The 57,671-nt window shown below is 40.8% G+C and carries 50 protein-coding genes and 2 tRNA genes (2 of these 52 cut by a window edge); 40 read left to right on the forward strand and 12 right to left on the reverse strand.

The window, feature by feature from the left end:
* On the forward strand, nt 1-314 hold the final stretch of the coding sequence (thrC, locus tag VXS03_RS10475) for a threonine synthase (RefSeq protein WP_327763660.1). It extends 979 nt beyond the left edge of the window; only the last 314 of its 1,293 coding nucleotides appear in the window; the start codon falls outside the window, past its left edge; it ends in the stop codon at nt 312-314.
* A gap of 99 nt (nt 315-413) precedes the next feature.
* Here the strand turns inward: thrC and grcA are convergent, their stop codons facing one another.
* Nucleotides 414-791, reverse strand: coding sequence for an autonomous glycyl radical cofactor GrcA (grcA, locus tag VXS03_RS10480; protein ID WP_327763661.1), 378 nt, complete (start codon nt 789-791; stop codon nt 414-416).
* 362 nt (nt 792-1,153) lie between these two features.
* Between grcA and nfo the strand changes: the two genes are divergently transcribed.
* Both nfo and ung read left to right on the forward strand, forming a co-directional pair.
* On the forward strand, nt 1,154-2,002 hold the full coding sequence (gene nfo, locus VXS03_RS10485; RefSeq protein WP_327763662.1) for a deoxyribonuclease IV: 849 nt from the start codon (nt 1,154-1,156) through the stop codon (nt 2,000-2,002).
* 3 nt (nt 2,003-2,005) lie between these two features.
* Complete coding sequence (gene ung / locus VXS03_RS10490; protein WP_327763663.1) at nt 2,006-2,668, forward strand: uracil-DNA glycosylase; 663 nt, start codon at nt 2,006-2,008, stop codon at nt 2,666-2,668.
* 70 nt (nt 2,669-2,738) lie between these two features.
* Here the strand turns inward: ung and VXS03_RS10495 are convergent, their stop codons facing one another.
* A complete protein-coding gene (locus VXS03_RS10495; RefSeq protein WP_080158490.1) occupies nt 2,739-2,921 on the reverse strand; it encodes a DUF3545 family protein in 183 nt (60 codons plus the stop codon).
* Between the two features lie 495 nt (nt 2,922-3,416).
* Between VXS03_RS10495 and VXS03_RS10500 the strand changes: the two genes are divergently transcribed.
* Both VXS03_RS10500 and yaaA read left to right on the forward strand, forming a co-directional pair.
* Entirely contained in the window at nt 3,417-4,868 is a 1,452-nt protein-coding gene (locus tag VXS03_RS10500; protein WP_327763664.1) for an alanine/glycine:cation symporter family protein, read from the forward strand.
* A 107-nt stretch (nt 4,869-4,975) separates the two neighbouring features.
* The gene (gene yaaA / locus VXS03_RS10505) at nt 4,976-5,749 is read left to right on the forward strand and encodes a peroxide stress protein YaaA (RefSeq protein ID WP_327763748.1); all 774 of its coding nucleotides are present in this window, start codon (nt 4,976-4,978) and stop codon (nt 5,747-5,749) included.
* A 116-nt stretch (nt 5,750-5,865) separates the two neighbouring features.
* Here the strand turns inward: yaaA and srmB are convergent, their stop codons facing one another.
* Both srmB and VXS03_RS10515 read right to left on the reverse strand, forming a co-directional pair.
* A complete protein-coding gene (gene srmB / locus VXS03_RS10510; RefSeq protein ID WP_080175127.1) occupies nt 5,866-7,116 on the reverse strand; it encodes an ATP-dependent RNA helicase SrmB in 1,251 nt (416 codons plus the stop codon).
* A gap of 195 nt (nt 7,117-7,311) precedes the next feature.
* Nucleotides 7,312-8,022 (reverse strand): tRNA1(Val) (adenine(37)-N6)-methyltransferase, encoded by a 711-nt coding sequence (locus VXS03_RS10515; RefSeq protein WP_327763665.1) that lies wholly within the window; start codon nt 8,020-8,022, stop codon nt 7,312-7,314.
* A gap of 398 nt (nt 8,023-8,420) precedes the next feature.
* Between VXS03_RS10515 and brnQ the strand changes: the two genes are divergently transcribed.
* Entirely contained in the window at nt 8,421-9,740 is a 1,320-nt protein-coding gene (brnQ, locus tag VXS03_RS10520) for a branched-chain amino acid transport system II carrier protein (RefSeq protein WP_327763666.1), read from the forward strand.
* Nucleotides 9,741-9,821: 81 nt separating this feature from the next.
* On the opposite strand, the gene fldB is transcribed toward brnQ, so the two are convergent.
* The gene (gene fldB, locus VXS03_RS10525; protein ID WP_327763667.1) at nt 9,822-10,343 is read right to left on the reverse strand and encodes a flavodoxin FldB; all 522 of its coding nucleotides are present in this window, start codon (nt 10,341-10,343) and stop codon (nt 9,822-9,824) included.
* Nucleotides 10,344-10,555: 212 nt separating this feature from the next.
* On the opposite strand from fldB, the gene xerD reads away from it, so the two are divergent.
* The 6 genes from xerD (at nt 10,556) to VXS03_RS10555 (ending at nt 18,572) form a co-directional block, all read left to right on the forward strand.
* On the forward strand, nt 10,556-11,452 hold the full coding sequence (gene xerD / locus VXS03_RS10530; protein WP_327763668.1) for a site-specific tyrosine recombinase XerD: 897 nt from the start codon (nt 10,556-10,558) through the stop codon (nt 11,450-11,452).
* Between the two features lie 158 nt (nt 11,453-11,610).
* On the forward strand, nt 11,611-12,339 hold the full coding sequence (gene dsbC / locus VXS03_RS10535; protein WP_327763669.1) for a bifunctional protein-disulfide isomerase/oxidoreductase DsbC: 729 nt from the start codon (nt 11,611-11,613) through the stop codon (nt 12,337-12,339).
* 123 nt (nt 12,340-12,462) lie between these two features.
* Complete coding sequence (gene recJ, locus VXS03_RS10540; protein ID WP_327763670.1) at nt 12,463-14,187, forward strand: single-stranded-DNA-specific exonuclease RecJ; 1,725 nt, start codon at nt 12,463-12,465, stop codon at nt 14,185-14,187.
* Between the two features lie 168 nt (nt 14,188-14,355).
* Nucleotides 14,356-15,454, forward strand: a protein-coding gene (gene prfB, locus VXS03_RS10545) for a peptide chain release factor 2 (protein ID WP_327763671.1) whose coding sequence is annotated in 2 segments (ribosomal slippage) — nt 14,356-14,430 and nt 14,432-15,454 — 1,098 coding nt in all. Because the reading frame shifts where the segments join, the coding sequence is not laid out codon by codon here.
* A gap of 32 nt (nt 15,455-15,486) precedes the next feature.
* Nucleotides 15,487-16,995 (forward strand): lysine--tRNA ligase, encoded by a 1,509-nt coding sequence (lysS, locus tag VXS03_RS10550; RefSeq protein WP_327763672.1) that lies wholly within the window; start codon nt 15,487-15,489, stop codon nt 16,993-16,995.
* A 245-nt stretch (nt 16,996-17,240) separates the two neighbouring features.
* Complete coding sequence (locus tag VXS03_RS10555; RefSeq protein WP_442957444.1) at nt 17,241-18,572, forward strand: sigma-54-dependent transcriptional regulator; 1,332 nt, start codon at nt 17,241-17,243, stop codon at nt 18,570-18,572.
* Between the two features lie 23 nt (nt 18,573-18,595).
* Here VXS03_RS10555 and mutH read toward each other — a convergent pair whose 3' ends face one another.
* Entirely contained in the window at nt 18,596-19,261 is a 666-nt protein-coding gene (gene mutH, locus VXS03_RS10560; RefSeq protein ID WP_327763749.1) for a DNA mismatch repair endonuclease MutH, read from the reverse strand.
* A 745-nt stretch (nt 19,262-20,006) separates the two neighbouring features.
* Between mutH and rppH the strand changes: the two genes are divergently transcribed.
* From rppH to VXS03_RS10580, 4 genes are all read left to right on the forward strand, one after another.
* A complete protein-coding gene (gene rppH, locus VXS03_RS10565; RefSeq protein WP_080175117.1) occupies nt 20,007-20,531 on the forward strand; it encodes an RNA pyrophosphohydrolase in 525 nt (174 codons plus the stop codon).
* Between the two features lie 44 nt (nt 20,532-20,575).
* Nucleotides 20,576-22,834: a phosphoenolpyruvate--protein phosphotransferase gene (ptsP, locus tag VXS03_RS10570; protein WP_327763674.1), complete on the forward strand. Its 2,259-nt coding sequence runs from the start codon at nt 20,576-20,578 to the stop codon at nt 22,832-22,834.
* A 37-nt stretch (nt 22,835-22,871) separates the two neighbouring features.
* Nucleotides 22,872-23,675 carry a sulfite exporter TauE/SafE family protein gene (locus VXS03_RS10575; protein ID WP_327763750.1) on the forward strand — a complete coding sequence of 268 codons (804 nt, stop codon included), beginning with the start codon at nt 22,872-22,874 and terminating at the stop codon, nt 23,673-23,675.
* Nucleotides 23,676-23,777: 102 nt separating this feature from the next.
* A complete protein-coding gene (locus tag VXS03_RS10580) occupies nt 23,778-24,629 on the forward strand; it encodes a thymidylate synthase (protein ID WP_327763675.1) in 852 nt (283 codons plus the stop codon).
* 122 nt (nt 24,630-24,751) lie between these two features.
* On the opposite strand, the gene VXS03_RS10585 is transcribed toward VXS03_RS10580, so the two are convergent.
* Nucleotides 24,752-25,894, reverse strand: coding sequence for a Na/Pi symporter (locus VXS03_RS10585; protein ID WP_327763676.1), 1,143 nt, complete (start codon nt 25,892-25,894; stop codon nt 24,752-24,754).
* Between the two features lie 525 nt (nt 25,895-26,419).
* On the opposite strand from VXS03_RS10585, the gene nhaA reads away from it, so the two are divergent.
* The 3 genes from nhaA to nhaR all read left to right on the forward strand — a co-directional run bounded on the left by nhaA (nt 26,420) and on the right by nhaR (nt 28,823).
* On the forward strand, nt 26,420-27,577 hold the full coding sequence (nhaA, locus tag VXS03_RS10590; RefSeq protein WP_327763677.1) for a Na+/H+ antiporter NhaA: 1,158 nt from the start codon (nt 26,420-26,422) through the stop codon (nt 27,575-27,577).
* A gap of 1 nt (nt 27,578) precedes the next feature.
* Nucleotides 27,579-27,821: a hypothetical protein gene (locus VXS03_RS10595; protein WP_327763679.1), complete on the forward strand. Its 243-nt coding sequence runs from the start codon at nt 27,579-27,581 to the stop codon at nt 27,819-27,821.
* Between the two features lie 117 nt (nt 27,822-27,938).
* Complete coding sequence (nhaR, locus tag VXS03_RS10600; RefSeq protein WP_327763680.1) at nt 27,939-28,823, forward strand: transcriptional activator NhaR; 885 nt, start codon at nt 27,939-27,941, stop codon at nt 28,821-28,823.
* 66 nt (nt 28,824-28,889) lie between these two features.
* On the opposite strand, the gene VXS03_RS10605 is transcribed toward nhaR, so the two are convergent.
* Nucleotides 28,890-29,525, reverse strand: coding sequence for a DUF502 domain-containing protein (locus tag VXS03_RS10605; RefSeq protein ID WP_327763681.1), 636 nt, complete (start codon nt 29,523-29,525; stop codon nt 28,890-28,892).
* A 149-nt stretch (nt 29,526-29,674) separates the two neighbouring features.
* Nucleotides 29,675-29,935, reverse strand: a complete 261-nt coding sequence (gene rpsT / locus VXS03_RS10610) for a 30S ribosomal protein S20 (protein ID WP_036796485.1) — start codon at nt 29,933-29,935, stop codon at nt 29,675-29,677.
* A 207-nt stretch (nt 29,936-30,142) separates the two neighbouring features.
* Here rpsT and murJ point away from each other — a divergent pair, with 207 nt between their 5' ends.
* From murJ to VXS03_RS10665, 11 genes are all read left to right on the forward strand, one after another.
* Nucleotides 30,143-31,705, forward strand: a complete 1,563-nt coding sequence (gene murJ / locus VXS03_RS10615) for a murein biosynthesis integral membrane protein MurJ (RefSeq protein WP_327763682.1) — start codon at nt 30,143-30,145, stop codon at nt 31,703-31,705.
* Nucleotides 31,706-31,890: 185 nt separating this feature from the next.
* The gene (ribF, locus tag VXS03_RS10620; protein WP_327763751.1) at nt 31,891-32,853 is read left to right on the forward strand and encodes a bifunctional riboflavin kinase/FAD synthetase; all 963 of its coding nucleotides are present in this window, start codon (nt 31,891-31,893) and stop codon (nt 32,851-32,853) included.
* A gap of 5 nt (nt 32,854-32,858) precedes the next feature.
* The gene (gene ileS, locus VXS03_RS10625) at nt 32,859-35,699 is read left to right on the forward strand and encodes an isoleucine--tRNA ligase (RefSeq protein ID WP_327763683.1); all 2,841 of its coding nucleotides are present in this window, start codon (nt 32,859-32,861) and stop codon (nt 35,697-35,699) included.
* A complete protein-coding gene (gene lspA / locus VXS03_RS10630) occupies nt 35,699-36,223 on the forward strand; it encodes a signal peptidase II (protein WP_327763684.1) in 525 nt (174 codons plus the stop codon). Before ileS ends, lspA (VXS03_RS10630) begins: the two co-directional genes overlap by 1 nt.
* A 158-nt stretch (nt 36,224-36,381) precedes the next feature.
* Nucleotides 36,382-36,888, forward strand: coding sequence for a signal peptidase II (gene lspA / locus VXS03_RS10635; protein WP_327763685.1), 507 nt, complete (start codon nt 36,382-36,384; stop codon nt 36,886-36,888).
* 112 nt (nt 36,889-37,000) lie between these two features.
* Nucleotides 37,001-37,435, forward strand: coding sequence for an FKBP-type peptidyl-prolyl cis-trans isomerase (gene fkpB / locus VXS03_RS10640; protein WP_327763686.1), 435 nt, complete (start codon nt 37,001-37,003; stop codon nt 37,433-37,435).
* Between the two features lie 12 nt (nt 37,436-37,447).
* Complete coding sequence (gene ispH / locus VXS03_RS10645) at nt 37,448-38,392, forward strand: 4-hydroxy-3-methylbut-2-enyl diphosphate reductase (protein ID WP_327763687.1); 945 nt, start codon at nt 37,448-37,450, stop codon at nt 38,390-38,392.
* Between the two features lie 112 nt (nt 38,393-38,504).
* Complete coding sequence (gene dapB / locus VXS03_RS10650) at nt 38,505-39,314, forward strand: 4-hydroxy-tetrahydrodipicolinate reductase (protein WP_327763689.1); 810 nt, start codon at nt 38,505-38,507, stop codon at nt 39,312-39,314.
* Between the two features lie 569 nt (nt 39,315-39,883).
* Complete coding sequence (gene carA, locus VXS03_RS10655; protein ID WP_327763690.1) at nt 39,884-41,023, forward strand: glutamine-hydrolyzing carbamoyl-phosphate synthase small subunit; 1,140 nt, start codon at nt 39,884-39,886, stop codon at nt 41,021-41,023.
* Nucleotides 41,024-41,040: 17 nt separating this feature from the next.
* A complete protein-coding gene (gene carB, locus VXS03_RS10660) occupies nt 41,041-44,259 on the forward strand; it encodes a carbamoyl-phosphate synthase large subunit (RefSeq protein WP_327763691.1) in 3,219 nt (1,072 codons plus the stop codon).
* Nucleotides 44,260-44,825: 566 nt separating this feature from the next.
* Entirely contained in the window at nt 44,826-45,683 is an 858-nt protein-coding gene (locus tag VXS03_RS10665; RefSeq protein ID WP_327763692.1) for a magnesium transporter, read from the forward strand.
* Nucleotides 45,684-45,836: 153 nt separating this feature from the next.
* On the opposite strand, the gene dacB is transcribed toward VXS03_RS10665, so the two are convergent.
* The gene (dacB, locus tag VXS03_RS10670; protein WP_327763693.1) at nt 45,837-47,240 is read right to left on the reverse strand and encodes a serine-type D-Ala-D-Ala carboxypeptidase; all 1,404 of its coding nucleotides are present in this window, start codon (nt 47,238-47,240) and stop codon (nt 45,837-45,839) included.
* Nucleotides 47,241-47,394: 154 nt separating this feature from the next.
* The gene (locus VXS03_RS10675) at nt 47,395-48,459 is read right to left on the reverse strand and encodes a porin (RefSeq protein WP_327763694.1); all 1,065 of its coding nucleotides are present in this window, start codon (nt 48,457-48,459) and stop codon (nt 47,395-47,397) included.
* A gap of 608 nt (nt 48,460-49,067) precedes the next feature.
* On the opposite strand from VXS03_RS10675, the gene greA reads away from it, so the two are divergent.
* Entirely contained in the window at nt 49,068-49,541 is a 474-nt protein-coding gene (greA, locus tag VXS03_RS10680) for a transcription elongation factor GreA (protein ID WP_080158460.1), read from the forward strand.
* Between the two features lie 145 nt (nt 49,542-49,686).
* Here the strand turns inward: greA and yhbY are convergent, their stop codons facing one another.
* Nucleotides 49,687-49,983 (reverse strand): ribosome assembly RNA-binding protein YhbY, encoded by a 297-nt coding sequence (gene yhbY, locus VXS03_RS10685; RefSeq protein ID WP_080158459.1) that lies wholly within the window; start codon nt 49,981-49,983, stop codon nt 49,687-49,689.
* Between the two features lie 212 nt (nt 49,984-50,195).
* Between yhbY and rlmE the strand changes: the two genes are divergently transcribed.
* The 9 genes from rlmE to nusA all read left to right on the forward strand — a co-directional run.
* Nucleotides 50,196-50,825: a 23S rRNA (uridine(2552)-2'-O)-methyltransferase RlmE gene (rlmE, locus tag VXS03_RS10690; protein ID WP_327763696.1), complete on the forward strand. Its 630-nt coding sequence runs from the start codon at nt 50,196-50,198 to the stop codon at nt 50,823-50,825.
* A 49-nt stretch (nt 50,826-50,874) separates the two neighbouring features.
* Nucleotides 50,875-52,815: an ATP-dependent zinc metalloprotease FtsH gene (gene ftsH, locus VXS03_RS10695; protein WP_327763698.1), complete on the forward strand. Its 1,941-nt coding sequence runs from the start codon at nt 50,875-50,877 to the stop codon at nt 52,813-52,815.
* 69 nt (nt 52,816-52,884) lie between these two features.
* Complete coding sequence (gene folP, locus VXS03_RS10700; RefSeq protein ID WP_327763699.1) at nt 52,885-53,718, forward strand: dihydropteroate synthase; 834 nt, start codon at nt 52,885-52,887, stop codon at nt 53,716-53,718.
* A 94-nt stretch (nt 53,719-53,812) separates the two neighbouring features.
* Nucleotides 53,813-55,150 carry a phosphoglucosamine mutase gene (gene glmM / locus VXS03_RS10705; RefSeq protein WP_327763700.1) on the forward strand — a complete coding sequence of 446 codons (1,338 nt, stop codon included), beginning with the start codon at nt 53,813-53,815 and terminating at the stop codon, nt 55,148-55,150.
* A gap of 267 nt (nt 55,151-55,417) precedes the next feature.
* Nucleotides 55,418-55,810 carry a preprotein translocase subunit SecG gene (gene secG / locus VXS03_RS10710; RefSeq protein ID WP_327763702.1) on the forward strand — a complete coding sequence of 131 codons (393 nt, stop codon included), beginning with the start codon at nt 55,418-55,420 and terminating at the stop codon, nt 55,808-55,810.
* A gap of 11 nt (nt 55,811-55,821) precedes the next feature.
* Nucleotides 55,822-55,906: transfer RNA gene (locus VXS03_RS10715), tRNA-Leu, on the forward strand.
* Nucleotides 55,907-55,963: 57 nt separating this feature from the next.
* Nucleotides 55,964-56,040: transfer RNA gene (locus tag VXS03_RS10720), tRNA-Met, on the forward strand.
* 187 nt (nt 56,041-56,227) lie between these two features.
* Nucleotides 56,228-56,683 (forward strand): ribosome maturation factor RimP, encoded by a 456-nt coding sequence (gene rimP, locus VXS03_RS10725; RefSeq protein ID WP_080158453.1) that lies wholly within the window; start codon nt 56,228-56,230, stop codon nt 56,681-56,683.
* Nucleotides 56,684-56,705: 22 nt separating this feature from the next.
* On the forward strand, nt 56,706-57,671 hold the 5' portion of the coding sequence (gene nusA / locus VXS03_RS10730; protein WP_297474683.1) for a transcription termination factor NusA. It continues 522 nt past the right edge of the window; only the first 966 of its 1,488 coding nucleotides appear in the window; the start codon lies at nt 56,706-56,708; its stop codon lies beyond the right edge, outside the window.

A 57,671-nucleotide genomic window follows, 5' to 3' on the forward strand; every position in this document is an offset into this window, starting at 1 on the left:
ATGGCGTCGTTGATGATCAACAAACAGCGGTTACATTAAAAGATATGTATAACGATGGTTATTTATGTGAGCCACATGGTGCCATTGCTTATCATGTTTTAGATCAACAATTAGCTGAAGGCGAAACGGGAATGTTTTTATGTACCGCACATCCGGCTAAATTTAAAGATGTGGTTGATTCTATTTTGGCTACGAATATTGCGTTACCAGCGCCCCTAGCAAAACATAATGCATTGCCGTTATTATCATTAGAAACTGCGAATGATTTTGATGTAATTAAGACGATTTTATACTCGGTTCAACCTGCTGTATAATGTGATATAAGTAAATTATGATACAAAAAAAGGAGCCAATGGCTCCTTTTTTTATTACAGCATCTTGCTCAAATCAAGACACTCACACTAGGCTATAAATTATAGGCTGCTAGTGAAAGTACGAGCGATAACGTCTTGCTGTTGTTCAGTTGTTAGTGAATTGAAACGTACAGCGTAACCTGATACACGGATAGTTAGCTGTGGGTATTTTTCTGGGTGTGCAGCAGCATCTAATAGTGTTTCACGCTTAAGAACGTTAACGTTTAGGTGTTGACCACCTTCGATTTTAGCTGGTGATTCGATAGCTAGTTCACGGTACTCAATGTCACCAAGATCTGCTTGTGCGATAACTTGGTCAGCATCGTAGCTACCAGGTGCACAAACACAACGTGCTTCATTAGACTCGCTATCTAGGATCCAGATTGAGTTTAGTAGATCATCGTTTGCTGCTTTAGTAATTTGAATACCAGTAATCATAACTTTTCTCCAGGGAAATTGTTGTTAATTTATTCGTTTTTGTATTGAGCTACCTATTATATAACCTTCAATGCACATTTGTGTATTGATGTAGATCAAATTACAACGAAAAACCTTAAATATAATAAGGCTGTTTTATTGAGCTAGGTCAATCTAACTGCATTTTACTGACGAATCAACTAAAAATATCAAATTTAAAAAATAAGTTGAATGTTATTTTGTTGTAAAATAACAACATTTTATGATGTCATAACAAGCTTGTAGTGAATAAGTTGTCACCACTATTGGGTTTATATGTTAAATGTGGCTGCAAACATTAGTGTTATTAATATATTGTTTGGTGGTTATTTTCAGAGGTTATTATGAAACTTATTGGGGCTCATGTGTCGGCTGCTGGTGGTGTGTACAATGCCCCTTCAAATGCGGCGTCTATTGGTGCTAATGCATTTGCATTGTTTACTAAAAATCAACGTCAATGGCAGGCTAAGCCGTTAGACGCTGATGCTATTTCTGCGTTTAAGTCGCGATGTCAGCAGTTCAATTTCGATACAAGTGCTATTTTACCGCATGATTCTTACTTGATTAATTTAGGCTCACCGGATGCTGAGAAGCTACAAAAATCACGGTTAGCTTTCATTGATGAGATGCAACGTTGTCAGCAGTTAGGGTTACATTTGTTGAATTTTCATCCTGGCAGTCATTTAAAAAAAATATCGGAATCGGCTTGTTTAGCTCTGATTGCTGAATCGATCAATTTAGCTCATCAACAAGTTGATGATGTGGTGGCCGTGATCGAAAATACGGCAGGACAAGGCTCGAATCTAGGTTGGCGTTTTGAACATTTAGCTGAAATTATTGCACAAGTGGAGGATAAATCTCGCGTAGGGGTTTGTATTGATACTTGTCATACTTTTGCTGCTGGATATGATTTACGGACGTTGGAAGCGACAGCTGCGACGTTTGCTGAATTTGATCAAGTTGTTGGTATGCAATATTTGCGAGCAATGCATTTAAATGATTCTAAAGGCGATTTAGGGAGCCATTTGGATCGTCATCACAGTCTTGGCGAAGGGATGATTGGATGGGATTGTTTTCGATTCTTAATGCAAGATAACCGATTTAATAATATGCCTTTGATATTAGAAACCATTAATCCTGATATCTGGCACCATGAAATTGCGACGTTGCGCAGTTTTCAACAAGAGGATTAACTGATGACGGCAAGTTGGCAAGCATTTATCGAGCAGCAACAACAATTACCGTACTTTAATGATATTGAACAAGCGGTTGCTAAGGCTCGCGCTGAGGGTAAAACTGTCTTCCCACCTCAAAATGCGGTGTTTAATGCATTTTTAAGCACGCCATTAATGGAGACGAAAGTCGTGATTTTAGGCCAAGATCCTTATCATGGACCTAATCAAGCACATGGATTGAGTTTTTCAGTATTACCTGGAGTGAAAACGCCGCCGTCATTGGTTAATATGTATAAAGAATTAGCGACAGATATTAATGGCTTTACTATTCCTGAGCATGGTTATTTACAACCATGGGCAGAGCAAGGAGTATTGTTACTTAATACCGTATTAACCGTTGAACAAGGTAATGCACATTCACATGCCAAAATTGGTTGGGAAACGTTCACCGATCGGGCTATTGAATATATTAATGGCAATACTGAAGGCGTGATTTTTTTATTGTGGGGCGCACATGCTCAGAAAAAAGGTAAGAAAATAGATCTTGAACGACATCATGTTTTAACGTCAGCACATCCTTCACCATTGTCTGCTTATCGTGGTTTTTTTGGTTGTAAGCATTTTTCAGAGACAAATAATTTATTGTCGATGATGAGTAAATCACCAATTAATTGGCAATTATAAATCGAATTGCAATACATTGTTTTTAGGAATAAAACGACCAGCATTTATGCTGGTCGTTTTGATGTTATATCTAGAAATCAAAATCATCACTATTGAAGCTACCACACATATCCATGTCTTGTAGTTCTCGACGTAGTCTTTGACGGTCTTTCAATGCTTCAATTTCACGCCACTTTCGTTTTTCTGGTTTAGCACGAGAGCGGCGAGAAACCGTATCGATTGTCATCATGTCATCAAATGCAAAGCTATCCATAAAGCACCTATCCCTACTTTTCGCTTGGTGTAAGCGATTTGAGTATTTATTACCATAGAATGGCTAATAATAAAATTGAACTGTTTCTCATTTGTTATTAAAATATGAAACTTTTGTGTGCTTGGTCTCACAGTTGTTGAGTGATTGATTAAAAAAGAAACCATTATTGGTGTTAAATAGGGTTTTATGGTGTCAATTATTAGTCATTAGCTCAATAGGATAATTATCTAAATTAAATCCATTTTTAAAGGGTAATAATCAGTAAATATTTCTAGTTGTAAGTTTTATAACTCACTGTAAAAATACTGATAATTAAATAATTATTATTTTAATAATGGTTTTGTAGCTTATCTTTGATCTTCTGCTTTAAAGGTAGCAGGGATAAAGGAATTCTTAGGGCGTATTATTGCCATATTTGGCGCTGTTTTTATTGGATTAATAACGGTAGTAATAAGGACGTTGTATCATTAATTATCGATTTTTAAGGCGTAAAATGTGACCAGTCAAATTAACTTTATCAACGATTTGCTGTGGGGATCGGTGTTGATATATTTGCTGATTGGTATTGGCATTTATTTTACCTATCGTCTCAATTTCATTCAGTTTCGTCACTTTAAACATATGTTTTCTGTAATGAAAAATAGCCGTAAGTCAGATTCATCGGGCATTTCATCTTTTCAAGCTTTGTGTACTAGTTTGGCGGCAAGAGTTGGCTCTGGCAATATGGCGGGAGTGGCGGTTGCCTTGACCTTAGGTGGCCCCGGTGCCATTTTTTGGATGTGGCTAATTGCAATGCTAGGCATGGCGACTGCTTTTGCCGAAAGTGCGTTAGCACAATTATACAAAACCCGTGACGATGATGGTAATTACCGTGGTGGTCCTGCTTACTATATGGAACGCGGTTTAGGCATGCGCTGGATGGGGATTATCTTTTCTATCTGTTTGATCATTGCTTTTGGTTTGGTATTTAATGCAGTGCAAGCCAATTCAATCAGTCAAGCAGCGCATGTTGCTTTTGGATGGCAACCACAATATGTAGGCCTTGGTTTAGTCGTATTAACGGGCGTTATTATTTTTGGTGGCCTGCGCACAATAGCCCGTACAGCAGAGATACTAGTACCGACAATGGCACTATGTTATCTCGGGTTGGCATTATTTATTATGCTGAGTAATATCGAACAGTTACCGCATATTTTAATGCTTATTTTTCGAAGCGCATTTGGGTTTGAAGAAGCGGCATCTGGCGCGCTGGGCTATACCATTGCGCAAGGAATGATTAATGGCTTAAAGCGTGGCTTATTTTCAAATGAAGCAGGCATGGGTTCCGCACCAAACGCTGCAGCATCGGCAACACCTTATCCTCCTCATCCAGCATCACAAGGTTATGTACAGATGCTAGGGGTGTTTATGGACACTATTGTTATCTGTTCTGCTACGGTGGCAATTATTTTAATGTCTGGTGAATATGAGCCACATAGTAGTATTACTGGTATTGAATTAACTCAAAAAGCCATCAGTTCACAAGTGGGTGATTGGGGGAGCGTTTTTATTGCTGTCGCTATTTTCTTTTTTTCCTTCACTTCATTAGTTGCCAATTATTCTTATGCGGAAACGAATTTGATATTTCTAGAGCATAATCACAAAGTTGGTTTAAATGTCTTTCGAGTAGTGGTGTTATGCATGGTGATGTTTGGTGCAATGGCTGATTTACCGACTGTATGGGCAATGGCTGATATTTCTATGGGAATGATGGCGATGATTAACTTAACTGCAATAGTGTTACTGTCGAGCACGGTAATTAAGCTAGCACAAGATTATAATAAGCAGTTATCACTGGGAAAAATTCCAACATTTAATCGTCAAGATTATCCAGAATTATATGCTCAATTAGAGGCGGGAATTTGGGATGAGTCACTACCATTAGCGGTAAAATCAACGCGATATTAATGGTTGTATACCTATTAATGCAATAGTAATAACCACAGCAGTTATACGTGGTTTTTGCTATTGATGGTGGTAGTCTAAAGCAGTCAGACTTTAAAGGAAAAAGCCTTATGTTAATTGTGGTATCACCAGCAAAAACGTTAGATTACATCTCACCATTAGCAACAACAACTTACACGTTACCTGAATTAACCGTTGATTCAGCTGAATTGATTGATGTTTGCCGAGAGCTGACACCGATGGATATCGCGAGCTTGATGAAAGTCAGTGATAAAATTGCTGGATTAAATGCGGCGCGTTTTGCAGAGTGGCAGCCAACGTTTACCGTGGATAATGCTCGCCAAGCAATTTTGGCATTTAAAGGTGATGTTTATACTGGTTTGGCCGCTGAAACCATGACTGAAACTCAGTTTGCTTACACACAACAACATTTACGAATGCTATCAGGATTGTATGGTGTGTTACGCCCACTTGATTTGATGCAGCCTTATCGATTGGAGATGGGGACGCGTTTAGCAAATCCTCGAGGCAGTAATTTGTATCAATTTTGGGGGAATATCATCACTGATAAACTCAACGTAGCTGTTGCTGAACAAGGTGATGATATTGTGGTTAACTTGGCCTCTAATGAGTATTTTAAAGCCGTTAAGCCTAAGCAACTTAAAGCACAATTAATTACGCCCATCTTTAAAGATTGTAAGAATGGGACTTATAAAGTCATTAGTTTCTACGCTAAAAGAGCCCGAGGCATGATGGCTCGTTATATTTTGGATAATCAATTAACGTCTATCGCTCAATTACAACAGTTTGATAGTGCAGGTTATTATTTTGTTGCCGCGGAATCAACATCGACAGAATTAGTGTTTAAGCGTGAACAACAATAATTGATGAACATCCATAATGTGTAAACAACCACAATTAATATTGCCATCATTTTATTAGATGAAAAAAGGCCAACGTATTAGCGTTGGCCTTATTATTTTATGTGTAAAAGAGAAAACTATGACTTAGCTTGGCTTTTTTTAGCCGCTTGTTTGATTTTCTTTTTCGCTTTCGCTTCTTTTACTTTTTTATTAACTTTTTTCTTTTTCTTGGCTGTATTAGCTTTCTTTGTCTGTGGACGAAGACCATGAATAAAGCGCTCTTGCACTTCTTCTTTCATGTAACGGCTAATACGCTCAATCATGCCTTGGTCATGTGCTTCGACCAATGCAATCGCTGTTCCTTTTTTGCCTGCGCGAGCAGTACGACCAATGCGGTGTACATACACTTCAGCGGTACGTGGTAGGTCAAAGTTAATAACATGGCTTACGTCAGGTAAATCAATACCACGCGCAGCAACGTCGGTAGCAATGAGTACGTTCACTACACCATCACGAAAACGAGTGATCATGTTAGTACGCGCAGCTTGTGCCATTTCACCTTGAATCCAGTTACAAGGAATACCCATTGCGTCTAATTGACTGCGAAGGATACCTAGGCGTTCACGTGTTTTAACAAAGATGATTGTACGTTCAGCTTGATCTTTAATAATGTTTTCTAACAGAGCAAGCTTGTGCTCCATACTATCGCAACGAAGATACATCTGTTGAATCTTTTTACGTTCGCGACGAGATGGATCCGCGTTAACTTCAAGTGGTTCATTTAGAATAGTTTCTGAGAACTCACGTACGCCTTTACCTTCTAAGGTTGCTGAGAATAATAAGCTCTGACGACGCCAGCGACATTCATGGTTGATACGCTCAACAATTTTGCCAAAGCCCATATCTAGCATACGGTCAGCTTCATCAAGAATCAGACATTCAATTGCGCGGCAATCAAATTTCTCAGACTCAATGTATTCCATTAAACGGCCAGGTGTTGCTACGACGATATCTTGCGTTTTGCCAAGTAGCTCAGCATGCTCATCGTAAGAAATACCACCAGTAATGGTGAATACTTTTAAGTTAGTGTACTTAGAAAGTGCTTTTGCGTGCTCAGCAACTTGAATCGCTAACTCACGGGTTGGCGTTAAGATTAATACACGTGCAGGCCCCGGCTTTTTGCGTGGAAAATCCTGCAAGTGCTGAATCATTGGAAGCAGAAACGCCGCTGTTTTTCCGGTCCCTGTTGGTGCAGAAGCCATGACATCTTTACCGTCAAGGGCATGAGGGATAGCCTGCGCTTGAACTACGGTTGGGCGGCTATAGCCGATCTCGTCAATCGCTCGTAATAGCTCGCTATCTAACTCTAATTCGGAAAAGTCTTTCACCAGTTATCTCTCCCAAGACAAATGCTAAATATGTTCTCGTCACTGTGCTTATGCAGTGTAACCAGAACATGGGTATTTATATTAAGGGGCGGCATTATAGCCACTCTTGGCGTAAGTAACACCGATTAAAACATAAAAACTTCAGTTAATGATCAATATTCGTTATTTCATGATTATATTTTATACGTTAACCGATTACATTTTTAAGTAAAAATCTTTTGTAAGTCTAATAAAATCAGATGAGTAAGTGTTATCGGTATGGATACAGAGCTGTTGTTGTTCAGTAATAACACAATTTTTAGTTAATTCGATTAATGTACGCATTAATGGTTTATGTGCAGTGGTACGAATGTCACAGCGACGTTGGCAGTATAACCCGTAAGCCGATGCTTGGTTGAGCAGTTGTTGACCTTCATAGGTGGGTAGAATAATGCTGGCATTGCCATTTGCAGTTAATAAATAGCGAAGGGTCTCTAGTAATTGTTGATGACTGAAACTATCCGTATGGCGGGCTGTGGCGCGATGCTGCTGTTGTGCTTGTTGGCCAGCATTAAAATAAGGTGGATTACAAATAATACTATCAATTGAAGCTGGCGAAATATGCTGACACCAATGAACAATATTATTTTCAATACACTGTAAACGTGATGACCAGGGTGATGCTGCAAAATTTGCGGTTGCCGCGGTTGCAGCACTGGAATCTAATTCAATGGCTGTGATCGTGGTCATTTGTGTACGCTGAGCCGCCATTAACGCTAATAATCCACTGCCTGTACCTATATCTACAATATGCCCTTGTTGTGGTAACGCTGCCCATGCACCTAATAAAACGCCATCAGTACTAATAGGCATGCCGCAACCATGATCATTGATGGTGAATTGTTTGAAGTTAAAGCTGCGACTCATTGTTTATTCCCTTGGTTTTTGGATAGTTACCATGTTGATAAAACACACAAAAGCATATAAAGCGAAGATTATATAACCAAACTATAATTATTGACGTTGATTTTGTTAAAATTCTGTTTTTATCACGATGTTTAAGTGTTATGTGTTTTTTGTAAGTATGGTTGTTTTGCTTTGTATTGGTTATTTGTGTTGTTTTTTATTTTAAAAGTAGTGGTTAGTTCTGGTTTTTTTACTCTCAAACTGAATTATATGGTGTTTTTCGCTACTCTATTGCTAAGATTAATCTTTTTGGTCATTATGCTGCAAGGCACGTAATTAATAGCAACATATAACCCGTGCTACTTATTATAAAAAATGCAGACACAATATATAACCCATTAGAGAGTGGAAGGTGCAGTTTGAAAAAAACACTCAAAATAACAGATATCATTGCGCTAGGCTTTATGACCTTTGCGTTCTTCCTTGGTGCAGGTAACATTATTTTTCCACCGTTAGCCGGACAGCTTGCGGGTGAGAATATGCTATCAGCAATGTCAGGGTTCTTAGTAACAGCCGTAGGCTTACCGTTAATTGGAATTATCGCGGTAGCAATAGCGGGTGGTGGTTGGACGGGACTGACTCGTGATTTACCATCAAAGGTAGCAACGTTAATGGCGGTATTGATTTTTATCATTATTGGCCCTGCGTTTGCTGCACCTCGTACCGGTCTTGTTGCTTATGAAATGGCTGTAAAACCGTTTATTACCGATGCTAGCCAAACCAGTTTAACCATTTTTTCTATTATCTTCTTTTCGGTAGCACTGTTTTTTGCTTGGTCACGCGGTAAATTAATCGACATGATCGGTAAATTTTTAACTCCAGCATTATTTGTGGTGTTAACAGTATTAGCGATTGCGGTATTTATTAACCCACAAGGAAGCATCATCGCGGCACAAGGTGAATATATCACTCAACCGTTTACGACAGGTTTCCTTGAAGGTTATAACACCATGGATACCTTTGCAGCACTGATGTTTGGCATGTTAATTGTTGATGTTATTCGCAGCAAAGGCGTAACGGATGACAAGACAACCTGTACTTACCTTATCTATGCGGGCTTGATTGCAGCTGCCGGTTTAGCTTTTGTTTATGTATCATTATTTTATCTTGGTGCGACTAGTGCAAGTATTGCTGCAGGTGTCGGCAATGGTGGTGCGATCTTAACGACTTACGTGATGGCGTTGTTTGGTTCAACAGGCCAAATCATTTTATCAACGATTGTACTACTTGCCTGTTTAACAACAGCGATTGGTTTAATCAGTGCGTGTGCGGATTATTTTAGTACGCTAACGCCAATGTCTTACAAAAAATGGGCTGTACTGCTTGCGATTGTGTGTGCTGTTGTTGCCAATGTTGGTTTAAATATGCTGATTTCTCTATCGATACCAGTGTTGTTTGCATTATATCCTGTTGCTATCGCATTAGTGGCATTGACCTTGATTCGCAAATGGTTACCTAATCCACGTTTAGCGTATCGTGTGGTGTTATTAGTATCACTGATTTTCAGTATGATTGACGTGGCTAAATACCTGAAGTTTGATATGTCGTTGTTTAGCTCATTACCAATGTTTAATTATGGTATGGCATGGGTTTTACCAACGGTTATTGCTTTAGTGATAACGCGCTTCATCGGTGGCAAACAATCTAAAGATGAGAATAAGCACACTGTTGTTATATAAAAAATAAGATAACAATTGAGTCGTTTTAACCGAAAAAAGGGATGCATTGGCATCCCTTTTTTATGGGGACGAGGAGTCGAACTAGATAAGTTGCGCGTATTCCAGCATGATTTGCTCACACCATTGTTGAATACGATCATCACTTAACTCGTATTGGCTATCTTCATCTAAAGCGAGACCCACAAAAAATTCTTTATCTGCCGTTAATGCTTTGGATGCTTGAAATTGGTAGCTATCGTCATTGGGCCAATAACCAATAAATTGGACGCCAGTTGAACTGAGTTGGTCATGTAACATACCCATAGCATCTAAAAACCACTCGGTATAGCCTTCTTGATCGCCGAGCCCAAATAGCGCCACGGTTTTTTGTTGTAATTGTAAGCCATCTAATTGCTGCCATACCGCTTCCCAGTCTTCTTGAATCTCACCAAAGTCCCAGGTTGAAATGCCTAAAATTAGCATGTCATACTGGTTCATTTCAGCTAATGGCGTGTGTTTAATATTGTGTAATTCAACCAGATCAGCCCCAAGGCATTCACGAATTTTTTCTGCTGCCATTTCGGTATAACAGGTCGTTGAGCCATAAAACAAACCAATTTTCATGCTGTGTATCCTATGTTTTTATTTTTAACCAAAGTGTACTCGCTATTGATCGTTGAGCTCAAGGTTAGCGTGGTCTTGAACGGCATAATATTCCGTTGAATAAATGGATAACGAGGTTACTTTTTAATGTAAATATCCTATCATGCGCTGAGTACTGTGTTTTTATCCATGTATTTAAACCGTCTTATGACACAGCTTATGATGAGGTAAAAATGGTAACTGACGATGTTATTATTGAGCGCTTTCTTGATGCGATGTGGATGGAGCGAGGGTTATCAGATAATACTCTAGCCTCTTATCGTAATGATTTAAAAAAATTACAACAATGGATGCAACAACAAGCGATTACGGTTTCTCACGCTTCGGTTGATGACTTGCAACGTTACCAATTATGGCTATTTGATCAAGATTATAAGCAAACGTCGCGGGCACGAATGGTGTCGGCAATTCGACGTTTATTTCAATATCTATACCGTGAAAAAGTACGAATTGATGATCCGAGTGCAATGTTAGTAACGCCTAAGTTACCTAAACGGTTGCCAAAAGATCTCAGTGAAGCACAAGTAGAAGCATTATTAGATGCGCCAGATGTGAACGATCCACTTGAACTGCGCGATAAAGCAATGTTGGAATTGTTGTATGCCACAGGGCTTCGTGTAACCGAATTAGTCACATTAACTATGGATAAAGTTAGCCTTCGCCAAGGTGTAGTGAGAGTGACTGGTAAAGGCGATAAAGAACGCTTAGTGCCGATGGGGGAGAATGCTGTTGATTGGATTGAACAGTTTATTGAAAGTGGGCGGCCAGTATTATTAGGCGAAAAAAGCTCAGATGTATTGTTTCCAAGTCGACGCGCACGCCAAATGACCCGCCAAACATTTTGGCATCGCATTAAATATTATGCCGTATTAGCAGGTATTGATGCTGATACATTGTCGCCCCATGTGATGCGCCATGCTTTTGCTACTCATTTACTTAATTATGGGGCCGACTTACGAGTGGTACAAATGTTGCTGGGTCATAGTGATCTCTCAACAACCCAGATTTATACTCATGTCGCCACTGAAAGATTGAAACAATTGCACCAAAGCCATCATCCTCGTGCATAATTATGAGATGTTATTGGTTAAAATTAGCGATAATATTTGTATTTAAGGATACTTCATTTATGCTTCGCTAATAAAAATAATAGCCTAATTGAAACTATATAGTCTAAATCTCGGTCAATTTGTATTGAGATTGTCATCATTTGAAAAGGGATAACAAGATGCATTTTATTCGTCGCACCGTGCTAGCCACTACCATTGCACTGACTGCTTTTTCCGCAGTAGCAAAGCCTGATGTAGCGGCTATCACTAAGCAATTATCAACCATTGGTTTAACGCCAAGCTCTATTACGGCTTCGCCAATGGCGGGCGTAAATGAAGTTGTGACTGAACGTGGTGTTGTTTATACCTCTGATGATGGACAATATTTTTTAGCTGGTCATTTATATCAAAATACGGGTGCTGAACCTGTAAATTTAACTGAACAAAAAATGGCACAGTTAAACAAAGCTAAATTAGCAGGTATGGATAAAGACATGATTGTTTATCCTGCTAAAAACGAAAAATATGTGGTAACCGTGTTTACCGATACCAGTTGTGGTTACTGCCGTAAATTGCATAATGAAATGCAAGGTTATAACGATGCAGGCATAACGGTACGCTACCTTGCTTTCCCTCGTGGTGGTGAGCGTTCAAGTAACTTCAATCAAATGAGTGCGATTTGGGGAGCAAAAGATCGTGTTAAAGCGATGCACGATGCAAAAAGTGGTACTTTTGATGAGTCAAAAATTACTCCACGTCCTGATCTAGTGATGGAACAATATCGTCTAGGTGTTGCGATGGGCGTTAATGGAACACCTGCAATCGTACTTGAAGACGGAACGATGATTCCAGGGTACCAACCGCCAGCTGCGTTATTGCAATTATTGGATAGCAAAGCAAAAAGCTAATCACGACCATTAATGAACATTGGTCATCGTGAATAAAAGCCTGATAGTCATATCAGGCTTTTTTGTTGACGGTGATTTGGTTAAGATGAAAAGATAATCATTCCACTTAAAGAAGCCGTTATTATGATAAAAATCAAGCGTCGTCCTGCTGTCGATCCTCAAGGCTTCTCGAATGAGATCCCCGCTATTTTACAACGTATTTATGCTAGTCGCGGTATTAGCAATGATGCTGAACTTGAACGTGGTGCTAAAGGGTTACTCAATTATAATCAACTCTTTGGTATGGCGGATGCGGTGGCGTTATTAGTTGCTGCCCTGACCAATAATACTCGTATTATTATTGTCGGCGATTTTGATGCTGATGGTGCTACTAGTTCAGCATTATCAGTGCTTGCATTGAAAATGTTGGGCTGTCGTAACGTTGATTATCTGGTACCAAATCGGTTTGATGATGGTTATGGTTTAAGCCCTGAAGTGGCGCAACAAGCCATTGAGCGTGGCGCTGAATTGATCATGACGGTTGATAATGGTGTCTCATCTATTACTGGTGTTGCAGCAGCAAAGGCGCAAGGGGTACAAGTGTTGGTTACTGATCATCACTTGCCTGGGGATTGTTTACCTGCGGCTGATGCGATGGTGAATCCAAACTTGAATCAATGCGGTTTTCCATCAAAAGCATTATGTGGCGTAGGGGTGGCGTTTTATTTAATGTTGGCGCTACGAGCAGAGCTGCGTAATAACGGTTGGTTTGAACAACAAGCCATTGCGGTGCCTAACCTCGCTGAATTGCTTGATTTAGTGGCATTGGGCACGGTTGCTGATGTGGTGGCTTTAGATGGTAATAACCGCATTCTTGTTCATCAAGGTTTACAACGTATTCGTGCTGGTAAATGTCGCCCTGGTATTCAAGCATTAATCGAAGTCGCTAATCGTGATCCTGCTCGATTAGTGGCGAGCGATCTTGGCTTTGCACTTGGGCCGCGAATTAATGCTGCCGGACGATTAGATGATATGTCGTTTGGGGTTGAATTACTCTTGTGTGACAATATTCAAGCAGCACGACGTATGGCGTCAGAGCTTGATGCACTCAATCAAACCCGTAAAGAAATAGAACAAGGGATGAAAGAAGAAGGTCTCGCTATTTGTGAACGGTTACAGTTTAACCAGCAGGATATGCCTTATGGTTTAGTGCTGTTTCAACGTGATTGGCATCAAGGCGTGATCGGTATTTTAGCTTCACGAATCAAAGATAAATATCATCGCCCAGTGATTGCTTTTGCGGATGCTGGTAATGGTGAAATTAAAGGTTCTTGTCGCTCGATAGCTGGATTACATATGCGAGATGTATTGGATGCGGTTGATACACAACATTCAGGCATGATCTTAAAATTTGGTGGTCATGCAATGGCGGCCGGATTAACCATTCCAGAATCGCAGTTAGAGGCGTTTAGTTTTGCCTTTGATGCAGCAGTACGTAAAGTGTTAAATGAAGATGCACTACAAGGCGTTTTACTGAGTGATGGTGAATTACAGCCTCATGAATTGACACTTGATACCGCTGAAATATTACGCGCAGGTGGACCATGGGGACAACAATTCCCTGAACCAACGTTTGATGGTTCGTTTCGATTATTACACCAAAAGCTGGTGGGAGGTAAGCATCTAAAAATGATGGTTGAGCCTCTAGTTGGCGGCTGTGTGATCGATGCCATCGCATTTAATGTTGATCTTAAACGGTGGCCAGATGCTTCAGTACAGCAAATTGAATTGGTGTATCGCCTCGATGTTAATGAGTTTCGCGGCAACCGTAGCGTGCAATTGATGGTTGAACATTTGATTGCAAAATAATGTTAGCCTAAGAACTTAGCCGAAAGTGATGAGGATCTTGGCGTTGACAGCCTAGATTGTCATCATATTTCGATTAATTTTCTGATAACCTTTCACTCCCCCTGTATATTCTATCTACAATTCGATAGAATCTTGCGGTTATGTCCATTTCGGTAATGAAGCGTGGCGATGTTCGAAATTAATCCTATTAAAAACCGACTTGAGGATGTGTCAGCACGTACTGACATCCTTAGGGGGTACCTTTGACTATGATGCTAAACAAGAGCGTCTAGAAGAGGTCAATGCAGAGTTAGAGCAACCAGATGTATGGAGTGAACCTGAACGTGCTCAAGCGTTAGGTAAAGAACGTGCAGCACTGGAAGCGGTAGTTGAAACCATTGACTTATTAGACCAAGGCGTTGAAGACGTTGCGGGTCTACTTGAGTTAGCGGTTGAAGAAGACGATCAAGAAACCTTTGATGAGATTGAACCTGAGTTAGCTGAGCTTGAAGCTAAGTTAGCTAAGTTAGAATTTCGTCGAATGTTTGCTGGCGATCATGATAGTTCTGATTGCTATCTTGACCTTCAAGCAGGTTCTGGTGGTACTGAAGCACAAGATTGGACATCAATGATGCTCCGCATGTATTTGCGTTGGGCTGATGCCAAAGGCTTTAAGAGCGAGATCATTGAAATTTCTGATGGCGATGTTGCTGGTCTTAAATCTGTCACAGTACGTATTAGCGGTGAGTATGCTTATGGCTGGTTACGGACTGAAACAGGTGTTCACCGTTTAGTGCGTAAATCACCGTTTGACTCAGGCGGCCGTCGTCATACTTCGTTTGCATCAGCGTTTGTGTATCCAGAAATTGATGACAATATTGTAATTGATATCAATCCTTCTGATTTACGTATTGACGTCTACCGCGCATCAGGTGCCGGTGGTCAGCACGTAAACACCACTGAGTCTGCGGTACGTATTACACACTTACCAACAAACCTTGTTGTACAGTGTCAGAACGATCGCTCTCAGCATAAGAATAAAGATCAAGCAATGAAGCAATTAAAAGCGAAATTGTTTGAATATGAAATGCAGAAGCAAAATGCTGAAAAGCAAGCCAGTGAAGATACCAAATCAGACATTGGTTGGGGCAGTCAAATCCGTTCTTATGTATTGGATGACTCCCGCATAAAAGATTTACGTACTGGGGTGGAAAATCGAAACACCCAAGCAGTATTGGACGGTGATTTAGACCGTTTTATTGAAGCTAGCTTGAAATCAGGTCTTTAACCGAATTTCAGTAAAATTTTAAGGGATACCCCATGACTGACCAAGTACAAGATGAGAATAAACTGATTGCTGAACGTCGTGCTAAATTAGACATGATCCGCAAAAGTTGTAAAGCAAATGGCCACCCAAATGATTTCCGTCGTGATAGCTTAGCGGCAGATCTAGAAGCAAAATACGGTGAGATGACCAAGGAAGAGCTTGAACAAGCCGGTCATGTATATGCAATCGCTGGTCGTGTTATGGCTAAGCGTGGTCCTTTCCTTGCAATTCAAGATGTATCTGGCCGCATTCAGGCTTATGCATCTAAAGATGTTCAGAAAGAACTAAAAGAAAAATATTCTGGTCTAGATATCGGTGACATCATCGGTGTTAAAGGGGCGCTACATAAATCAGGTAAAGGTGATCTTTACATCGAAATGGATAACTACGAGTTGCTAACTAAAGCACTACGTCCATTACCAGAAAAATTCCATGGTCTAACTGACCAAGAAATGCGTTACCGTCAACGTTATGTTGATCTGATTGTAAATGACGATTCTCGTCGTGCATTTATTATTCGTTCAAAAGTGGTTTCAGCGATCCGTAATTTCATGGTAACAAAAAACTTCATGGAAGTTGAAACGCCAATGATGCACGTGATCCCTGGTGGTGCAACAGCACGTCCATTTGTGACACACCATAATGCATTAGACATCGACATGTACCTACGTGTTGCGCCTGAACTTTATCTTAAGCGTCTAGTGGTTGGTGGTTTTGAGCGTGTGTTTGAAATCAACCGTAACTTCCGTAACGAAGGTCTATCTCCACGTCATAACCCTGAATTCACAATGATGGAATTCTACATGGCGTATGCTGATTACCATGATCTAATGGATCTTACAGAAGAAATGCTAAGCAGCGTTGCGATTGACGTTCTTGGCTCTTCAAAAATGCCTTACGGTGAGTTTGAAGTTGAATTTGCTGGTCCTTATGCACGTATCAGCATGTTAGATGCAATCAAACAATACAATCCAGACCATGCAGAAATTCAAGCATTAACTTACGAAGGCGTTGCTGATCGTGAGCTAATGGTTAAGATTGCTAAGTCTGTGCATGTTGATGTTGAAAGTTTCTGGACATGTGGTCAATTGTTAGAAGAGATCTTTGGTGAAACCGCTGAGCCTCAACTAATGCAACCAACATTCATTACTGAATACCCAGCTGATATTTCACCACTTGCTCGTCGTAACGATGAAAACCCATTCATTACTGACCGTTTTGAATTCTTTATCGGTGGCCGTGAAGTGGCAAATGGTTTCTCTGAGCTTAACGATGCTCAAGACCAAGACCAACGCTTTAAAGCACAAGTTAATGCTAAAGATGCGGGTGACGATGAAGCAATGTACTACGATGCAGACTACATTACTGCACTAGAGCATGGTTTACCGCCAACAGCGGGTCAAGGTATCGGTATTGACCGTTTAGTAATGTTATTTACTAACACACACACAATTCGTGACGTTATTTTGTTCCCGGCAATGCGCCCACAACTAAATAATTAATCGACGCGTGATATAAAAAAGCCATCGCCAAGTGCGGTGGTTTTTTTTTGCCTCGAAAAAAGAGTCAAAAAAGCGACAAATAGCGTTCTGTTTTATAAAAATTCGAGTTACATCAATATATTATATTACCTTAATCACATTATACTAAACAAGTTGCATTTGTTCGTATATTATTAATAAAGCAGTTGTTAAATACCACTAAAGAGATAATTGCGTTATTAATGGAGGGATGAATGACAATTGGGATGGTAAAAAAAGCTAAGGCCGTTATTCCTAATACCTTAGTTATTTTTGGCGGTAATAATCAGCAGTGGTTACCAGCAATGGAAAGTGCTGGTTGGTTATGTCATCGTTGTTATGATTTACGAACAGCTGAAACATTACTGTTAGAAATCGGTCCTTGCATTGGTGTGGTAGACCTTAGCCATGATGACTTCAGTATTCATAGTTTTTCTGCAATGGTTAATCGTAATAAACAAGTTCGCTGGATCGCGATAGTCCGTGATGAGCAACTTGGTAATGAAGCGATAGGCCAATTTATCGTTAATTTTTGCCTTGATTATTTTTCGGTGCCCGTTCCACCAGAGCGATTATTACAAACAATAGGGCACCAGATTGGAATGCTTAATTTAGAGCGTAAGGTGTGGCCCCAATTAGGTAATTTTGGTCAACAAGGTTTGCAAGGCTCTACGACAGTAATGAAAAAATTACGTGATCAAGTTAAGCGGGTTGCATTAAGTGATGTTTCTGTTGTTATCAGTGGTGAAATAGGAACCGGAAAAATATTAGTTGCTGATGCCATTTTTCAGGCTTCAGCGCGCGCGAAACAGCAGGTAATACGAGTTAACTGTGAAACCATGACAGCTGATTGGATGATTGATACTGAGCATGGAATTCAATCTGTTTTTGAAGCTGCTAATAATGGGGTGTTAGTGCTGGAGGAATTTACTGCACTCACTGACGCTTGCCAACAGTCTCTGTATCAAGTGTTAGCTGAGGGAAGTTACTATGGTTCTGAGGGGAATGCGATTGCCGTTGATATGCGTATTATCTCGGTTACACATCACTCGCTTGAGAGTTTGGTGACTTTAGCCAGTTTACGACGTGAGTTATATTTTCGTTTAAATGTTGTCTCAATCACAGTACCACCGTTACGTGAACGCAGTGACGATATTATTTTTTTAGCTGAATTTTTGTTATTAAAATATGCGCGCCAATACAACAGTGTTGCTAAATCTTTATCAGAACAGGCTCAAGCAATGTTATTGCAATATCCGTGGCCAGGTAATGTGCAGGAGCTTATTTGCCAAATTAAACGGGCGGTATTGCTAGCTGAAAATAAATGCATTGAAGCGGATCAGTTAGATATACCTCGTTTAATGGATGATAAATTAAGTTTAAAAAAAGTACGTGAAGAATCTGAGCGAAATGCGTTGTTAACTGTATTAGAAAATAACAAAGGGCAGATATCGGCAGCAGCACGTGAATTGGGTGTCTCTCGAGCGACGATGTATCGATTGTTAAATAAGCATCAATTAATTCCGCCGCCACGTTGTTTTCGTCAAAGCCATGCATGATGAATGCGCAAAAATTTTTGCGGTTAAATAAAGTGTTGTTGTAGTAATTGCGCGGTAAATTGTTTTTTTAGATAGAAACCACGTGGTAAGGTTTTAATGGGCTGACCATTAGCACCATAAGCTTCTGTGAGCACTTTACTGTTCGCGGCTTTAGGACGTAATTGCAGGACCTCACCATGACGAGCAGTGATGGTCTCTACTTGCCCTAATACGATCATGTCCATTAATTCTTCCCAATCTTGCTGTAATTGTGCTTCTTCTTCAGCACTTGGACTCCACAGTAATGCTGAACCGACATGACGATCTTCAAGCGGAATATCTCGCTCTCCTTCAACGGGCACCCATAACACTCGCGCAAGTTTCTGTCTGATATGGCTATTGTGCCATTGTAACCCTTGCACACCAATTAAAGGGGCAACACAAACAAACGTCGTTTCTAGAGGTTTCCCCTGATAGCTGATCGGTATGGTTTTAAGTTCAATACCAAGCTCCATAAAATCGGGAACCGGTTTGCTGCCAGCGGTTGCACCGAGGTGCCACTCTAATAATTGACCAACCCAACCTTTATCGCGCTTAAGATTCGGCGGAGGAATAATACCCGCGATTGCTGCTAATTCGCCGAGAGTCATACCTGCCAATTGTTGGGCTCGATTGAGTAATTCAGCTTCTGTTTTTGGCGTTGAACGCATGATTTTTATATTCATAAAGTGTCGTGATAGTCAGTTATATTCAATTTTTTACCGCAATTAATACTATCATATTCGTATGGGGTGGTGGGGGAGGATCGGTGTTGATCATTAGATCTCAATTGGGGTTAAGGTTGATCATGACCGCTAAATAGATGTTATAGCAGGGTCTGATGGTTTTATTATCAGCGACAGGTCGATGTTATTTAACACGAAGATTAAAATAAAAAGATATCCACAGCTTTTTTTTTGAAAATATTTCATTGTAGTATAACTGAGTATCTATACAGTGATAAGTTGCAAAAATAACCATTATGATGCGGTGTTGTTCACAGTGATAGGGGGGGAATTGTGAGTAACGTCATTATTGGTTGATATTTAACCGATCGTTTTTTGGTGATGTGAAAGTTGTCTTTATTTTATTTTATTATAGAGTAGTTTTTTATTTATCTTTATGTTTTTAAAGCTAAAAAAAATCATTATTCTGTTTGTTATTATATGTTGTTAAGGTGCTATTTATTACTTAAAACGGCTTTTTTTAGGTTTCTGCACAAATCTATCCACAGAAAGAGTGAATAAATGTGGGATATGTCTCATTTGACTGTCTGTAAAGTAATCAGTGTGCAAAGTTATCCAGAATATGGTTTTTATTGTGTAAAACTCGGCGATATTGATGAATGTTTGTTTACCGATCACGTCTACTATGAAAAAATCACTATTAATAGATATTTATACTTGAGGTCGTCCAGTGATTGATGGCGATGGATACCGCCCTAATGTAGGGATCGTTATCTGCAATGGCCATGGCCAGGTATTTTGGGCTCGACGATATGGACAACATTCTTGGCAATTTCCGCAAGGTGGCATTGATGAAGGTGAAACCCCTGAACAGGCTATGTATCGTGAATTGTATGAAGAAGTAGGGTTAACCAAAAAAGATGTCAGGATTATTGCGTCAAGCCGACACTGGTTACGTTATAAATTACCGAAGCGTCTTGTACGGTGGGATTCAAAACCTGTTTGTATCGGTCAAAAGCAAAAGTGGTTTTTGCTGAGTTTGGAATGCGATGAGTCCAAGGTCAATATGCAGCGTGGTGTAACACCTGAGTTTGATGGTTGGCGTTGGGTAAGTTATTGGTACCCAGTAAGGCAAGTTGTCTCTTTTAAGCGTGATGTATATCGTCGAGCATTAAAGGAGTTTGCAGCTGTTGCTATGCCATTTAAAGAATGGAAAGAACGTAAATTTAAGCGCATTAAAAACAAACGCAATTAGTAAGTAGAGGTTATTGGCTCACAGGGAACAATTAAAGGCTCGTTATGCTGACACAGCTAAGAGAAATTGTTGACAAGGTTGTCAGCGCTCACACATTGATTGATGCATTAGATCAATTAGTCTCAAATACTACTTTGGTAATGAAAACCGATTGTTGTTCGGTGTACATTGCTGATCATCAGCGTCAGGTTTATACCCTGATGGCGACACAGGGACTGAATAAATCTCGACGGCGTATTAGCTTGCGCTTTGATCAAGGGTTAGTAGGATTAGTGGGCCAACGAGCTGAACCATTAAATGTCGCTGATGCTCGAGTACATCCCCGCTTTAAGCATTTACCAGGGATCGGAGAGGAATCTTTTCGATCCTTTTTTGGTACTCCCATTATTCATCAACGCCAAGTTCTCGGTGTTATTGTTGTTCAGCAGCGCGAGCAACGTGAATTTACTGAAAGTGAAGAATCTTTTTTAGTCACGCTCGCTGCTCAGTTGGCGGGAATTTTAGCGCACGCTAAAGCACAAGGTATGTGGTTTGAAAAAGGGCATCGACTTCATCTAACCGGATCGGCTGCATCAAGTGGTGTCGCGATTGCCAAAGCATGGTGGGATGACACACAACCATTGTTAGAGCATGTGGCACCAGCATCGTGTTTAGATTGTCATGCAGAACAAGAACGCTTAACTATTGCGATAGATTCTGCCGGTAAAGAATTTAGGCGGTTACGAAAGCGGTTTGATAGCGATTTACAGAAAGAAACCCTCGCCATTTTTGACTTGTTTAGTCACCTTCTCAATGATCCTTTGTTACGTAAGGATCTCAAGCGTCATATCGAAGGGGGAGATCAAGCTGAATGGGCGGTGAGACAAGTCGTTGAGACTTATTCTAACCGCTTTGCCAACATGAAAGATCTTTACCTTAAAGAGCGAGCGCGTGATATTCGAGAGTTAGGGCAGCGGCTATTATATTTTTTATGTGATGACAAGCCTAATGAGCAGCAGTGGAATGAACCCATTGTATTATTAACCCGTGAATTAACAGCAGCAATGTTAGCTACCGTACCTGCTGGAAAATTGGCAGCAGTGGTTGCTCAAGAAGGCGCGGCTAACTCTCACGCCGCTATTTTATCGCGAGCCTTGGGTATTCCGACCATTATGGGGGTCGATTTTACGCCTCAAACAGTACATAGCAATCTGGTGGTCGTTGATGGCTATCGTGGCGATTTACTGGTTAATCCTAATCGGCATGTGTTGGCTGAGTATCGCCGTTTATTACGCGAAGATGATGAACTTGAAAAGATCGTTGAATGCGATCAACAACAACATGCAGTAACCAAAGATCAGCAGCGGATCATGGTACATATTAATGCCGGATTAAGTGCAGACTCGCATTTAGCATTAAACAAAGGTATTGATGGCGTCGGTTTATACCGCACTGAAGTCCCATTTTTATTGCAGCGTAGCTTTCCCTCTGAAGAAGAACAAATTAACCAGTATCGCGCTATTTTGCACACTTATCCCGACCAACCTGTGGTTATGCGAACATTAGATATTGGTGGTGATAAACCATTACCTTATTTATCCATTGAAGAAGATAACCCGTTTCTTGGCTGGCGTGGCATTCGGTTTACGCTTGATCACCCTGAAATATTTATGATTCAAGTACGTGCCATGCTGCGAGCAAGTATTGGGCTGACTAATTTAGATATTTTATTGCCGATGATTTCGGGGATAAATGAACTCGATGATGCTAAAGCCATAATTGAACGAGCATATACCGATGTCGCTCAAACGGCATTAGCGGCAGGACAACAGCTGCATAAGCCTCGAATAGGTATCATGATTGAAGTGCCGTCGATGTTATATCAATTGCATGCTTTAGTTGGACGGGTCGATTTTATCTCAGTGGGGAGTAATGATTTAACCCAATATTTATTGGCCGTTGATCGTAATAATGCGCGGGTAGCGAGTGTCTATGATGCGCTTCACCCCGCAGTTTTACATGCCTTAAAACATATTGTCGATAGCGCTAAACGGTATCAATTACCTGTGTGTGTCTGTGGTGAGTTGGCGGGCGATCCTGTTGGAGCGGTGTTGTTAGTTGGTATGGGATATCGTTCGTTGAGTATGAATGCGCGTAATGTTGCGAAAATTAAATATATTTTACGGCATATTAATGGTTCAGATATGACATCATTAGCAACTCAGGCGCTACAAGTTGATGTTGCTGATGATGTTCGTCAATTAACGACAGCATTTATTGAACAATATCACCTAGGTGGTTTTATTCGTGCGGGTAATAAATAACGGTGGTGTAGTGTGAAAAAATGTGTGGGTGATTATGATGCATGAAAGCGTGATGTGGCTGTTTTTGATGTGTTTAATCTTAGGCTCCGTGGTGGGGGTGTTAGCTGGATTATTGGGCATTGGCGGTGGCTTGCTAGTGGTACCGGCATTGGTATGGCTATTGCCTAAAATAGGTATTGAACCTGCAATGTTAATGCATATTGCGTTAGCAACCTCATTAGCGAGCATTGTGATGACATCAATGGCTTCTGCCCGCAATCACTTTAGATTGGGAAATGTTGATTTTTCAGTGGTTAAAGTGTTGGCGCCTGGCATTATTATTGGTGGTCTTGGCGGCAGTGTGGTGGCGGAATTAGTGCCTGCGCAGTATTTGCCAAAAGTGTTTGCAGTGATCGTATTGCTGCTTGCTCTACAAATGATGTTATCGTTGCGAGTTACCCATTCTCGACCACTTCCGAGTCCGCTGGCATCAGCGATTGGCGGTGGTGTGATTGGCTTATTATCCAGTTTAGCAGGTATTGGTGGCGGGTCATTAACTGTGCCATATTTAAGCTATTTTGGCATTGAAATGCGACGGGCTATTGGTTCGGCTTCTCTGGTTGGGTTCCTGATTGCCATTTCAGGCATGATTGGTTTTATTTTTGCTGGTGTCGGTAGTGCTAATTTACCGGCATATAGCCTGGGCTATGTATATTTACCTGCATTAGTAGGGATTGCCGCCACTTCAATGATTACCACTCGCTATGGTGCGGCATTGGTGACGCGTTTACCAACAGCAACGCTTAAAAAGCTGTTTGCGATATTGCTGCTTATTATCAGTATTAAAATGTTCTTGAGTTGATATCGGCTAGATTTAATTTTGTTATCTTCTGATAGAATTAAGAGTAACGACTTTTAGACGCCTAGCTTTTGCTAGGCGTCATTAATTTAACGGGTAGGACAAATGAAACAGTACTTGGCGTTGTGTCAGCGGATCGTTGATGACGGTGTGTGGATTGGAAATGAACGAACTGGCAAACGTTGCCTGACAGTGATTAATGCTGATTTAACCTATGATGTTGCTAATAATCAGTTTCCACTAATTACTACCCGTAAAAGTTTTTGGAAAGCCGCCATTGCTGAATTGCTAGGTTACTTACGCGGTTATGATAACGCGGCACAATTTCGTGCTATTGGTTGTAATACGTGGAATGCCAATGCCAATGATAACCAAGCATGGCTCGATAACCCGCACCGTAAAGGTGAAGATGATATGGGACGAGTCTATGGCGTTCAAGGTCGTCGTTGGCAAAAGGCCGATGGTACAGTTATCGATCAACTCAAGAAAATTGTTGATGATCTAACCAAGGGCATTGATGATCGTGGTGAAATTCTGACGTTTTATAATCCAGGTGAGTTTGATATGGGGTGTTTGCGCCCATGTATGCATACTCACACGTTTTCATTGTTAGGGGATACGTTGTATCTCACCAGTGCTCAACGTTCTTGTGATGTGCCGTTAGGGCTTAATTTTAATCAAGTTCAAGTGTTTACGTTACTGGCGTTAATGGCTCAAATCACCGGTAAAAAACCGGGTCAGGCTTACCATAAAATCATTAATGCTCATATTTATGAAGATCAATTACCATTAATGCGCGATGAGCAACTAACCCGTACACCATTTGCATCACCACAATTAATTATTAACTCTAAGATCACTTCGTTAGAAGATTTAGAAACATGGGTAACCTTAGATGATTTTGAAGTGGTGGGTTATGAGCATCATGCGCCAATTCAATATCCATTTTCAGTATAACAATACGATTATCTAGCTCGATGAGCATAATTTATTGATGGTAAATTAGAGATAACAAAAAGCCCCGCACAATTGCTTATGCGGGGCTTTTTATTTAACTGTTGTAATGTTTAGCGTCGCGATTACGCTGTAAACGCTAGGATTGAACCTGGAATAGCAATGAACACTAGGCCAAGGTAACCCGCAACAGCGGCTTTGTTCTTCGTTGCTAAATCGCTAAGGAAGAACGCGCACTTAAGTGGAATTTCACGTAAGAACGGTACGCCGTAAATCAATACTGTCGCTAACACGTTAAAGCATAAGTGTACCAGCGCAATCTGTAGTGCAAACACTGCGTGTTCACCAGATACAGCCGTTGCTGCTAGTAGCGCTGTGATACAGGTACCGATGTTTGCACCAAGAGTAAATGGGTAAACTTCACGTACTGTTAATACACCTGTACCAACAAGAGGTACCATTAAACTTGTTGTTGTTGATGATGACTGTACAAGTACGGTTACCGCAGTACCAGAAGCAATACCATGTAATGGACCACGACCGATTGCGCTCTTTAGAATATCACGTGCACGACCTACCATTAGGCCTCGCATTAGGCGACCCATTAACGTGATAGAGACAAAAATTAACGCAATACCTAGAACGATCAGACCAAAACCACCGTTATGACCAAATACTTCTAGTGGACCTTTTACTAAATCAACAGCTGGTTGTGTTAACGGCTTCATGAAATCCATGCCGTTCATGCTCATGTCACCCGCTTTTAAGAACGGTGAAACTAACCAACCAGATAACTTATCAAGAATACCAAACATCATTTCCAATGGTAGGAAAATGGCTACTGCTAATAAGTTAAAGAAATCATGTACCGTGGCACTTGCAAATGCGCGGCGGAATTCTTCTTTACAACGAGCGTGACCTAAACTAACTAATGTATTGGTTAATGTGGTGCCAATGTTAGCACCCATTACCATTGGAATAGCCGTTTCGACAGGTAAACCACCCGCCACAAGACCAACGATAATTGAGGTTACTGTACTTGATGATTGAATAAGTGCGGTAGCAATCAGACCAATCATTAAGCCTGCAACAGGGTGAGAGGCAAACTCAAATAAGGTTTTTGCTTGCTCGCCTACAGACCATTTAAAGCCGCCGCTGACCATAGATACAGCAACGAGTAACAAATATAGCATGAACGCTAGGTTGGCCCAGCGGACCCAACGCATAGAGCTGAACTTAGATGCAGCAGTAGTGGCTTGGGTAGTCATAATCATTTCTCCATGACAGGAATATGTCGTTTTGGTGTCATTTTGTTGAAATCTGCGTGAATAGTAGTTTGGTTATATTTCAGAAATATTACACTGAGTGTCATAAATGGATATTTGTTTGGGGTTTGTCAGCAAAGTGAGAGAGCAACCGATTAAATTATACAATGTCAGGTTGCATTAATACGCCCTAGTAGATTGTTTCTAATTGGTTTTTAATGGTTTTCGATATTTTTAGTTTTTAGAGTTAAAAATTATAAAAATATGCTTATTAAAAGTAAAATTTTGCGATTTATTTTGTTTTTAGTATAAATCTAATGAATGACGACAACTTAACAGTGCGGATATAGTAGCGCTATAACTACAACCTTTCGGTTTTACCGAGTATTTATATCTATACAAACGATTTTTCAGTTGGTAAGACTGACGTTTACACTAAATTTAATTGAGATGACCAAGTATTTAGCTAACCTATAAGTTAGGGTTGCTTGGATCGCGTGAAAAATATAGTTAAAGGAGTAACGGTTAATGACCGATGCTATTCGTAAGTTTCTTAAATTAGAATCAGCTGGCGGTATTATTCTTATTATCGCGGCGTTAATTGCAATGGTTATTGCTAACTCTCCGTTGGCATCGTTATACACTGATACGCTACACAGCTATATTGCCGGATTATCAGTAGCACATTGGATCAATGATGGCTTAATGGCGATTTTCTTTTTCTTAATTGGATTAGAAGTTAAACGTGAGCTTATTGAAGGTGCACTTAATACTAAAGAAAAAGCTATTTTCCCGGCGATTGCTGCAGTAGGTGGCATGATTGCGCCAGCGTTAATTTATACGGCATTTAATTATGGCGATCCAATGGCAGTTAAAGGTTGGGCTATTCCTGCTGCAACCGATATTGCTTTTGCACTTGGCGTGATGGCATTACTGGGTAACCGTGTGCCTGTAAGCCTAAAAGTGTTCTTATTAGCGTTAGCAATCATTGATGACTTAGGCGTAATTGTTATTATTGCTTTATTCTATAGCTCTGATTTATCGACCATTGCATTAACCGTGGCCTTTGCTGCAACGGCAACACTTGTGCTTATGAACCTCAAAAATATCACCAGCATTCCACTATACTTAATTGTTGGTGCTATTTTATGGTTCAGCGTGCTGCAATCGGGTGTTCATGCCACATTAGCGGGTGTTGTGTTAGGTTTTGCGGTGCCATTAGCGGGTAAAGATGGACGAGCAGATACCCATTCTCCACTTAAAACTATCGAGCATGCACTACATCCTTATGTTGCTTTTTTAATCTTGCCATTATTTGCGTTTGCAAACGCGGGTATTTCATTAACAGGAGTATCAATGGCAAGTCTATCGTCAATGTTACCTGTGGGTATTGCGGCTGGATTATTTATTGGTAAGCCTGTTGGCATTTTTACTGCTTGTCTTATTGCGGTGAAAACGGGATTAGCTAAATTGCCGGACGGCATCAACTTTAAGCATATTTTTGCAGTGTCAGTGCTGTGCGGTATCGGTTTTACGATGTCGATCTTTATTTCATCATTGGCGTTTGTTGGTGCAGACGAGAGTTTTGCAACTTATTCACGACTTGGAATCTTATTAGGTTCAACGGTTGCCGCTATCGTTGGTTACGTTATGTTGAGTAAAACACTACCTAAATCAGAGGTGTAATATGAAAACGTTGCTAGTAATTTTCACGTGTTTATTTTCACTGCCAAGTGTTGCTGCAAATTATCAGCAGTGTGTTAATGACGATCGTTCTGAGTTATGTCAAGCGTACTTAAAAGGTATGAGCGATGCCAAAGCAACTGTCGTAAAAACGACGACGGTTGATAATGAAAGTACATTTCGCCAACGAGCATTAGAACAACGTGGTGGTGAACGCGTACGTAACTTAGAACGACAGCAACGTTAATTACGGTTAAATACGATCTTGGTTTGATTTTATTGTAAATTCTGCCGTCAAAGATTGAACAGCCCAGAGGCACAGCGTAAGCTTTGTCGCTGGGTTTTTTTATTTAAAATAGCGGCAATGTCTCACTTAAACTATAACCATCTTTATTATTTTTGGATGGTCTGCAAACAAGGCTCAGTAACCAAAGCGGCTGATGCATTATTTCTAACCCCACAAACGGTGACGGGTCAAATTCGATCATTAGAAGATCGCCTCAAAGGCAAGTTAACCAAACGTGTTGGGCGCAATATTGAACCCACTGAACTTGGCCAATTAGTGTTTAAATATGCGGATAAGATGTTTGATTTGAGTTATCAAATGCTTGATCGAATTAATTATACTCAACGTGATAACCAATTATTTGAAGTTGGGGTGGCTGATGCTTTGTCAAAACGGTTAGTGAGTCAAGTGCTACTAGAAGGTATTCCTAACGATCAGCGAATTCAATTAAGCTGTTTTGAATCGACCCACGAAATGCTGTTAGAGCAGTTATCCCAACATAAATTAGATATGATTTTGTCCGATTGTCCAGTCAGTTCGACTCAAAACCCAGGTTTATACAGTAAAAAACTGGGTGAATCAGCGATGAGTTTTTTCTGTACTGACGATTTATCTGATGCAGATTTTCCAGCCTGTATTGAAGATTACAAGTTATTGGTACCAAGTCGGCGCTCTGCAATGGGACGCAAATTACATCAATGGTTTGATCAGCAGGGTATAACGCCAAATATTCTAGGCGAGTTTGATGATGCCGCGTTAATGAAGGCGTTTGCTTTTTACCATAAATCGATGTTTATCGCGCCGTCCATTTATGCTGATGAATTAACCAGTAATAGCCGATTGTATGAAGTAAAGCGAGTGACAGATATTTGTGATGAATATTTTGTTATTTTTGCAGAGCGAATGATCATGCATCCGGCGGTAAAACGCATTTGTGCGGCTGATTTTAGTACATTATTTTAATGTATTTATGCTCTATTAACGCCTTATATACTTCAAATATAAATAATAAGGCGTTAATTGTTACGACTATAACGGTGCTTTTGTTGTGGCAGAGTCGGTAGTGATTTTCTCTTTCTCTTCTTTGTCTTTGGCTGAGATTGAAATACCTGCGGTTAAGTTGTAACGCATTGCGTCTTCAAATGACCAATCAACAAGCGTTAAATCTTCGCGTTTTACCAGTGTTGTAATCCCCGCGATTTGATAGCTGAGTGGAAATAACACCGGTACCCAATTTCCATCTGGTAATGCGTTTGTAAGCGGCTCTGGCGTGTCATTAGACATAATGAACCCTACCACATAGGTATCATTGGCTTGATGTACTAACACTGTTTGTTGGCTTTTATTTTTATTGTCACTGCTCATCAGTGAGGCAATATCATTAATACTGCTATAAACCGTTTTAAAAAATGGGAAACGCATCAATTGGCGAATAACAAAATCATATAGCCATGCAATAGGGCTAACAGAAAAAAGTAATCCCGCAACGAACAATAAAATTAGAATGAGTAAAAAACCAGCACCTTTGAAGAGTTCGGTGATGTGAACAAGGCCAAATAAAAAACTGCCTACTTCATCTAATGACTCAAAAAGTGACCAAAATAACCAAATACTTAATACTAGCGGCAGAACGTTGAACAAGCCGCGTAATAGCGTTTTTTTCATTTTATGCTCGAAGATGTGAAATAAATTCAGCCATAAAAGTAACAATATTTTGTTTCTAAATGCTAGTTTTATAGGCAATGGCTAATAAATAGATATAAAAAAACCGACCCTAAGGTCGGTTTTTTTTAATCTAGACTCATTAATTAAAATTAAAGAGCTTTGATTTTCGCTGTTAGACGAGCTTTGTGACGTGCAGCTTTGTTCTTATGGATCAGGCCTTTAGTAGCCATGCGGTCCATAACAGGTTGCATTTCAGCGAAAGCTTGTGTTGCAGCTTCTTTATTACCAGCTTCAATAGCGATAATTACTTTCTTGAAGAAAGTGCGCATCATAGAACGACGGCTAGCGTTATGCTGACGACGTTTTTCTGAAGTTAGTGCACGTTTCTTAGCAGATTTGATATTTGCCAAGGGTGTAACTCCCAAATCTTGGTATGGTGACAATTTAAGGCCGAGGACTATGCCCTTAATCTTAATCATTGTCAAATGATTCGTGCAAATAACCGCCATACCAATCTAGTTGGCACTTGCGGATTAACACGGTTAATATGGCGACAGATTTTACCAGTATTTCGATTCAGAAGTCACCTTTCTGAACATCTTTTATGAGGTTTTTTTGTGAGTAAGCGTCTTTTACGCTCTGGAATGATAGTTAGCGCCATGACTTTAGTGTCTCGCGTGCTCGGTTTGGTCCGAGATGTGGTGGTGGCTAACCTCATGGGAGCAGGGGCTGCGGCCGATGTTTTTTTCTTTGCCAACAAAATTCCTAACTTTTTACGCCGTCTTTTTGCTGAAGGGGCTTTTTCGCAAGCCTTTGTACCAGTATTAACTGAGTACCATGCTGCAGGCGATGTTGATCGAACCCGATTATTAATTGCACGAGCTGCGGGAACACTGGGTGGCATTGTTACCATCGTGACCTTGGTCGGGGTATTAGGATCCGGTGCTGTTACGGCATTGTTTGGTTTTGGTTGGTTTTGGGATTGGATACAGGGTACGTCTCCCGGAGCTGAAAAATTTGAGTTAGCCAGTTTATTGCTGAAAATTACTTTTCCCTACTTGTGGTTTGTGACTTTTGTCGCATTATCTGGTGCTATTTTAAACACATTAGGTAAATTTGCGATTTCATCGTTTACGCCGGTGTTTCTTAATATCGCCATTATTGGCTGTGCGGTGTTTATTGCGCCTCATCTAGCCAAACCTGAAATTGGTTTAGCTCTTGGTGTTTTTATCGGTGGTTTGGTGCAATTTTGTTTTCAATTGCCATTTTTATATCGCGAGGGGTATTTAGTTCGACCACAGTGGGGCTGGAATGACCCTGGAGTCACTAAAATACGTAAATTGATGCTACCGGCTTTGTTTGGCGTATCAGTGACTCAAATTAACTTATTGCTTGATACGTTAATTGCCAGCTTTCTAATGACGGGTTCAATCAGCTGGTTATATTACTCTGATCGATTATTAGAATTTCCGCTGGGTTTATTTGGTATTGCGATTGCCACCGTGATCTTACCTGCCTTATCTCGCAAACATGTTGATAAGTCACCTCAACAATTCGCAGATACGATGGATTGGGGAGTGCGAATGGTGTTGATCTTGGGTATTCCTGCCATGCTCGGTATGATTACCTTGGCCAAACCAATGTTGATGGTAATGTTCATGCGGGGTGAGTTTGATCTTTATGATGTTAACCAAACAGCAATGTCACTGTGGGTGGTATCCGCAGGTTTGCTTAACTACATGTTGATTAAAATTTTCGCGCCAGGTTATTACGCACGTCAAGATACCAAAACGCCTGTGAAAATTGGTATTATTGCCATGGTCAGCAATATGGTCTTTAACGGTATATTTGCGCCATTCTATGGTTATGTCGGTCTTTCTATTGCGAGTGTATTATCGGCTTTGCTGAATGCAGGGTTGCTATACCGAGGTTTACATAAAGAAAACATTTACCGAGTGAGCCGCCAAACATTATTATTTGTGCTGCGACTAGTGGTTGCTGGTGCCGTCATGGTCGGTGGATTAGTCTGGTTTAGTCCTTCGAGCGAACAATGGTTAGCTTTCCATTTGTTTGATCGTGTGGTGTGGCTATTTGGCTTAATTTTGGGCGGTAGTGGTGTTTATCTGTTGTGCGCAATTATTTTGGGTGTTCGCCCGCGCCATCTGCGTGCAGAGAGCTGATTGAAACCGCTGAGTAGTATATAATTCACCAGCTTTGCGCTTAAACGTGATTTTTAATCGTAATGGTGGTGAGTTAGTTACCGTAGTTATTAATTTTTTGGCTGTTATTGGTCATCATATAAACAAATGATCTGATTGTAGGATGAGCAAATAGCCTTATGAGTACTGGCATAATTAAATTACCTATGGAATTAATTCGAGGTATACCCAATATTCAGCCACGCCATCATGGCTGCGTGCTAACTATTGGCAATTTTGACGGTGTCCATCTTGGCCATCAAACGTTGCTTAAACAAGTCATTGCTAAAGCGCACTCAATGGGGTTAGCTGCTACGGTAATGACGTTTGAACCGCAACCACAAGAGCTTTTTGCGGGAAATAAAGCCCCTGCAAGGTTGACCCGTTTTCGTGAGAAATATGTAGAATTGAAAAAAGTCGGCATTGATCGATTATTGTGTGTTAATTTTAATCATCATTTTGCATCAATGACTGCTGAATATTTCGTCGAATGCTTGTTGGTAAAGCAATTGGGTGTTAAATTTCTGGTTATTGGTGATGACTTTCGTTTTGGTCAAGAGCGACGTGGTGATTTTGCGATGCTGGTGGCGGCTGGAAAGAAATACGGATTTGAAGTAATTAGTACAACAAGTTTTTGTGTTTCAGAGCAGCGAGTAAGCAGTACCGCAATTCGTCAAGCTTTAGCGAATAATGAGTTAGATCAAGTAGAACAAATGCTTGGTCGACCGTACAGTATTCGTGGCCGTGTCTCACACGGAAGAAAATTAGGCCGTACTATCGGTTTTCCAACAGCTAATATTCCACTTAAACGTCGCGTAACGCCTGTCGCAGGGGTTTATGCGGTCGAAGTATTGGGTATTACCGCCGCGCCTATTGCAGGTGTGGCTAATGTTGGCCACCGACCAACGGTAAAAGGTGTACGACAACAACTTGAAGTACACCTGTTTGACTTCCAAGCGGATCTTTATGGTCGTCAGCTTGAAGTCGTGTTACGCCATAAGTTGCGTGACGAAAAAAAATTTGAATCATTCGATGCGCTGAAATTACAAATCGAACGAGATGCTCAAGCAGCACGGGTGTGGCTGTCTGAGCGTAATAATGTCCAACTTCGCCCAAGTAACGGAATCTAGAATCCATGAGTGACTATAAAGATACCCTGAACCTGCCTGAAACAGGGTTTCCGATGCGAGGCAACCTAGCTCAACGTGAGCCTGCAATGCTTAAGCGTTGGTATGATGAAGATCTTTACGGTGAAATTCGTAAAGCTAAGAAAGGTAAAAAATCTTTCGTATTACACGATGGCCCTCCTTACGCTAACGGTGATATTCACATCGGTCACGCGTTAAACAAGATTCTTAAAGATATTATTATTAAATCAAAGACGCTTTCTGGCTTTGATTCACCGTACATCCCTGGTTGGGACTGTCATGGTCTACCAATTGAATTAATGGTAGAAAAGAAATTTGGTAAGCCGGGTCAAAAATTAACGGCAGCTGAATTCCGCGAAAAATGTCGTGCTTACGCGGCTGGCCAAGTTGAAGGTCAAAAAGAAAGTTTCATGCGTCTAGGTGTTCTAGGTGAGTGGGATAAGCCATACCGTACAATGGATTTCGGCACTGAAGCGAACATCATTCGTGCACTAGGTAAAATCGCAGATAAAGATCACCTACTTAAAGGTTTTAAACCTGTTCATTGGTGTACTGATTGTGGTTCTGCATTGGCTGAAGCTGAAGTTGAATACCAAGATAAAGTATCGCTATCTATTGACGTTAAATTTAAAGCGGTAGACGAAGCTGCGGTATTAGCGAAGTTTGGCTGTGTTGCTGACCAAGGTGAAGGCGACGTGTCGATTGTTATCTGGACAACGACACCATGGACAATGCCGGCTAACCGCGGTGTTGCTGTGAGTGCTGATCTTGAATACGCATTGGTACAAACACCTGTTACAGATGTACACACTCAACCACAACGTTTAATCGTAGCGGCAGAGCTTGTAAAAGAAGTAATGGCACGTGTTGGCTTTGAAGAGTCAGAAATCCTAGGTTTCTGTAAAGGTGAAGAATTAGAGCTAATGCGCTTTAATCACCCATTCTACAGCTTTGATGTACCCGTAGTGCTAGCTGATCACGTAACGACTGAATCTGGTACTGGTTGTGTACATACTGCACCTGGCCATGGTCAAGAAGACTTCGTGGTAGGTCAAAAGTACAACCTTGAAATTGCTAACCCTGTGGGCAGCAACGGCGTTTACTTACCTGATACTGAGATCTTTGCTGGTCAACACGTATTTAAAGCAAACGAAGCCGTTGTAGATGTATTACGTGAACACGGCTCATTATTACATTTCTCTAAAATCACTCACAGCTACCCACATTGCTGGCGCCATAAAACGCCAATTATCTTCCGTGCAACGCCACAATGGTTTATCTCTATGGATAAAGCAGGTCTGCGTACTAAAGCACTAGCTGAGATCAAGAACGTACAATGGATGCCTGAGTGGGGTCAAAGCCGCATCGAAGGTATGATCGAAGGTCGCCCTGAGTGGTGTATCTCTCGTCAACGTACTTGGGGTGTGCCAATTGCCTTATTTATTCATAAAGAAACGCAAGAGCTTCACCCGCAAACATCTGAGCTAATTGAAAAAGTAGCACAGCTTGTTGAGCAAAAGGGTATTCAAGCTTGGTGGGATCTAGAACTGACTGACGTAATGAGTGCAGAAGATGCGGTAAATTACGAAAAAGTACTAGATACATTAGACGTATGGTTTGACTCTGGTGTTACCCATTTCTCTGTGGTTGATAGCCGTCCTGAGTTTAATGGTCACTCAGCAGATCTTTACCTAGAAGGTTCAGATCAACACCGTGGTTGGTTCCAGTCATCATTGATTTCATCTGTTGCGATGAAAGACAAAGCCCCGTACAAGCAAGTGTTAACACACGGCTTCGTGGTTGACGGTCAAGGCCGTAAAATGTCGAAATCAGTGGGCAACGTGGTTGCACCAAAAGATGTAACCAACAAGCTTGGCGCAGATATTCTACGTCTATGGGTTGCATCAACAGATTACACGGGTGAAGTTGCGGTTTCTGACGAGATCTTAAAGCGTTCTGCTGATGCTTACCGTCGTATTCGTAACACTGCACGTTTCTTCTTAGCTAACTTAAATGGCTTCAATCCTGAAACTGATTGTGTGCCTGTGGAAGAAATGGTTGCGCTAGATCGTTGGGCTGTAGGCCGTGCAATGGCGGCTCAAGAAGAGATCGTTAAAGCATACGAAGACTACAACCTACACACGGTAACTCAGCGTTTAATGCAGTTCTGTTCAGTGGAAATGGGTTCTTTCTATTTAGATGTAATTAAAGACCGTCAGTACACAGCAAAACGTGGTGGTCATGCACAACGTAGTTGTCAAACGGCGCTTTACTACATCGTAGAAGCACTGGTTCGTTGGATGGCACCTATCATGTCATTCACCGCTGATGAAATCTGGAACGAAATGCCAGGTAAACGTGATCAATTCGTGTTTACTGGCGAGTGGTTCGATGGTTTATTTGGTCTTGCTGAGAACGAAGAATTAAATAACGAATTCTGGACTGAGATTCAACAAATTCGTGGTGCAGTGAATAAGTTACTTGAAACTGCACGTAGCGAAAAAGTTATCGGTGGTTCACTACAAGCGGAAGTAACGCTGACAGCTAATGCTGATCTTGCTGCGAAACTGAATAAGCTAGAAGACGAATTACGTTTTGTATTGCTAACATCAAAAGCACAAGTAGTGGTTGCTGATAGCAAGCCAGAAGGCGCACAAGAAACAGATATCGAAGGATTATTTGTTACTGTGGCTGCATCAGAAGCTGCGAAGTGTGAGCGTTGTTGGCACCATGTTGCTGATGTAGGCACAATTGCTGGACACGAAGAAGTGTGTGGTCGTTGTGTTACTAACATCGATGGCGACGGCGAAGAGCGTAAATTTGCCTAATGACTAATTCAGCACCTCAGCAAGCGTTGACGCTTAAACAATCGGGTATTCGCTGGCTATGGTTAGCGATTCTGGTATTTATTATCGACAATGGCACTAAGCTATTGGTGATGGACACGATGGGCTATGGCTGGCCAAACCGGATTGAGATCACGCCGTTTTTTAATTTACTGTATGTGCACAATACTGGTGCCGCATTTAGTTTTTTAAGTAGTGCGGGTGGTTGGCAACGATGGTTGTTTGCAGCTATTGCGTTTGGTGTTTGTGGCTTATTAACATTGTGGATGCGTCGTACGCCAATAACCAATAAGATGGCCAATATTGCGTATGCACTGATCATTGGTGGCGCGTTGGGTAATTTATTTGATCGCCTCTACCATGGTTTTGTGGTCGACTTTCTTGATTTCTATTACGGTAGTTATCATTGGCCTGCATTTAATATTGCCGATTCAGCCATTTGTTTGGGTGCTGTATTGTTAATTCTTGATGGCTTTAAAGCTGATAAAGCCGTTAAAGCTCATTAAGTTTTAAGCTGTCATTAAAAATAAAACGCTGCCTGTTTCGACTGGTGGCGTTTTTTTTTGTAAATATTCTAATGGCTTATGTTTGAAAATAACAAATTGCAGACGGTGACGTTGCTCGTTTGTTGTGGCATACCCATGGCATCATTAAGGAGTATCAAATGTCTAACGTAAAGTTACACTTAAAATTTGATCAACGCTCAGGCCTTCGTTGGTTATGGTTGGCAATGATTATTTTTATGATTGATTACCTGAGCAAGGTTTTCATTATTGGCACCATGACAGTTAATGGCTCAACTCCCATTACAGTGTTGCCATTTATGAACCTTTATTATGTTCATAATACGGGGGCAGCGTTTAGCTTTCTTAGTGCTGAAGGCGGGTGGCAACGGTGGTTATTTGCCCTGATTGCTATCGTTGCTTGTGGTTTTTTAAGTTATAAAATGCGACAGGCTTCAATTACTCAAACGGCACATAATATTGGTTGTGCGTTCATTATTGGCGGCGCACTGGGTAATCTTTTTGATCGTATACAGTATGGCTTTGTGATTGATTTTCTAGATTTTCATTATAAAAACCATCACTTTGCTATTTTTAATTTAGCAGATGTAGCTATTTTTTTTGGCGTAATATTATATCTATTAAGTAGCCTGAAAAAGCAGAGTTGAAGTTTGAAAGCAGAGTGTTATCCGTGCGTAGCGATAAAACCCTAGTGTCCATACGTTGATACCCGCGGCGCTTTGTTGTTAAATAGTAGTAACTAAGAGTAGGGAATAATATATGTCAGTGATCAAGGATAATAGCGAAGTGTTAATGCACTTCTCAATCAAATTAGCTGATGGAACCGTGGCTGAATCAACATTTGCTAATGCTAAACCGGTGATCTTTCGTATCGGTGATGGCAGCCTAACTGAGAACTTTGAAAAATGTTTGCTAGGGTTAACGGTAGGACAAAAAAAACAGTTTGATTTAGCCCCTGAAGATGCCTTTGGCCCTTCAAATCCTAATAATATTCATCATGTCGCACTGAGTAAGTTTAGCGCAGATACTCCTGCAGAAGTGGGGCGTATAATTGCTTTTACTGGCCCTGATGGACATGATATTCCTGGAATAATTACACAAGTAGTGGGTGATTCAGTCACCGTTGATTTTAATCATCCATTAGCAGGCAAAACAGTTACCTTTGAGGTCGAAGTTGTCTCCATTGAACGTTAAGAGCCATTATTGATGAAAATCTTACTCGCAAATCCCCGTGGTTTTTGTGCTGGTGTTGATCGTGCGATTAGCATTGTTGAGCGTGCATTAGAAATGTATCAGCCACCTATTTACGTGCGTCATGAAGTGGTTCATAACCGTTTCGTTGTTGAAGGGCTAAAGCAGCGCGGTGCTATTTTTGTCGAAAACCTAACGGAAGTACCAGATGACAATATTGTTATCTTTTCAGCACATGGGGTATCACAAGCGGTTAGGAATGAAGCGAAAGCACGTCAATTAACGGTCTTTGATGCTACCTGTCCGTTAGTGACCAAAGTTCACATGGAAGTTGCACGTGCAAGTCGAAAAGCAATGGAAGTGGTCTTAATTGGTCATGCGGGTCATCCTGAAGTGGAAGGCACGATGGGGCAATATGCTAATCATGATGGCGGTATGTATTTGGTTGAGAAACCAGAAGATGTCGATATGCTTGTCGTAAAAGATCCCTCTAACTTACATTTTGTTAGTCAAACAACGTTATCGGTTGATGAAACTGCTGATGTTATTGATCGTTTACGCCAGGTGTTTCCTGACATTCAAGGCCCACGTAAAGATGACATTTGTTATGCGACCCAAAATCGTCAAGATGCAGTACGTGAAATGGCTGAAAAAGTGGATACGATGATTGTTGTTGGTTCTAAAAATTCATCAAATTCAAATCGATTACGTGAGCTCGCAGTGAAATTAGGCACGCCAGCTTTTTTAACCGACAGTGCTGAAGATATTGATCCGCAATGGCTTGAAGGCAAGCACATCGTGGGTGTTACTGCTGGTGCATCTGCGCCTGAAGCGTTAGTGAATCAAATTATTACACGCATTAAGCAACTCACTAATGCTGCTGATGTTGAAGAATTATCCGGTCGTGAAGAAAACATGTTTTTTGAAGTACCACGAGAATTACAAGTGAAAAATATCTAAACAGTGTTTGTTAGTGATCAATGAGCCTCAGTAAATACTGGGGCTTTTTTTATCATAGTCAACAAGCTACAGTGGAACATATTATTATGAATAGTGTAGGAGATGCACGTTAATGGTCAGAATTGCGATAGCCGGCGCAGCCGGACGAATGGGGCGTCAACTAATTAAAGCCACTGCATCATCAAATGCAACGACATTAACGGTTGCAACAGAGCGTACTGGTTCAAGTTTAGTTGGTGCTGATGCGGGAGAATTGGCAGGTATTGGGTTGGCAAATGTGGTAATTATTGACGATTTACGTCAAGCAATTGATGACTTTGATGTGTTAATTGATTTCACTGCACCCACAGTGACGCTCGCCAATCTTGAGTTATGTCTACAACACCATAAAAAAATTGTTATTGGCACAACCGGTTTTACTGAATCACAACGTCAATTAATTGATACTGCGGCAGAGCAGATAGCTGTTGTTATGGCGCCTAATTACAGTGTCGGTGTTAATCTCGTGTTTAAATTACTAGAAAAAGCCGCCAAAGTGATGGGCGACTATTGTGATATTGAGATCATTGAAGCACATCATCGCCATAAAGTTGATGCACCATCAGGCACCGCTATCGGTATGGGGGAAGCAATCGCAGGCGCGATGGGAAATAAGCTCAGTGATGTCGCGGTGTATTCTCGTGAAGGTATCACCGGTGAACGCAGTCGAGACGAGATTGGGTTTGCAACTATTCGAGCGGGCGATATTGTAGGCGAACATACTGCAATGTTTGCTGATATTGGTGAGCGAGTTGAAATTACCCATAAAGCGACAGATAGAATGACATTTGCCAATGGTGCGGTACGTGCAGCTGCATGGCTAAACCAAAAGCATGGGGGTTTTTATACTATGACAGATGTACTCGATCTGGACCGACTATAGAAATTACATATTATAAAACACTTAAAAACCTGCCTTATGGCAGGTTTTTTTTGTCTTTAAATAAACAGAACGATCTTTTTTTTATGTGATTTAATAAGATAATTATGCATAAATTATCAAGTTAAGAGTAAGGTTGTTGTTTGAAAAATCAACTAGACTAAAAGGCTTGGGAAACGCCATCTTTTCTTATGATAACTTACGGTTGGTTGTGATTTTTGTTGTTTAGTGTGTTTTTATGTGGTTATCTTTGGTTATTTTATCGTTTGCGCACAGCTTTAGTTTAAATTAACGTATTTGCAACCTAGGCAATCGATTACATTTTAACTAATGTTATTTGATAGTCCTAAACCTGCAATGAAAGTTGTTATTTACAGTCTTTGAGCCAGAAAATGGTGTCTATGTGTGATTATTTAAATTTAATTACGGTTAAATGTTGACAGATTGATAACTGATCCATAGAATTTGCGCAATTTGTCAAAAATCAGTAGTTAAGGGTTTTTGGCGTTAAATGGAATGGGTAGTTGCAAATTTATCTGTTTTAATTGCATTTTTATTTTTTGGAGGTTGTCTTGAGCAAATCTGCGCTGTTAGTCCTTGAAGATGGGACAGTGTTCCGCGGCGTGTCCATTGGGGCAGATGGTTCGGCTGTTGGTGAAGTTGTTTTTAATACCTCGATGACGGGGTATCAGGAAATTCTCACTGACCCCTCTTACTCGCAACAGATCGTTACTCTTACCTATCCCCATATTGGCAACACCGGCACTAATACTGAAGACGAAGAATCAACGGCAATTCATGCTCAAGGTTTGGTAATTCGAGATCTTCCTCTTATCGCTTCTAACTTCCGCTGTGAACAATCCCTTTCTGAATACCTTAAGTCGCAAAATATTGTCGGTATCGCTGATATTGATACTCGTAAATTAACGCGAATCCTACGTGAAAAAGGCGCTCAAAACGGTTGTATCATTGCAGGTGACCACCTTGATGAAGCTGCAGCACTTGCTCAAGCTCAAGCATTTCCAGGCCTTAAAGGGATGGATTTGGCGAAAGAGGTGACCACAACTGAAACCTATAGTTGGAAGCAAGGTTCATGGACATTAACGGGCGGTTTACCCGCAGCGAAAGATGATAGTGAACTACCGTATCATGTTGTTGCGTATGACTTTGGTGCTAAACGTAATATTCTGCGTATGTTGGTTGATCGTGGCTGCCGTTTAACGGTTGTTCCTGCACAAACAACAGCTGAAGAAGTATTGGCATTAAATCCAAATGGTATTTTCTTATCAAATGGTCCTGGCGATCCTGCGCCATGTACTTATGCGATTGAAGCGACCAAAGTATTTCTAGATAAAAACTTACCTATTTTTGGTATCTGTCTTGGACACCAGATTTTAGCCTTGGCTAGCGGTGCTCAAACTGTGAAGATGAAATTTGGCCACCATGGTGCAAACCACCCAGTAAAAGATCTTGAGCGTGATGTGGTGATGATTACCAGCCAAAACCACGGTTTTGCCGCTGATGAAGCAACATTACCTGATAACTTACGCGCAACACATAAATCCCTGTTTGATGGCTCTCTACAAGGTATCCATCGTACCGACAAGCCTGCATTTAGTTTCCAAGGCCACCCTGAAGCAAGCCCTGGTCCTCATGATGCAGCACCACTATTTGATCACTTTATCGAATTAATTAAGAAACACAGCGCTTAAACCGGGAGTAGTAAAAAATGCCAAAACGTACTGACATTAAAAGTGTATTAATCTTAGGTGCTGGTCCGATTGTTATCGGTCAAGCGTGTGAATTCGACTATTCTGGTGCACAAGCATGTAAAGCGCTGCGTGAAGAGGGTTACCGCGTTATTCTGGTTAACTCTAACCCTGCAACGATCATGACCGACCCTGATATGGCGGATGCTACATATATAGAGCCTATTCACTGGGAAGTAGTACGCAAGATCATTGAAAAAGAACGTCCAGATGCAGTATTACCTACGATGGGTGGTCAAACTGCACTTAACTGTGCCTTAGATCTTGAAAAATATGGTGTCTTAAAAGAATTTAATGTTGAGATGATTGGTGCAACAGCTGATGCAATTGATAAAGCTGAAAACCGTTCTCGTTTTGACAAAGCAATGAAAGCCATTGGTCTTGAGTGTCCTCGCGCAGATACTGCAACTACTATGGAAGAAGCCTATAAAGTGCTCGATATGGTAGGTTTCCCTTGTATTATTCGTCCGTCATTTACGATGGGGGGGACTGGTGGTGGTATTGCATACAATAAAGAAGAATTTGAAGAAATCTGTTCTCGCGGTCTAGATTTATCACCAACAAGTGAATTGTTGATTGATGAATCACTGATTGGCTGGAAAGAATACGAGATGGAAGTGGTTCGTGATAAGAACGATAACTGTATCATCGTATGTGCAATTGAAAACTTTGATCCGATGGGTATTCATACTGGTGACTCAATCACTGTTGCACCAGCACAAACACTAACGGACAAAGAATACCAGCTAATGCGTAATGCATCGCTAGCAGTATTACGTGAAATTGGTGTTGAAACGGGTGGTTCCAACGTACAGTTTGGTATTAATCCTGAAGATGGCCGTATGGTTATTATCGAGATGAATCCACGCGTATCACGTTCATCAGCATTGGCGTCTAAAGCGACGGGTTTCCCGATTGCTAAAATTGCGGCAAAACTGGCGATTGGTTTTACTCTTGATGAACTGATGAATGATATTACAGGTGGAGCAACCCCTGCATCATTTGAACCAACCATCGATTATGTAGTAACGAAAATTCCACGTTTTAACTTTGAAAAGTTTGCCGGTGCGAACGACCGTCTGACAACTCAGATGAAGTCTGTGGGTGAAGTAATGGCGATTGGTCGTAACCAACAAGAGTCATTGCACAAAGCATTACGTGGATTAGAAGTAGGTGCGAACGGTTTTGACGAGATGGTTGATCTTGAAGAACCAGATGCAATGAGCAAAATTCGTTATGAATTAAAGGCTGCGGGTGCTGAGCGTATTTGGTATATCGGCGATGCGTTCCGTGCGGGGATGTCTGTTGATGGTATCTTTAATCTAACCGGTATTGACCGCTGGTTCTTGGTTCAAATCGAAGACATCATTAAAGATGAAGTACGCGTTAAAGCGGCAGGTTTTGCGGGCTTAAATGAGCAAGCACTGCGTAGCCTGAAACGTAAAGGTTTTGCAGATGCACGTTTAGCGAAACTACTTGGTGTTGCTGAAGCTGAAATTCGTAAACTGCGTGACCAATTTAATATTCACCCAGTGTACAAGCGTGTTGATACTTGTGCAGCTGAGTTTTCATCAGACACGGCTTACATGTACTCATCATACGATGAGGAATGTGAAGCAAATCCAACCACTAAAGAAAAGATCATGATTCTGGGTGGTGGCCCTAACCGTATCGGTCAAGGTATTGAATTTGATTACTGTTGTGTTCATGCATCACTAGCATTACGTGAAGATGGTTATGAAACTATCATGGTTAACTGTAACCCTGAGACGGTATCAACTGACTACGATACTTCTGACCGTTTATACTTTGAACCCGTCACTCTGGAAGATGTATTAGCGATTGCACGTGCTGAAAAACCTAAAGGTGTGATTGTTCAATACGGTGGTCAAACACCACTTAAACTTGCTCGTGCATTGGAAGCGGCTGGTGTGCCAATTATCGGTACTAGCCCTGATGCCATTGACCGCGCTGAAGATCGTGAACGTTTCCAGCAAGCTGTTGACCGTTTAGGTTTATTACAACCAGAAAACGCAACAGTTACGACGATGGAACAGGCGATTGAGAAATCAAAAATCATCGGTTTCCCGTTAGTTGTGCGCCCATCGTATGTACTTGGCGGTCGCGCAATGGAAATTGTATACGATGAGCAAGATTTACGTCGTTACTTTAACGAAGCTGTTAGCGTTTCAAACGAATCTCCTGTATTGCTTGACCGTTTCCTTGACGATGCCATTGAAGTTGACGTTGATGCGATTTGTGATGGGGAACAAGTTGTTATTGCTGGCATCATGGAGCACATTGAGCAAGCGGGTGTTCACTCTGGTGACTCAGCCTGTTCATTGCCAGCTTATACGCTGAGCAAAGAAATCCAAGACGTGATGCGTGAACAAGTGAAGAACTTGGCGTTTGAACTTGGGGTTCGCGGGTTAATGAATACTCAGTTCGCTGTTAAAGATAACCAAGTTTACTTAATTGAAGTTAACCCTCGTGCTGCGCGTACAGTCCCATTTGTTTCAAAAGCAACTGGCGTACCTGTTGCCAAAATTGCCGCGCGTGTTATGGCGGGGCAATCACTGCAATCACAAGGCTTTACGAAAGAAATTATTCCACCTTATTACTCTGTAAAAGAAGTGGTATTACCGTTTAATAAATTCCCAGGTGTTGACCCATTGTTAGGCCCAGAAATGCGCTCAACAGGTGAGGTAATGGGTATTGGTAATACGTTTGCAGAAGCGTTTGCTAAAGCTGAACTAGGTTGTGGAAAAGAGTATCCTGAAGGTGGTCGTGCACTACTATCAGTACGTGAAGGGGATAAGAAACGTGTGGTTGATTTAGCGTCTAAGTTAATCAAACTTGGCTATCAACTTGATGCGACTCACGGCACCGCGGTTATCTTAGGTGAAGCGGGTATTAATCCTCGTTTAGTTAACAAAGTACATGAAGGCCGTCCTCATATTCTTGACCGTATTAAGAATAATGAATACACCTACATTGTTAATACAGCGGAAGGTCGTCAAGCAATTGAAGATTCAAAAGTACTACGTCGTAGTGCTCTCGCTGAGAAGGTAAATTACACCACAACCTTGAATGCTGGTTTTGCTGCTTGTCTGGCACATACTGCCGATGATCGTAATACGGTAACCTCTATTCAAGAGCTACATGCAATGATCAAATAACCACATAGCAGAGTTGTTATCGGTTATAAAATAGCACTGATGGTGTCATTGTTAAGAAGTCGATCATGAAAATGATCGGCTTTTTATTTTTTATGGCATTATTTTAAATTACACGATACCGGAAAGAGTTAATTATTAATGTTATCGCTTTTTGTGTTTTAGAAAAGACCAGATTTGGTTGCGGCAATGTACTAATAGCGTACAATGCAGTCGTCGCAGTAGGCGATATATTTTTGGAGATGTAAGTGAACGATACCGACCAGCCCCCGAGTATAATGGTGGAAAATCAAGCCTAGTAACGGTATTCGTAACAGTTCCGTGCTGCCAGGCTCGGAATACTTTGTCCTTCTTTTTGTGCGATAACTTATCCACGACATTTTTCCTCGATTTTCCCGTTTATATTTCAGTGCAATTTAACTATTGAATACCTTCTATATCAGTTTTTTAATGGCTGTTATTCGCGGTAGGCCTAATGGTATGCCTGCAATTGTGTGGTTCAAGTTTTAAATTGCGACGGTCGCTACTTATTACTCTTGTTTGAGTATCAGTTAACCGGGTAAAACGCCATGACAGTAATGAATTTTGCAGCCTATGCTGCCGCAACAGGTGCTCACTTAGATCAACGTGATGCACTGGCTGTACGTAATGCTTTTCTAAAATATGATTTAGATGAGCAAGCACAATTATTAGCTAAAATGCCCTTACCTGAAGCCTTAGTTATGCTTCATGAATGCCCTTTACGCCACGTTCAATTATTACTTGATCGGCTTGATGAACGTAAAGAAGATGTCAAAGTTCGTCAGCTCGCGAATGGGTTAGGTTTTATCTGCTCTGAAGTTGAACCTGTGGGGCATTATTTACAAAATAGTGTCTTTAACCATGTGCGCGAACGTATAGGTTGGATTGTTGGCCTAGCGTTGATGGGAATTATATCTGGACTGATTATTTCCCATTATCAAGATACATTAAGTCAATTAGTCTTGTTGGCTATTTACATGCCCGTTATTGCAGCTGCGGGAGGGAATACCGGATCACAAGCGGCAACGTTAGTGGTACGGGCACTCGCGATGGATGAAATACGATCCCGTGACTGGATAGCGGTATTATGGAAAGAATTTCGAGTGTCGCTAGTCATTGCACTTGGATTGGCGGCTGTGATCGTTGTACGAGTGGTCTTTTTTAGTGGCCATGTATTATTACCTACAGGAATCAACCTTTATATGGTTGCGCTAGCCATTGGTATTGCCATTTCTATTCAAGTCGTGGTGTCGACCAGTGTTGGCGGGTTATTACCGCTAATTGCGCGTGCGTTTAATTTAGATCCTGCGGTACTTGTCAGTCCGGTGCTAGCATCAATGGTGGATATTACTGGAATGGTTATTTATTTTAGCACTATTAATTGGATTTTAGGCTTAGGCCATTAATTGTGGTACTTGATGCTGAATATGTGATTAATGGTCATAACTGCTGTTATTAAAGATAAAAAAGCCTCATTTATTGATAACTACTGTTTAAGGTATCGTCAATAAATGGGGCTTTTTAGTTGTTAATATTCGCTTAATAACAACGACAGTGAATCAGTAATTATTATACAGAGATGTATAGTATTGCTTTTCAAATTGATTGATTGGTGGCAGTGGACTGTTTTTTACTTCAGCCGCGGTCGGGTAATAGTTGGTGACCAACTGTACAAACAATAATGGTTGACCTGATTTGGTTTTAATAATACCTGCAAGGTTATAAGTACCAAATAACGATCCTGTTTTAGCAATAATATGATCTTTTAATGGTGCGTTACGGACGCTTTTACGATATTGAAGGGTGCCACTTTTGCCTGCAACGGGTAAATCGGTCATTAATCCTAGTTTAGGGTGATGATAAATGTAAGTAAGCACTTCCATTAAGTCATGCGTATTTAAACGGTTATTGCGTGATAAGCCTGAGCCGTCAACCATGATGGTGTTTGATAAATCAATATTGGCTTTTTGTTTTAGAATTGCCTTAATAGCAGCTACACCATTGGTATAACTACCTGCTTGATTAAAATATTTAGCGCCCATGGTTTTCGCAAGGTTATCGGCAAATAAATTATCGGAGCGTTTAAGCATAATATACAGCAGGGTGGTTAACGGGGCTGATTGATGAGTGGCAACAATCTTTCCTGTAATGGTGTCATTACGTAAAATTTTACCGTCTAAACGTATACCTGCACGTTTTAATTGCTGCTTAATAATGGCAGTTGAATATAACGTGGTATTTTGCACTGCAAATCGAAGCGGTAGTGGATCTTTCTTTGGTTGGGTGCAACCCGTGATATGGTAGTGGTTGCTATCATTTGCTTGTAATGATAATTCACAGAATTGTTCTTTTTGCTGAGCTTTGGTTACTACAATCGCATCATTTGTTGCCGTTACTGGTTGATGACTTGGAATATTTAAACGTGTTTTCGCACCAAAGGCCATATTAGAATATAACGCACCTTCAAAACAGTTATGTTCTAATGTAATACTGCTTGATGGCGCACTGTAGCATTGTGTCAACATATCCCACGGCGAACCAACGGCGTGTTCAAACCCTGTAAAATGGCCACCATTAAGATAAAGGTTACCTTTAATCGTGCTAGTACCTTGCTGTTTGAGTTGACGTAGCAGATTGGTAATATCACTGCTTTTTAGTGTCGGATCTCCACTGAAATTTAAGATAACATTGTTACCTTGAGTTTCAAGATTAGTACTAAAGCGGAAGTCATTTCCTAAATACAATTTTGCCGCAAGTGCCGTTAATAATTTTTGTGTGCTGGCAGGGGCTTGTAAATGGCTTGCTTGATGCTGGTAGATGACTTTATTGGTCGCAGGGTTAACCACTAATAGTGAGGCGTCACTACCGGTTGGTAATTGCTTGAGGGCTTGCTGTGGGGAAAATGCAGCAAATGAAGGCATGCTTGTTAATAACAAGGCGGAACAAATAAGTCGTTTAAGCATATCAGAATACAATTGTATGAATAGAGTTAGTCGTAATGATAGCTTTTTTAGGGACTTTAGTAAAAACGTACCTGTGTTGTGTTCAGGTGTGATTAAATAACAAAAAGCGCCGACCAAGGTCGACGCTTTTTTAGTACGCTTTTAATTATTAAAATTAGAAGTCGTAACGAGCACCAAGAACTAGTTGGTCAGAAGCCGCAACTTTACCTACTTTGTTCTTATCAAGCATGTTGAATGTGTAAGATGCGTAAGTGCGGAAGTTGCTGTTGAAGTAGTAAGTACCATCAATCGCTACTGCGTTTGCTAATTCGTCGTAAGCACCGCTTGTGTTACGCTCATCTTTCATGAAGCCGTAAGTTGTAGTGAATACTGTTTTACCCATAGTGTATGCTGCTGCGAATTCGTAACCTTGTGAGTCAGTTAGATCGCCATTCACTAGGTTATTTGCATCACGGTGACCGTACTTGTATAGACCACCGAAGTATAGGTCGCCAATAGTGTAAGACGCTACTGCGAAAGTTTGCTTAGAAGTTTGGTTTACAGCGTTATTTGCTGCAGTTTGATCTTTTTGTTGAGCGTAACCAACACCAAGAGCAAGACCTGTATCGCCTACATTGTATTTAGCAGCAGTAGAGAAACCAGTTTGGTCTGTTTTCTTACCTGCATTATTGTATGCTGCGCCATCAAATACGTAGTTCGCTTTGAAAGTAAGGTTGTTGAATGTGCCAACATAAGCAAGGTTGTTTGAAGTACGGTCAGCTACTGCTAGTTTAGTACCACCAACAACAGAACCAGCATATGCCATGATATCAGTGAAATCTGTTAGCATACCTAGTGAACCATCAGCTTTACCGTAAACGATTTGGCCGTATTGGTCGCTGTTTACACCAGCATATAAGTAACGAGTTTCTTCAGGAACGTTGTCGCTGTCGCTACCAAATTCTTTTTCTACAAAGCCAACACCTTGAACGCCATCAGCAATTTGTGTTTTTGCATCGATGTTTACACGTACACGTGAGATGTCAGTTACATCGTTGCTTGTTTGTTGTGAAAGAACAGGTGCTGTTTCATTTTTTGCATTTTCAGAAAGTAGTGCGCGAGCTTCTACACGGCCGCCGATAGCTAGGCTAGAAGTGTCATCTGAATAAACTGTTGCTGCTGATGCTGCGCCAGAGAAAGTCGCTGCTGCTACTGCTAGAGCAATTAGGTTCTTGTTCATTGCCGAATCCTTTATATATAGTTTTTTTATAAGTTGCATTTCGATGCTGAATGCTATGGCGTTCTTTTTACTTGTGTCATTGATAATATGTTAGTAAAAAAAACTGAAAAATAGTTTATATTCGGCATTTTTAGGTTTTTTTGTGTGCATATTGTCTTTTTAATCAATGTGTTATCATAACAAGTAAAAGTTCTAATTATTTTTCATATTTTAGCTCTATTTAGAAAATAATATATTTTTTATGCTTAAAATATTTATTTTTATTTCCAATACTGTGATTTGAAGCGCTTTTTAATGTTCAGTATGTAGTGCGTTTTTTTTATATTTAAGAGGTAAAACAACAATAGTAAGTAAATACTAACTACAAATGAATACGACTTATGCTTATCGTTAATATTCTACGGGGACATTTTATTTGTGACGTCACAGAATAATTAGCCAATAAATAACAGTTAAATGCGGATTATCATTTATCAATGATGATCTCTTGCTCATCTTTGTTTAAAATAAACCAAATCATTTTTATTCTGTCAGGCTAACTTAATGTTAGGTTGACACTATTTACCTGAAATTGGCGAGCGCTATCAGGTTACAGAGGCTATTTATTTATGGAAAAAGTACCAATGACTGTTCGTGGCGAACAGAAGCTACTAAAAGAACTTGAGGTGTTATTGAAGCGTCGTCCGCTGATTTCTCAAGCAATTGCTGAAGCTCGCGAACTTGGTGACTTAAAGGAAAACGCTGAGTACCATGCTGCACGTGAAGAACAGGGTATTTGTGAAGCGCAAATTCGTGATATTGAATACAAACTATCTGTTGCTCAAGTGATTGATGTAACAACATTAGCAAATACGGGAAAAGTTATTTTTGGTACCACGATCAAGCTATTAGACTTAGATAGTGATAAAGAAATGACATATTGTATCGTAGGTGATGATGAGGCAGATATTAAGCAAAACTTGATTTCAGTAAACTCACCGATTGCACGCGGTTTAATTGGTAAATTAGTCGGTGATGAAGTTCAAATTACAACCCCTGGTGGTTTAAAAGAATTTGAAATCATGGATGTACAATACGTTTAATAATTAATTGCTATTTGTCGTAACGAAAAATATAGACTATGTTTGACAAATAAGCGTTAACTTATTAATAACGGTAGAGTTTGTCGTTAGCAAAAAGAAATTATTGCCAACGACAGCAATAAAAAAGGCCGCTAGGCGGCCTTTTTTATTTGCGAGGAAGTTCGATTTTACGATCTTCGCTAGGGCGGTAAATCACTAAAGTTTTACCAATCACTTGTACTTTTTCCGCTTTAGTTTCGCGAATAATAGCATCAACGATTAATAGTTTAGTTTCACGATCTTCTGACGCTACTTTTACTTTAATCAGTTCGTGGTGGTTTAGAGCAAGGTCGATTTCGGCTAATACAGCTTCAGTAAGACCATTCGCACCCATAAGAACAACCGGTTTTAGGTTGTGAGCTAGACCTTTTAAGAATTGCTTTTGTTTTGTGCTTAGATTCATGATGACTCTATTTTTTTAGTTACAAGGGTTGAAAACGCGACATTCTACCGCCATCTACTCTAGAAGACTAATTTGTTTAATAGATGACAGTCGGAAAATTTACAGTGATTATGTTGCACTGCACATTTTTAGGGCGCAATCTAGTGAATTAGGTGCGATAAAGTCTTTAGCCGACGTATACTTACTAAGTATGGCAACGCATTAGGTTTAGCATGAGTAGAAAAAAGCAATCCGCTAGCTCCGGCCGGTGGTTAAAAGAACATTTTGACGATAAATATGTACAAGAAGCGCAAAAACGAGGTTATCGTTCTCGTGCTTTCTTTAAAATTGAAGAAATTCAAAATAAAGATAAATTATTAAAACCTGGCATGACTGTTGTCGACCTTGGTGCTGCACCTGGTGGTTGGTCACAGTATGCGGCTGAAATTGTAGGTGATGATGGGCAGGTCATCGCTTGTGATATTTTACCAATGGATTCACTACCGGGGGTTAGCTTCCTTCAAGGTGATTTCCGTGAAGAAGCAGTGTTAGATGCTTTGTTGACACGCATTAAACCAGAGATGGTTGATGTGGTAATGTCTGATATGGCACCTAATATGAGTGGTAATCTTGCATCCGACCAACCTCGAGCTATGTACCTTGTTGAACTTGCATTAGATATGTGTCGACAAGTACTTGCACCGAATGGCAGTTTTACGGTAAAAGTTTTCCAAGGTGAAGGCTTTGACCAATATCTTGCTGATATTCGTAGCATGTTTAAAGTGGTCAAAATTCGTAAACCAGATTCCTCGCGAGATCGTTCGCGTGAAGTCTATATTGTGGCTACAGGTTACAAACTGTAGTAATCTACATTCATCTTTTAGTTATCGCGAGGTTAACACCTTGAGTGACATGGCAAAAAACTTGATTTTATGGCTGGTCATTGCTGTTGTTCTTATGTCTGTATTTCAGAGTTTCGGAACTAATAGTAATAGTACTAAAGGCCAAGTCGATTATACGACATTTGTCCGTCAAATCGGTCAGGATCAGATAAAGGAAGTACGATTCAATGATCGTGAAATCACTGTAACCAAACGTGATAATGCGAGCTATGTAACATACTTACCTGTCGCAAATGATCCTAAGCTGTTAGACGATCTTATTAACGCTAACGTACAAGTACAAGGTACACCACCTGAAGAGCCTAGCCTTTTAGCTTCAATCTTCATTTCGTGGTTCCCAATGCTATTGCTTATCGGTGTTTGGATTTTCTTTATGCGTCAGATGCAGGGCGGTGGTGGCAAAGGCGCCATGTCGTTCGGTAAATCTAAAGCACGTATGATGGGTGAAGACCAAATCAAAACAACCTTCGCTGATGTAGCTGGTTGTGATGAAGCTAAAGAAGACGTTAAAGAATTGGTTGATTACTTACGTGATCCAAGCCGTTTCCAAAAGCTAGGTGGTAAAATCCCAACAGGTGTGTTGATGGTTGGTCCTCCTGGTACGGGTAAAACTTTATTAGCAAAAGCGATTGCTGGTGAAGCTAAAGTACCGTTCTTTACTATCTCTGGTTCTGACTTTGTTGAAATGTTTGTTGGTGTGGGTGCATCCCGTGTCCGTGACATGTTTGAACAAGCGAAGAAAGCAGCGCCTTGTATTATCTTTATCGATGAAATCGATGCTGTAGGTCGTCAACGTGGTGCTGGTGTTGGTGGTGGTCATGATGAACGTGAGCAAACACTGAACCAAATGCTGGTTGAAATGGATGGCTTTGAAGGTAATGAAGGTATTATCGTTATTGCCGCAACTAACCGTCCTGACGTACTCGACCCAGCGTTACTTCGTCCTGGTCGTTTTGACCGCCAAGTTGTTGTTGGTCTTCCAGATGTTCGTGGTCGTGAGCAGATTCTTAAAGTTCACATGCGTAAAGTGCCGTTAGACGGTGATGTTAATCCATCATTGATTGCTCGTGGTACACCTGGTTTCTCTGGTGCTGATTTAGCCAACCTTGTTAACGAAGCGGCGTTATTTGCTGCTCGTGGTGACAAGCGTACAGTTTCAATGGTTGAATTTGAACTTGCGAAAGACAAAATCATGATGGGCGCAGAGCGTAAGTCAATGGTGATGTCTGAAGATCAGAAAGCATCAACGGCATACCATGAAGCAGGTCACGCAATTATTGGTCGTTTAGTACCGGATCACGATCCAGTGTACAAAGTGTCTATTATTCCACGTGGTCGTGCGTTAGGTGTGACAATGTACTTACCTGAGCAAGATCGTGTAAGTCATTCTCGTGAATTCTTAGAATCTATGATTTCAAGTCTTTACGGTGGTCGTCTAGCTGAAGAACTTATCTATGGTCGCGAGAAAGTATCTACGGGTGCATCAAACGATATCGAACGCGCAACTGATATTGCACGTAAGATGGTGACTCAGTGGGGCTTCTCTGACAAGTTAGGTCCATTATTGTACGCAGAAGATGAAGGTGAAGTATTCCTTGGTCGTTCAGTAACACAAAGTAAGCACATGTCTGATGACACTGCGAAACTGATTGATACTGAAGTACGTATTCTGATTGATCGCAACTACCAGCGCGCACGTCAAATTTTGGTTGATAATATGGATATCATGCATGCAATGAAAGATGCACTGATGAAATATGAAACTATTGACGCAGGTCAGATTGATGACTTGATGGAACGTAAAGCTGAAATTCGAGCACCAAAAGGCTGGAGTGATGATGGCGATACGTTGCGAAATGCACCTGAAACTGAACTTGCTCCTGATGAGCCTGTAGGTGACGGTATTGATGCGCTATCCGAGAAAGATGAAGATAGTAAGCCTCAAGCATAGTTGCTAAGTAAATAGAAAACCCTGACTTAGGTCGGGGTTTTTTTTTGTTAAAATTTGCGGAGTCATAACATGAGATTAATCAGTAAAAGTAAGATTCTTGATCTTACAACGCCTCAAGTAATGGGGATTGTCAACATTACGCCAGACTCATTTTCTGATGGTGGTAAGTATTACCAGTTAGATCAAGCATTGCGCCATGTAGAATCGATGCTTGAAGCGGGAACAGCAATTATTGACATTGGTGGAGAGTCGACGCGACCTGGGGCGGCTGATGTAAATGTTGATAATGAACTTGCGCGTGTTATTCCTGTAATCGAAGCTATTCGTCAGCGGTTTGATTGCTGGATTTCAATTGATACCAGTAAAGCTCAGGTAATGACTGAAGCGGTTAATGCAGGTGCTGATTTAATTAATGATGTACGCGCATTGCAAGATATCGGTGCTTTAGAAGCTGCTGCTAATGCAAATGTTCCAATCTGCTTGATGCATATGCAAGGTCAACCGCGTACAATGCAGTCCGATCCAAATTATGACGATTTAATTACTGATGTGAATCAATTTTTAATTGAACGTGTTCAAGCTTGTGAACTGCATGGCATTACACGTCAACAGTTGATACTCGATCCTGGCTTTGGGTTTGGTAAAACTGTGGCGCATAATTATCAATTATTAGCACAACTTGAACAATTTCATCAGTTTCGTTTGCCGTTATTAGCGGGAATGTCTCGTAAGTCAATGATTTCAAAGCTGTTGAACAAGCCACCGGTTGAGTGTGTTGCTGGTAGTCTTGCTTGTGCGACGATTGCGGCAATGAAAGGTGCGCAAATAATTCGAGTTCATGACGTACAAGAGACAATTGATGTTATTAAAATCTGTAATATAGTGACGAATTACTCTAAATAATGCAGATATAACCTTATTACAGTGAATGATTGTAACGAAAAGCATTTAGCTAATTACAATCAATATACTTATAAAAGAAAGCTAGGAGCGTAAAATGGCTGAACGTAAGTTCTTTGGTACAGATGGTATTCGTGGTTTGGTTGGTGAAGGTCCGATTACACCTGAGTTTGTAATGAAACTAGGCTGGGCTGCTGGTCGTGTTTTATCTCAAACGGGTACTAAAAAAGTTCTAATCGGTAAAGATACTCGAATTTCAGGTTACATGTTGGAGTCTGCATTAGAAGCAGGTCTTGCTGCTGCAGGCCTAAAAGCAGCTTTTACTGGCCCGATGCCAACGCCAGCGGTGGCTTATTTGACTCGCACGTTCCGCGCTGAAGCAGGTATTGTGATTTCTGCATCACATAACCCTTATCATGATAATGGTATCAAATTCTTCTCTGCACAAGGTACTAAACTACCTGATGACGTTGAAGCTGCAATTGAAGCTGAAATGGAAAAACCACTAACATGTGTTGAGTCTGCATTACTAGGTAAAGCTTATCGTATTGACGATGCGGCTGGCCGTTATATTGAATTCTGTAAAGGTACTTTCCCTAATCATTTAAGCCTTGAAGGTTTTAAGATTGTTGTCGATTGTGCGCATGGTGCAACTTACCACATCGCGCCTAAAGTTTTTGCTGAACTAGGTGCTGAAATTATTACTATTGGTTGCGAGCCTAACGGTATCAATATTAATGATAAAGTAGGTGCAACTGATGTTGCTGCATTGCAAGCTAAAGTATTGGAAGAAAAAGCTGACTTTGGTATTGCCCTTGATGGTGATGGCGATCGTGTCATCATGGTTGATGAGTTAGGTAATAAAGTTGATGGTGATCAGATTGCCTACATTATTGCTCGTGACGCATTACGCTGTGGTGAACTAAAAGGTGGTGTGGTTGGTACATTAATGACCAACATGGGCATGGAAGTTGCACTTAAAAACTTAGGTATTCCTTTTGTACGTGCAAAAGTGGGTGACCGCTATGTAATGGAAGATCTTCAAAAAAATAACTGGTTAATTGGTGCTGAAAACTCTGGCCACGTTATTTTACTTGATAAAGTAACGACTGGTGACGGTATTGTTGCTGGTCTACAAGTTATGGCGTCTATTGTTTCTAGCAAAATGAGCTTAAAAGAGCTGAGTGATGGCATGACGATGTTCCCACAAGTGCTAGAAAATGTTCGCTTTAAAGGTGAAAGCGATCCGCTACAATCAGCTGCTGTTATTGCTGCAACTCAAGCCGTTGAGAAAAAATTAGGTGATAATGGTCGCGTATTGTTACGTAAGTCAGGCACAGAGCCATTGATTCGTGTTATGGTTGAAGGCCAAAATGCAGCTGATGTTAAGCAATATGCATTAGATATTGCAACAGCAGTAAAAGAAAACTGCTAAATGCAATTGTTGATAACTACTTAATTTTTTAAGTGTTATTCAATGATGGTGAAGGCTGGCTAATAAAATATAGTCAGCCTTTTTATTTTGATTACTTTGTTTTTGGCTAAATGTTGTGCAAGCGGTTCGGAATATTCACTTTTTGAGTAAATATTACTTGTCTCTACCACAGGGTTTCGCTAGTATTCATTCGCTCTCTAGATAAGAGGAATGCGCTGGCACTGCTAAAGCAAAGTCGGTATAGCAATTTTACCATAGGTGGAACCCATGTACGAAATTCTACTTGTGATTTATCTTGTCGCTGCGCTTGGTGTAATTGGCCTAGTAATGATTCAACAAGGTAAAGGCGCAGATATGGGAGCTTCATTCGGGGCTGGTGCATCAGGAACTTTGTTCGGCTCTAGCGGCTCAGGAAATTTTCTAACTCGAATGACAACACTTTGTGCAATTATTTTCTTTGCTATTAGTCTTGTACTTGGCAACATCAGTACTAAGAAAGCAGCAGAGACAAGTGGTTGGGATGACCTTTCGGCTCCAGTTACAACACAAACTGTTGAACAACCAAAGACTGCAATCACTACTGATAAAGTAGTTGCAGCAGAAAAAACGACTGAGAACACTGCTGAAACAACACCAGCAACAAGTGAAAAATCTCAGTAAGTAAAGATTTAGCCGAGATGGTGAAATTGGTAGACACGCTAGCATGAGGTGCTAGTGCCGCAAGGTGTAGGGGTTCAAGTCCCCTTCTCGGCACCATTATACTGGTTACTTGTAATAGTAACATCTGAACGGTATACTCTGTTCAGAATCGGACGCGGGGTGGAGCAGCTTGGTAGCTCGTCGGGCTCATAACCCGAAGGTCGTTGGTTCAAATCCGGCCCCCGCAACCACTTTCCTGAAAATAGACTATTCTTATTTTGAATGTTTGTTTTCTTACTGAGATACTTGCTTGCATGATCTTAGTAATCAGGGTCCAGTAATAAAAAACCCCGTATTCGGGGTTTTTTATTATCTGAAACATGACCATTCAGGTATCTACTGGGCTTTATGCCCTTTTTTTGTTTCCGGGGGGTTGTCTTGACAGCTTTAGAGACACAATTAACCGACTTACTTGAGCCTTCAGTTCAAGCTATTGGCTTTGAACTTGTTGGTTTAGAGTTTATCCGTGCTGGTGCACACTCCACACTTCGCGTGTTTATTGACCATGAAAATGGTATTAATGTAGACGGTTGTGCTGAGGTTAGCCGCCAGATTAGTGCTGTAATGGATGTAGAAGATCCTATTACTGTTGCTTACCACCTAGAAGTGTCTTCCCCTGGATTGGAAAGACCACTCTTCAAAGCTGCACATTACCAACAATTTATTGGTCATGAAGTTAGCTTAGTATTAAAAATGGCGATGGGTAACCGTCGTAAGTGGAAAGGTGACATTGTCGCTGTTGAAGGCGAACTGATCACACTTAACGTAGATGGCAATGACGAGTCCTTTGCACTTAGCAATATCTCCAAGGCCAACCTAGTTCCAAAATTCTAACCGCTAAATTGGGGCATTAGAAATGAACAAAGAAATTTTGGCTGTCGTAGAAGCGGTATCCAACGAAAAAGCTGTTCCTCGTGAGCGTATTTTTGAAGCGCTTGAAATTGCATTAGCGACAGCAACTAAAAAGAAACACGAAGCAGAAATTGAAGTTCGTGTTGTTATCGATCGTAAAACAGGTGAATTCGAAACTTTCCGTCGTTGGAAAGCAGTAGAAGAGGTAACTCAACCAACACTTGAAATTACGTTAGAAGCGGCACAATATGAAGATCCAACAATTGCCGTTGGCGATTATGTTGAAGACGATATTGAATCTGTAACGTTTGACCGTATTACAACGCAAACTGCGAAGCAAGTTATCGTACAAAAAGTACGTGAAGCTGAGCGTGAGCAAATTGTGGCACAGTTTATTGACAACGAAGGTGAGCTAATCACTGGTATTGTTAAGAAAGTAAATCGTGACGCAGTAATCATCGATTTGGGTAGCAATGCAGAAGCGGTTATTCAACGTGATGATCAACTTCCTCGTGAAAACTTCCGTCCAGGCGACCGTGTACGTGGTCTATTGTACAAAGTTGCACCTGAAGCTCGTGGTTTCCAGTTATTCATGACGCGTTCTAAGCCAGAGATGCTATCTGAGCTATTCCGTATTGAAGTGCCAGAAATGGGCGAAGAACTGATTGAACTTATGGGCGCAGCACGTGATGCTGGCTCTCGTGCAAAAATCGCAGTAAAAACTAACGATAAGCGTATTGACCCTGTGGGTGCGTGTGTTGGTATGCGTGGCGCACGTGTTCAAGCTGTTTCTAGTGAGCTTGGCGGTGAGCGTATTGATATCGTATTGTGGGATGAAAATGCTGCACAATATGTGATCAATGCAATGGCTCCAGCGGAAGTTGATTCAATCATCGTTGATGAAGACAACCACACAATGGATATTGCTGTACAGAAAGATAATCTGGCACAAGCAATTGGTCGTAACGGT

Origin of the sequence: Photobacterium sp. S4TG1 (assembly GCF_036040035.1) — a bacterium.
Classification (GTDB): Bacteria; Pseudomonadota; Gammaproteobacteria; order Enterobacterales; family Vibrionaceae; genus Photobacterium.

Bases quoted from the DNA above. Each gene is read 5' to 3' on its own strand.
- grcA (WP_327763661.1), bottom strand. From the start codon at position 791: ATGATTACTGGTATTCAAATTACTAAAGCAGCAAACGATGATCTACTA.
- nfo (WP_327763662.1), top strand. From the start codon at position 1,154: ATGAAACTTATTGGGGCTCATGTGTCGGCTGCTGGTGGTGTGTACAAT.
- ung (WP_327763663.1), top strand. From the start codon at position 2,006: ATGACGGCAAGTTGGCAAGCATTTATCGAGCAGCAACAACAATTACCG.
- VXS03_RS10495 (WP_080158490.1), bottom strand. From the start codon at position 2,921: ATGGATAGCTTTGCATTTGATGACATGATGACAATCGATACGGTTTCT.
- yaaA (WP_327763748.1), top strand. From the start codon at position 4,976: ATGTTAATTGTGGTATCACCAGCAAAAACGTTAGATTACATCTCACCA.
- VXS03_RS10515 (WP_327763665.1), bottom strand. From the start codon at position 8,022: ATGAGTCGCAGCTTTAACTTCAAACAATTCACCATCAATGATCATGGT.
- fldB (WP_327763667.1), bottom strand. From the start codon at position 10,343: ATGAAAATTGGTTTGTTTTATGGCTCAACGACCTGTTATACCGAAATG.
- xerD (WP_327763668.1), top strand. From the start codon at position 10,556: ATGGTAACTGACGATGTTATTATTGAGCGCTTTCTTGATGCGATGTGG.
- dsbC (WP_327763669.1), top strand. From the start codon at position 11,611: ATGCATTTTATTCGTCGCACCGTGCTAGCCACTACCATTGCACTGACT.
- recJ (WP_327763670.1), top strand. From the start codon at position 12,463: ATGATAAAAATCAAGCGTCGTCCTGCTGTCGATCCTCAAGGCTTCTCG.
- lysS (WP_327763672.1), top strand. From the start codon at position 15,487: ATGACTGACCAAGTACAAGATGAGAATAAACTGATTGCTGAACGTCGT.
- VXS03_RS10555 (WP_442957444.1), top strand. From the start codon at position 17,241: ATGGTAAAAAAAGCTAAGGCCGTTATTCCTAATACCTTAGTTATTTTT.
- mutH (WP_327763749.1), bottom strand. From the start codon at position 19,261: ATGCGTTCAACGCCAAAAACAGAAGCTGAATTACTCAATCGAGCCCAA.
- ptsP (WP_327763674.1), top strand. From the start codon at position 20,576: ATGCTGACACAGCTAAGAGAAATTGTTGACAAGGTTGTCAGCGCTCAC.
- VXS03_RS10575 (WP_327763750.1), top strand. From the start codon at position 22,872: ATGCATGAAAGCGTGATGTGGCTGTTTTTGATGTGTTTAATCTTAGGC.
- VXS03_RS10580 (WP_327763675.1), top strand. From the start codon at position 23,778: ATGAAACAGTACTTGGCGTTGTGTCAGCGGATCGTTGATGACGGTGTG.
- VXS03_RS10585 (WP_327763676.1), bottom strand. From the start codon at position 25,894: ATGACTACCCAAGCCACTACTGCTGCATCTAAGTTCAGCTCTATGCGT.
- nhaA (WP_327763677.1), top strand. From the start codon at position 26,420: ATGACCGATGCTATTCGTAAGTTTCTTAAATTAGAATCAGCTGGCGGT.
- VXS03_RS10595 (WP_327763679.1), top strand. From the start codon at position 27,579: ATGAAAACGTTGCTAGTAATTTTCACGTGTTTATTTTCACTGCCAAGT.
- nhaR (WP_327763680.1), top strand. From the start codon at position 27,939: ATGTCTCACTTAAACTATAACCATCTTTATTATTTTTGGATGGTCTGC.
- VXS03_RS10605 (WP_327763681.1), bottom strand. From the start codon at position 29,525: ATGAAAAAAACGCTATTACGCGGCTTGTTCAACGTTCTGCCGCTAGTA.
- ribF (WP_327763751.1), top strand. From the start codon at position 31,891: ATGGAATTAATTCGAGGTATACCCAATATTCAGCCACGCCATCATGGC.
- ileS (WP_327763683.1), top strand. From the start codon at position 32,859: ATGAGTGACTATAAAGATACCCTGAACCTGCCTGAAACAGGGTTTCCG.
- lspA (WP_327763684.1), top strand. From the start codon at position 35,699: ATGACTAATTCAGCACCTCAGCAAGCGTTGACGCTTAAACAATCGGGT.
- lspA (WP_327763685.1), top strand. From the start codon at position 36,382: ATGTCTAACGTAAAGTTACACTTAAAATTTGATCAACGCTCAGGCCTT.
- fkpB (WP_327763686.1), top strand. From the start codon at position 37,001: ATGTCAGTGATCAAGGATAATAGCGAAGTGTTAATGCACTTCTCAATC.
- ispH (WP_327763687.1), top strand. From the start codon at position 37,448: ATGAAAATCTTACTCGCAAATCCCCGTGGTTTTTGTGCTGGTGTTGAT.
- dapB (WP_327763689.1), top strand. From the start codon at position 38,505: ATGGTCAGAATTGCGATAGCCGGCGCAGCCGGACGAATGGGGCGTCAA.
- carB (WP_327763691.1), top strand. From the start codon at position 41,041: ATGCCAAAACGTACTGACATTAAAAGTGTATTAATCTTAGGTGCTGGT.
- VXS03_RS10665 (WP_327763692.1), top strand. From the start codon at position 44,826: ATGACAGTAATGAATTTTGCAGCCTATGCTGCCGCAACAGGTGCTCAC.
- dacB (WP_327763693.1), bottom strand. From the start codon at position 47,240: ATGCTTAAACGACTTATTTGTTCCGCCTTGTTATTAACAAGCATGCCT.
- VXS03_RS10675 (WP_327763694.1), bottom strand. From the start codon at position 48,459: ATGAACAAGAACCTAATTGCTCTAGCAGTAGCAGCAGCGACTTTCTCT.
- greA (WP_080158460.1), top strand. From the start codon at position 49,068: ATGGAAAAAGTACCAATGACTGTTCGTGGCGAACAGAAGCTACTAAAA.
- yhbY (WP_080158459.1), bottom strand. From the start codon at position 49,983: ATGAATCTAAGCACAAAACAAAAGCAATTCTTAAAAGGTCTAGCTCAC.
- rlmE (WP_327763696.1), top strand. From the start codon at position 50,196: ATGAGTAGAAAAAAGCAATCCGCTAGCTCCGGCCGGTGGTTAAAAGAA.
- ftsH (WP_327763698.1), top strand. From the start codon at position 50,875: ATGGCAAAAAACTTGATTTTATGGCTGGTCATTGCTGTTGTTCTTATG.
- folP (WP_327763699.1), top strand. From the start codon at position 52,885: ATGAGATTAATCAGTAAAAGTAAGATTCTTGATCTTACAACGCCTCAA.
- glmM (WP_327763700.1), top strand. From the start codon at position 53,813: ATGGCTGAACGTAAGTTCTTTGGTACAGATGGTATTCGTGGTTTGGTT.
- secG (WP_327763702.1), top strand. From the start codon at position 55,418: ATGTACGAAATTCTACTTGTGATTTATCTTGTCGCTGCGCTTGGTGTA.